The organism is Planctellipticum variicoloris (assembly GCF_030622045.1).
Taxonomy (GTDB): Bacteria; Planctomycetota; Planctomycetia; order Planctomycetales; family Planctomycetaceae; genus Planctellipticum; species Planctellipticum variicoloris.
Genome location: NZ_CP130886.1, coordinates 7,202,646 through 7,260,316, shown reverse-complemented (window position 1 = coordinate 7,260,316; position 57,671 = coordinate 7,202,646). Strand labels below are relative to the sequence as shown.

Here is a 57,671-nt window from a genome sequence, read left to right as displayed (position 1 = left end):
GTGCCGGTTCTCGTCGATCCTGGCATGGGAGTGCGGAATCTTGGAAAGTGTCTGGCGGAGGCCGAACCGGAAGCATTTGTCGGAATTTCAAAGGCCCATGTCGCCCGGCTGCTCCTGGGCTGGTCAAAGGGATCGCTGAAAACGCTGGTCACGGTCGGCCGGAAATTCGGCTGGGGCGGCCGCACGCTGGCCGATGTCTACCGCGCCGGACGTGGTGCAGATGCCGACCGCTATCACGAGACGGCCCTGACAACCGCCGAGGATCCGGCGGCAATTCTGTTCACCAGCGGCAGCACGGGAGTGCCGAAGGGAGCGGTCTATTCCCATCGCACCTTCGTCACGCAGGTCGAATTGCTGAGAACGGCTTTCGGCATCGAGCCGGGCGAAGTCGACCTCTGTACGTTTCCGCTGTTTGCCCTGTTTGCGCCGGCCCTGGGCATGACCGCCATCATTCCGCGGATGGACGCCACCCGGCCGGCGCGCGTCGACTGGCGCGAAGTCGACGGTCCCGTGCGGCGGTTCGGCGTGACCAATCTGTTCGGCTCGCCCGCGCTGCTGAACCGGGTCTCGCGGGACATCGTTGCCGCCGGACTCGCCCGGCCCGCAGCACCGCGGCTGCCGACGCTGAAGCGCGTCCTTTCGGCGGGCGCCCCGGTTTCGCCGACAGTCCTGGAACGGTTTCGCGGGCTGCTCGGCCCGGACGCCAGGATCTTTACGCCTTACGGAGCGACCGAGTCACTGCCCGTCGCCGTGATCGGCAGCGACGAAGTCCTGAGCGAAACGCGTTTCCAGACTGCCGTCGGTGCGGGAACATGCGTCGGACGTCCGGTGTCGGGAATTGACGTCCGGATCATCCGGATCAGCGACGATCCAATTTCCGCATGGGACGAGGCTCTTGTGCTGCCTCCCGGGCAGATCGGAGAGATCGCCGTTCGCGGTCCGATGGTCACGCGGGAGTATTTCCGTCGCCCCGATCTGACGGCGCTGGCCAAGATTTCCGATGCCGAAACCGACGGCGTGTGGCATCGTATGGGAGACGTCGGCTATTTCGATCCGCAGGGGCGACTCTGGTTCTGCGGTCGCAAGTCGCACCGCGTCGTCCTCGACGAGGAAACGCTGTTTACCGATCCGGTCGAAGGCATTTTCAACGAGCATCCCGGCGTGTTCCGCACGGCTCTGGTCGGGGTTCGGCGCGGCGGCCGGATGGAGCCGGTTGTCTGCGTCGAATGCGAACGGACCGCTCCGCGCTCCTCCGCCGAGGGACTGCTCCGCGAACTGCGGGAGCGTGGGGCCGGCTTTGAGGCGACCCGCCGGATCCGGACCTTTCTGATCCACAAGGCATTTCCCGTGGACATCCGCCACAATTCCAAGATCTTCCGCGAGAAACTCGCGGTCTGGGCGGCGAAGACGCTGGGCGGAACCCCGTCCTGATCCCAATTCCGGAGGCGACCATGAACGAGCAAACCGACAGCGAAGCCCCGGCGACGCAGGCAGCGCGCGGGGGCTGGGCGGCGGACTTTGTCACGCGGCCGAGCGCCCCGCCTCTCTACCAGACGACGGCGTTCGACCTGGAAGATCTGGGCCAGCTCGACGATGTGGTGAGCGGCAAGTCGCAGGGTTACATCTACACCCGCGATGGCAATCCCAACCGGGAAGCATTCGCCTCGGACGTGGCCCGACTGGAAGGGGCCGAAGCCGGCGTCGCCTGCTCCTCGGGAATGGGAGCGCTCACGGCGACACTGATGGCGCTGCTGAAATCGGGCGACCATCTCGTCGCCGCCCGCGTCCTCTATGGCAGGACCGGGCAGTTGCTCAATCACCTGCAGAACTCGTTCGGCGTGCGGGTCACCTTCGTCGACGCCAACCAGCCGGACGAGTTCGCCGCCGCGGTGACGCCGGGGACGAAACTGGCGATCGTCGAAAGCGTTTCCAATCCGCTGCTGGAGGTCGCCGACCTGCCGGCGATTGCGGCGGCCGTGGGGGGCGTCCCGCTGCTGGTCGACAGCACGTTCGCGACCCCCTGCCTGCTGCGCCCGATCGACCACGGCGCCACGCTGGTCTGGCACAGCGCGTCGAAGTATCTCAATGGTCACGGCGACGTGATGCTCGGAGTGATCGTCGGGCCGAGCGCCAGCATCCGGCGGATCAAGGGGCTCAGCAGCCTTTATGGCGTCAACAGCAATCCGTACGAGTGCTGGATGGCCTCCCGCGGGCTGCGGACGCTGCCGCTCCGGATCGAACGAGTTTCGGCCTCGGCGCAGATACTGGCGGAGTTTCTTGCATCGCAGCCGCAGGTCGGCCGGGTGTATTATCCCGGCCTGCCGGCACATCCCACCCGGCGGCAGGCCGAGCGACTGCTGACGCGCGGTTGCGGCGGGATGCTGTCGTTTGAGCTGAATGGAGGCCGGCCGGCCGTTGACGCGTTCTTCCGCGAACTGGCCGAGACGATTCCGTTCTCACCCACGCTGGCGGATGCCCGGACGACGTTGTCCTATCCTGCCGGGACGTCGCATAAGTTCATGACGGCCGCCGAGCGGGCTGCGTGCGGCATCAGAGATGGGCTGGTCCGGCTGTCGGTTGGTCTGGAAGACGCGGGAGACCTGCAGCGGGAGCTGAGCGCGGGGTTGGCCTGTTTGTAAGCTTGCGAGCCGCCCGATGGGGTTTCATTTGCCGGCGCAGGGCGGCAAATGTGAGACACGGTTCAAGACTGGGTCGTCGCGGACTCCGACGCCAGCCACCCGGCGCGGCGAATCCTCCCTTTTACTTCGTCTCTGCAGGTTTCTCTTCCGCCGGGGATTGTTCTCCGGTGAGCTGCAGCTTGCCGGGTGCGGCGGGATGCAGCGTCGGCTCCTGGAAGGCGACGGAGACCGGCAGTGGCTGGTAGGGCTGATTGGGGCGAACCGGCACCGAGTGGCGGATTTCGTCGCGGACCGAACCGCTCTGCCAGGGGCCGACGCCCATCACGAACCAGTTGTTGTCTTCGGACTGGGACGATGAAACGCCCCCCTGCCCCAGCACCGCCATGTTCTTGGGGTCGTAGGCCACGAGACCGATCTTAGCCATCGCCGACTGGCGGGTCCGGTTGACGAGTCGGACTTCCGGAATGGTCAGCATGCCGGGGAGTACGATCTCAGGAGTACCGAGAAACGAGTCGGCCATATCGGTGCCGATGACGCCGCTGCGCAGTTCCATCACGACGTCGGCATCCTCGATTTTGTTGACGACGACGGCGCCGTTGGCCATCGCCCGATGCCGGATGGAACCGACGAGGTAGCCCTTGTCGACGCACTCCAGATACTTGTCGTCGACAAAGACGCGGGAGCCCTGAAACGGGGTGAAATCGACTTTCGAGAGCGACTGATCGATGGCATTCGAAACCAGCAATTGCTCGCGAGCCGTTCGCGCGGTGTTGGATTGTTTTGTGCTGGAACAGCCGAGCGTGAAGGCGGCGAGGCCGACCAGGCACAGGCCGAAGCGAAGGGCGCTGGACATACGATGACACTCCTGGGCGCGCGGAGCGCCGTCGGTGACGCGCGACCACAGAGCCTGGCCCGGGGCGTGGCGGTCCGCGTCGAAGGAATTCGAAATGAAGATAGACAGGGAGAGCGGGGTTGTAGCTGACGCAGCGACTGGAAGGCAAGATCGGACCGGACGCCCGGATTTCGAGGAGTACCGCAATACCGCCGGACTGACGAACTGGACTCCGCGAGATTTCGAAGTAGCGTTCGAGCATGGGTGTCCGGACTGACGCCGCGGTTGATGCATGCCTGACTTCGGGAACCGACTGTGACCATCCTCCGCCAACCGCAACTGTCGACGGTCGCCGCCGCGTCCTGCTGGCTGCTGTTTGTCGCGGCGTGCTGTCTGCCGGCGTTCCGGCTGGAGGGACGACCTGAACCGGAGCCGGCGATCGGGCTGCTCCTCATCGGCTGGCTGGGGCTGTTCCAGTTGTTGGACGGTCAGATCGACGCGCTGGGCTGGCTGGCCAATCCATTCTTCCTGATGAGCACGCTGCTGACGCTGGCGCGGTCATACCGTCCGGCGCTCGCATCTGCAGCGGTGGCCGTCGCCTTCGCGCTGACCAGCTTTCTGATCCGCGAGATGATGGTCAATGAAGCCGGCCATACTCGCCCGGTCGTCGGTTACGGAGCCGGCTTCTGGCTGTGGCAGGCTGCGATCGGGCTTTGCCTGTTGGCCCCCGCAGTTCTACTGGCAATGCAGCACTACCGGGCCGCCGAGAAACCAACGTTGCTCGAATTCGACGCCGAACTGCCGCTGAGATCATAAAATACATGTAAGGGGCTGGACCGATTGAAACTTGCGCACCGTCCACTCGGCCTCAGGCCGATGCTGGCGGAGGCGACGCCGCGCCCCCCCTTTACCGCTTCGCCAGCGCCGCCTTCACGGCCTGTTCGATGTCTTCGTGCGTGAACGTCTTCTCGTCGTCCCCCGAGGCGAACGTCTTCAGCAGCTTGCCGTCGCGGCCGTAGAGTTTGAAGTGGGGCAGAGCCCCCTCTTCAATTCCGAAGACATCGGCCCCGTCGTCGGCGATGTCGAGCTTGCTGATCAGGTTGTCGAAGTCGGCGTGCTTGTCCTTGAGGAACTCGACAACGCTTTGCGGAGCCTCGCCTTTTTTGAGCGAGTCGAACGACAGCGAAACCACGGCCAGGCCGTCCTTGCGGTAGCGCTCGGACAGTTCTACGGTCTTGGGGAACGCTTTGATGCAGGGGACGCACCAAGTCGCCCAGCAGTCGACAAGAATCACCTTCCCTTTGTGCCGGGCGAGGATCTTTTCGTAACCGGCTTTATCGACCACCTCGACCGCGGACGCCCCGGCGGGAGGGGCTGCGTGGCTGGCCAGCGAGAGAATTGCGGTCACGAGGACTGCCAGCAGGGGCGTGAAACGCATCCGTGAAAGCATGGGAAGAGCGTCCTTTGTCAGTTGTCAGTTGTCAGTTGTCAGTTGCGATGATGCCGGCGACCGATTGCTGACGGCACTCCGCCTTCGGAATTCGTCATTTTTTCTCGTCGGGTTTTCGTGGCGTCCGGGCGTACTCGATTCCGCAACCCGTGTGCCGGGTTTCGGTGTGCTTCGGCGGTTTTCCGGCCAGGACTGCTTCGACCGCTTCCCGGACGTAGGCGACCCCGACGTTGTCGGCGTGCTGCCAGTCGTCGTCGATCGCCCCCATATAGGCGACTTTGCGCTCGCCGTCGAGCACCAGCGCCTGAGGAGTCACGGCGGCTCCATACTGGCGGCCCAGATCCTGCGACAGATCCTGCAGATAGAGGAAGTTGAACTCCCGTTCGCGGGCGCGGGCCTGCAACAGTTCCAACGTATCCTCTTCCGATCGGCTGACGCTGATGGCGACGACCTGCACGCCCCGGTCGCGGAAGTCGCTCTGGAGCTGTTTCAGGCGTTCCTCGTAGGCGGTGGCGATCGGACAGTGATTGCAGGTGAAGACCACAACGACGGCTTTGGCCGCTTTCAGATCGACCAGGGCGTGCTGTTTGCCGTCGATGCCGGTCACGTCGCTCCACGACGGGGCGGCATCGCCAATGCTGAGTTTCCGGTTGTATTTACCGGCTTGGGCGGGTTGAACCAGGCACAGCAGGCTCAGCGCCAGCCATGACGCCATGAACGCTCGAATCGAGCCCATTTCCTGACTCCGTTATCGCTGAACCCGGCCGGTACCGCTTCCCTGCATCAGCGTCTCGATTTCACTGCGGGAGCAGAGGTTGAAGTCGCCATAGAGACCATGCTTGAGGCAACTGGCCGCCACTGCGTAGCGCAAGGCCGTTTGCGGATCGGACAGTTCCGGCGTGGTGCAGGCGAAGATCAGTGCTCCGCCGAAGCTGTCCCCGGCTCCGACGCGATCGACGATGTTGTGCATTTCGTACGGCGTGTATTTCCCGGCCTCATCGGTGGGTGCGACATGGACGGCGTCAGTCGCGGCGTCGTACAGCAGCGCCCCCCAGTTGTTGTGGTTGGCGGAAAAACTCTCCCGCAGAGTGATTGCGACCTTCTCGATGTGGGGGAACTGGCGAACGATTTCGCGGGCGGTCCAGGCGTAGCCGTCGAGGTCGATTGTTCCTGCTTCGACGTTGCTGCCGGGAGCGTGAATTCCCAGGACCTGCTCGGCGTCTTCTTCGTTGGCGATCAGGACTGTCACCGACGGCAACAATTCCCCCATCACCCGGCGGGCCAGGGTGGCCGGAGATGTTCCCGATTCCCAGTTCCACAGCTTCTTGCGGTAGTTGAGATCGCAGGAGACGGGCATTCCCTTGGCGCGGGCGGCCTTCGCGCCGGCGATGGCGGCGGCCGCTGAAGCGCTGCCGATCGCAGGCGTGATGCCGGTGACGTGAAACCAGCCCGCGTCGTCGAGAATCCGGTTCCAGTCGTAAGTCTCGGGCGGGGCAATGGAGATCGACGAGCCGGCGCGATCGTACGTGACGTTGCTGCCGCGCTGATTACTGCCGGGTTCGACGAAATAAATGCCGAACCGGCCTTCCTTCGTGCGGATCAGCAGGTCAGTGTCGACGCCGTACTTGCGCATTTCCTGGACGAGGCCGTCGGTGACGATGTTATCGGGAACCGCGGTGCAGTACGCGGCCTTCCCTCCCTGCAGCGCGATCGAGACGGCCACGTTGGCTTCGGCGCCGCCGTAGGTGGCCGACAATTCGCCCGGCAGGCTCTGCCGCCAGCGCTGGCCGCCGAGAGGCATGAGCCGGAGCATGATTTCGCCGAACGTGACAACCCGCATGGTCAACCTCGATCAGGATGGAAACGCCGACGTCCCCGGGGGGAGCAGCGGATGGAGTTTCCCCGATGCTAACGGCTGGTGCGGGCAGGGTCGAGCGGACCGGCGCGGCGCGACGATTGGGGAACTTCGGCAAACCGTCTGAAATCGTTTTCTGGTGACTGGGGCGGACCGGCGACTGGCCGCGACTGTCGTCGAGTTGATTTCCAGATTGGCGTCGAGTAGTCTGTCAACCCTTCGCACATCAGAATACCGCTCCCCTGAACTTTTGCACCATAGACTCGACCGCCGTGGGGAGCGATTTCTACCGGCCGGGACCGGAACGTTCAGTTCCGATCCCGGCTTTTTTCGTTTTTCGTTCGGACCGGCGAAGACTTCAGAGATCAGCCAGTCTGGGATTCGCCGTGCGCCATTGATTAGAATTGCCGGGAAGTCTTGATCCGGCCGTGTGACAGGCTATCCCCGCTCATGACCGCCGCGCCTCGCCGGTGTTGCGGAGAGGATTATTCCCGATGGAATTGCGTCGTCGATGGTCCGCCCTGCTGGCCTGCCTGATGGTCGTGGTGCTCTGCGGCTGCCCGCAGAAGCCTCCGGGGAGTGCCGCACCGCAGGAAGCCGGGGCCGTCGCTTCTTCAAAGCCGGCGACGGTCACGCTGACCGATCAGGAAGGTCGACCGGCCCCGCCGTTCCGCGAAGGAGCCACGGGGTTCGAGGGGCGCTGGTCGCTGTTTCTCAGCAGTCAGGGACAGGACATCGTGCTCTGGCTGTTTGAAATCAGCCGGGGGCCCGAGAACGCCTGGTCCGGCAAGTTTCTGGATGCGTCTCGCGACCGGACGAAGCCGGAGTTTACGCGCGTTGCCGTCGATGGGGAACAGATTCAGTTTGACGTGAAAAACGAACAGGGTACGGTCAATTTTCAGGGCCGGCTTGTGGACGGGGTCGTGCGCGGGACCTTCGCGTTCGGGCCGTACGATCTGAGTCCCGCCCGCCTGTGGCCGACGTCGATCGATTCGCTGGAGAAATCGGCCCAGGCGCTGCCGCCGCCAGGGATTGACGTCTTCAAGCAGGCGGCTGCCGAGAAGGAGAAGCCGGTTGCGGCGATCCTGCGGGCGGCTCAGGAGGCCTATGACAGCCCCCTGGCGCTGGACGCCTACTCCGGAGTGCTCGAACAACTTCGGCGCGTCGAGCCGACTCGTGCGCAGGCGGAAAAAATCGTCAGCGGCTACGCGAAGTCCGCCGCCACCTGGGGACCGCGGATGGAGCTTCGTTCCCGGATCATTTCCGCGGTGCAACTGACGCGAAACCGGCTCTTTCCCGACATGGTCCTGTCGCTCCTCAAAGAGTTCGAGCAGGGGATCGGCGATGAGCTTTCGAACTGGAAGGACCAGATCAAGGCCGCCCGCACCAACGCGCTCGTCGAACAAGCGCTGCTCGATTTGAGGTCCGGCGACGAGGCGAAACGAACGGCGGCCCGGGACTATTTGTCCGATCCCAAGCTCACCACGCAGCATTACAACTTTGAAGTCCTCTACGAACTTGCCAGATACTCCGCCGACCATGACGAGACCGACAAGGCGATCGACTACTATTCGCAGATCGTGGCGCTCCCGCTGCTGGAGATGATGGTCAAGGAAATGGGCCCCCAGATCGGTCGCGCCGCGGGGGATCCGACTCCCCGAGACGTTCTGACCGAGCTCTGGGAAAAGTCCAGGGGGTCTCGCGACGGTCTCGACGCCCACTTGAGGCAGGTTTATGAACAAAGCCTCGCCGGATTAATTGCCAACGCCAGGGAGCGCGCCCCGGCGGCGGTGGCGGCGCCAACTCGCCCGGTCCTGCTGGAGTTGTTTACCGGCACGGAGTGCGGACCGTGTATCGCGGCGGATCTTGCCACCTGGGGAGTCCAGCAGACGTACTCCGATAAGGACGTCATCGTGCTGCAGATTCACCAGCACATTCCGCTGCCCGACCCCCTCGCCAACCTCGACGGCGAAGAACGGTACAGCTATTACGAAGCCCAGGGGACTCCCTGGGCGATGATCGACGGCATGTCGCTGCAGGGCGAACGCGGACTGATTCCCTCGGGAATCGGCGGGCTGCTGCAACAGGTCGAGATGAACTACCTTCAACTCCGCAACGTGATCGATCAGCGGCTGGTCATGTCCCCCGGAGCACAGGTCTCGGCAACCGCGGCCCTTCAGGACGGACTGTTGACGGTTTCCGCAGGCGCGACGGGATTTTCCACAGACGATTCGGGGGCGCTCCGCCTTCGCGTCGCGCTGGTGGAAAGACAGGTGGACTACGCCGGCACCAACGGCATCCGCGACCATCATCACGTGCTACGAGCGATGCTTGGCGGCGCCCGCGGCGCCGCGGTCCGCAAAGGGGAGCTGAAATACGACACTTCGATTCCACTGGCCGAGCTGCGTCAGCAGATCGAGAGCTATCTGGCGGAATTCGAAGCCGGTCGCCGGATCAAGTTCCCCGTCAAGCCCCTGGAGCTGAAGTCGCTGGAAGTTGCCGCGTGGGTGCAGAACGACAAGACGAAGGAAGTTCTGGGGAGCGTGCTGATTCCGGTGGCCGGGGCATCCGCTCCCGAATCCGCCCCCGCAGTCCCTGCCGCTCAAGAGCCCGCGAATGCCTCCGCACCAGCCAACGGAGCTCCAACGGCCCCGTAAGTTCCACGGCGAGACCTCATTTCCTGAGATTGCAGGAAACTTCTCGGACAATTCAGGTTCGTCTTGCGGCATGAGCCGGCGTACCCGACAATCGCAGGGACGTCCGTACCCCGCGAGTGGCCCGCCATGACCGTCCGTCGGCACTTCGAATTCTGGTTCATTGCCGGTTTGGCGCTGTTGCCGACGGGCTGCGGAGGGAATCCCGCCGTCCCAAGTGCGCCGGCCCCGCCGAATCGACTCGCGACGCCTGCGGAAACGCAGGGGGCGAAGGTCGCCGCCGCGCCGCCGCCGCGTCCGGTCGCCAGTTCACCGGCGTCGACGGCCAAGAAGGAGGTTTCCAGCCTGCCGGATGGCGTCGATCCTCGCGACGCTTTCAAAGTTGCAGCCGCCGGGCCGACATTCGATGTCCTGGCCATCGGCACGGTGCTCCCGGAGGACCAGGTGACTGTCGTCGCCGCGGTTTCGTCTGGCGACCTCAACCAGTATCAGGTGGCGACTCCGGGTGGGGCAGGGAGGACGGCCGGCGCGCCCGCGCCGGGCTTTACGCTGCCGTCCGGATTTCAGGCAGTCCGTGCGGCAGGATATTCGTCCGCCGGATTGCCGCTGCGAATTATCGACGAAAAGGCCGGTGCGGAAATGGTTCTGATTCCCGCCGGAGTCAGTTATCTGGGGACCGATATCGGTCCGGAGAACGCCCGACCGCGCGTGCCCGTATTGCTCGACTCCTATTACATGGACGTGACGGAAGTCACGCTCGCCGAATACGACCGATACAGCACGGACCTCCGGGATCTCAAACGGCCGCGTCCGCAGGAGCCGTTGAATGCGGGGGCGCTCCCCGCGTTTCCCGCGCTGGGGATTTCCTGGTCGACGGCCAACGCCTTCGCCAAATGGGCCGGCAAGGATTTGCCCAGCGAGGCCGAGTTCGAGAAAGCGGCCCGAGGTCCCGACGGTTTCCGCGCGCCGTGGGGGAATGGACGGGCCTTGTGGCCCGACGGCCGAAAGCCCGAATCGATTTCCCAAGTGGCGGCCTACCGTTCAGATCTGAGTCCTTATGGCGTATTCGATCTGGCCGGAAACGCCCGGGAGTGGTGCAGCGACTGGTATTCCGAAGAAGGGCATCGGGAAGCCCGCGCATCGGGTTCCGGAACAATCAAGAACTGGCCCGGTCCCCGCAAGGCCACCACGACCAGCCATCGAGTCGTCAAGGGGGGGGCCGAAGACTGGTCGGCTTGGACTCGGGCCGGGGCCAACATGGCGGACCGGCCGGCCGACGTCGGATTTCGCTGCGTGCTTCGCGTGGCTCTGCCCGGCGAGCCGCCGGCCGCCAGGGCCAACGGATTTCGGCCTCCGGCGACGTCGAATTGACGTGCGGACCGGTTTCGGCCAAAGTCTGTGAACCGTTCGCCCGGGCAGATTGTCCGTCTGGCGGACGTCACCGACTCCTTTTGACCGCCGAGTGCAATGCCCGTTCGTCCCCCGCAGGCTATCCGTGGTGTCAGTTCCGGAAGCGAAGGGCCGCTGGAGGAAATCTACCCGTCCATCGCCATGACCGGGCTGGGAAAGACCCTCGATCGGCTCTATAACCTGATTCCGCAGGGTTTCGGGCAAATCCGGTTGTCCTACCTGCTGTTCGTACCGCCGACGGCGCCGCTGGCCCTGGCGGCCTACTTTGCGCTCAAGGTGACTGGCGAGCACTACGCGATCACCAATCGCGCCGTCAAACGCGTCCGGATTCTGGGGGGGCGGACTGTCCAGCAGGCGCTGCTGGAGGACATTCACGAAATCCTGGTCGATCCCGATTCTCGCAGTTCGTTCTTCCAGACCGCCGATCTTCGGCTGAACGACTCCCAGGGGCAGACGCTGCTCGAACTTCGCGGCGTGCCGCATCCCGACCGAGTTGTCGCGGTCATTCGCGAAGCCCGGTCGGCCCGGCAGCGCGTGGCCGCCTCTCTCGAACAGATTGCCGCCCGGTCCTCGTGATCCGGAAACTTGTCACTGCGGCGGCGGGGGCAACTCTTCGTAGCCGCGCCCGCTGGCGGGAACCGCTGGCGTGGAGTTTCGCGGACCGGCGACCGGCCCGACAGGCGCTGCGGGAGGTTCGGCTGGCTCCGGCTCGGCGGGGAATTCCGGGGAATTCTGCTCGCCCGGTTCCGTCGTCGAAACCAGAGCGGCCAACAGTCCGGCCGACTCGCCGGGCTTGAGCCCGATCACCAGTACCGGCACATGAAACGTGCCGTCGGAAAACTCCTCCAGCGAGCCTGGCAGACGGTCGAAGTCGAGCCTTTCGATCGCAATCTGGTGCTGCTGATGAAGCTGGCCGGCCAGTTCCGTCGCGGCCCGGTTAAAGAGAACGCGCGTCGCCAGCGGATCCTCGACAATGTGAATGACTCGTTCCGGCTGAAACTCGAACATCAGTCGCAGGAGCTGCTGCGTCTCGGTTTCGCTCGCAGGACAGGTCCCGGAAAACTCCACCTGCGGACGATACCGCCGGCCCGGGAAGTTCCGGTTGAGATCGACATTGCTGTCGTTGAAGCGTCGCGCCGCCTGCAGCCCGCCGGGATTCGCCCGGGGAATCAGCAGAAAGGTCTGATTCTCAAGAACCGCCGGCTGGCGCGTCAGTTGCGAGATCAATTCTTCGGCGGCCGCGACGGCGCCCTGGTTTTCGCCATTGAGGCCCGCCACGACCAGCGTCCGCAACGGTCCCTGGCCGAGCGTGCGCGACGACAGTGAAGCCGAAGGGACGCCGCGGGAGGTCGAAGCCGGCCGTGCAACCAGCGCTTCGCCCGCCGAGACCTTCTGCGGTGTGCGGAGCTGGGAGAGATCCCGTTCGACGACGAGCGGGTCTGCGGGCATGGCGCCTGATGCGTCAGCCGGTTCGGAACGACGTCCCGCCAACGCCCGAGCGGCATCCTGCAGCTCGTCGACGGCTCCGTTCTGCCGAGGTCCGGATTGAACCGAAGCGGAGCTCGCTGCCGTCGCCAGCCCGCTCAGTTCGCTGAACCACTGGTCAAGCGGCTTTCCGGCGACCGGCAGGCTCTCGACATCGTCCACTCGATTGCGCAGCTCCGTCGCCGCCAGGTTTACCTGGCCGGCGGCGTCATCAATGGCCCGCGCGATCGGCGTCGCAGGGGGAGCTGTCGCCGACGACTTCCGCCAGGCTTCCCAGTGCTGGGCCGTCTGGCGAATCCACTCTGGATGCTCATAAGCGACAAACGCACTCCCGGCGCATGCCAGAGTGCTGCAAACCGTCAAAAACGTTCTCACGACTCCCTCCGGTTCCGGCGCGGGGCAGCGCCGCGGCGAGGCTCTCGCCGATTCGGAACGGACAGAACAAAAAGATTGCCGGCATCCGCCGCAATCCAGAAAGAACCTCCGGATCAAGAATCCAATTCTCGAACCCGAAGGGACTCAAATTCCAACAGTCGACTCTGATTCGAACTCGGTCCGACCGCCATAACTCCGGGCCAAGCCCATCGCGGCCGAATCGGCCATCTACGCCTTACCCATCTCCAAGTCGGCACGGGGGCCGCCCCTGGCGGCCGGCTAGTCTTCGTCGATGCCGAGGCGGTACTTGAGTTCGTTGAAGCGGCGGCCGAACTCTTCAGAGGAAGAGTGGACGTGCTCCGCTTCGGTGATAAATTTCATGTCTTCGACGCAGTCGAGGCCGTAATCGTCGAGCGTGTCCTGGAAGTCGACCAGTTCATGGCCGTAGCAGATCAGGAGTTTGTGCTCGTCGAACTGAATTTCGAGGGGGATGCGCGGATTGAGCACCGCCAGCCCGGTGCAGCCGTCGTCGAGCAAAACGTCTTCGAAGTCGTAAAGAACGCTCTTGAGGATCGGCAGGTCGATATCTTCCCGATACAGATCGGAATGGCCGCCTCGGCGGTCGTGACTGGTTTCGAGAACGACATCGACGACGTTCCCCAGCGGATCGAGCAGGTCGAAGAAGACGTCGAGCAGCTTCTCGCGGCTGACGGAGGCCATCAGCACGGGAATCTTGATACCGGAATCGCGGTCCTGATAGGCGTCGTGTCGATATCCGGAGCTGGGGACGACCTGCAGATCGTAGGACGGCCGAATGGCGTCGGTGAGCCGGAATTTCCCATACCGCGCGATGTTCAGATGCGTTTCGAGCTGCTCCTCGGAGAGGTTCTCGAAACTGCTCCGTCCGTGGCGGGATTCGCCGTCGCGATACGTGTTCTTGAACAGTCGCTTCAAGAACCCCATGGTGCTGATCCTTAGTCTCGCCCGTCGTGGCGGTCGCGCTTCGACAAGTGCAGACTGGGTAATTGACCTGGCCCGGAGTTCGCCAATCCCGTCCCTCAGGACAGCATTGACGGCCTGTGTTCAACTCCGGCTCAAGGCAACTCTAGCACGCAAAATCGGGGCGGTTCGGCGGCCGATCCTCAACTCTTTCCGGAATACAGGCGCCGCTTTCTGGAACGCACCTCGCAATACGACTGGCGAGAAACTCCCGCGAGGGCAAGAAATTCCGCTAAAGGATTCTGCGCGGGCAGGGAACTTTGCTCCGGGGCGGGCCTGCAATGCAGGAGGGCCACGCCGAGCCATTCTTCCGCCTGGCGCGATTATGCGGATTGCGACATCCCGCCCCCCTCCCGGGCGAAAGTTCAACCCGACCGACCTGCACGCGGGTGAACGGAAATGGAATGCTGTCGAACCGGCCGAGTCCGGTTATACTGTCGGACTGGTTCGGGGCTTCCGGCGTCCCGACGCATTTGGACGGAGACCTCGCACGGAACAGGGACATCCATGCCAGCGACGGAACTCGTACTCGCTCAGCTCAATCCGAATGCCATCGCGGGCATTACGGTGGTGGTGGTCATTGGGCTGCTGGTGCTGCTGCTGGTTTTCGCGCGCTACATCGGCCTGTGGGTCCAGTGTAAGTTCGCGCGAGCGGGGATCTCGTTTACCAACCTGATCTTCATGTCGTTGCGCAAGATCAGCCCGACGATGATCGTCCGGGCGCGCATCATGGCCGTCCAGGCCGGATTGCTGGAAGTCTATCCCATCAGCGTTCGCGACATGGAGTCCCATTTCCTGGCTGGGGGCAACGTCCTCAAGGTGATTCGCGCCCTGATCGCCGCTCACCGCGCCCGGATCGATCTCGACTGGCAGACGGCCCAGGCGATCGACCTCGCCGGCCGGGACATTCTCGAAGCCGTCCGGACCAGCGTCTATCCGAAGGTGATCGACTGTCCCGATCCGCGAAAAGGGACGCAGACTCTGGATGCAGTCGCCGCCGACGGCATTCAGCTCAAGGCCCGCGCCCGCGTCACGGTGCGAACCAACATTCATCAGCTCATCGGCGGTGCAACGGAAGAAACCGTGATCGCACGCGTCGGCCAGGGGATCGTGCAGGCGATTGGTTCCACGTCGTCCTACAAAATCGTCCTCGAAAATCCGGATCGGATTTCGCAGACCGTGCTCAATCAGGGCCTGGAAGCCCAGACGGCGTTCGAAATTGTTTCGATCGATATCGCCGATATCGACGTCGGGGACAACATCGGCGCCCGTCTGCAGGCCGATCAGGCGGAAGCCGACATGCGGGTCGCCCAGGCCAAGGCCGAGCAGACCCGTGCCGAGTTCGCCGCCCGCGAACAGGAGATGATCGCCAAAGTTCAGGCGAACCGGGCCGAGGTGGTGCTGGCCGAGGCGCAGGTTCCGATGGCGATTTCCGAAGCGCTGCAGAGTCGAGCGATCGGACTTCTCGATTACTACGAATTGAAAAACGTCCAGGCCGACACCCAGATGCGGCAGGCGATCGCGGGCCAGGGGCTGGGCGGCCAGGCCGTCACCCGGTGAATTCCGGTCGACAGGGTCGGGCGGGGCGATGGATGGGGTTCCGGAGGAAGAGGCAATGACGCAGTATCCGGTGCTGGTCGCGATCGAATGGGGGCAGGTCTTCGGCCTGATTATCCTCGTGATCTCGATCCTGAGCTGGTTGATCAATGCCGTGAAAGGAAACCCTCAGAAGCCGGCAGGCGGAGCGGTTCCGGGCCAGCCGCCCCGCAATGAACTGGAGCAGTTCCTGAAGCAGGTTCTGGAGTCGAATCGCCCGAAGCCCGCTCAACAGCCCCAACCCGAACGCCCGCGGACGAATCCCAACGCCGGCCGGAACAAGCTGAAGAACAAACCGAAGCGACCGCCGGTCAAGCCGGCCGCTCCGGTGTTTGCCGATGACGATCGTCCGTCCCCGCCTGGCTCCATCGCCCGTCAGCATCTGAAACCGTCGAATCTGTCGAGCGGCGTCGAATCGCACTTGCGATCGCATTTCGCGGAAGACCGCCGCGAGGAAGCGGCGCAGCGGCAGCGCATGTCCGGACCTCAACTTCTGGGTGAACGGGTCCGCGATGCCGTTCAGACCGACCTCGGAGGCGGCCTTGCGGCATCGGCTCCGATTGTCGCGCCCGTCCTGCCGCAACATCCGCTGATGAGCTGGCTGGCGCAGCCGGGCTCCATTCAGAACGCAATCGCCGTTCAGGAAATCCTGCAGAAACCGCGCGCGCTCCGCCGCGGCTGAACTTCTTTGTCTGCGACCGGCGCGCGGCGACGACTGCGTGCCTTCGCCGAGCGACTGCCATCGCGTCCCCATGGACGAACCCACCCCCCGGATACTGCTGCTGGCCGGTCGCTACGCATTGCGTGGCACCTGGTCCTACACGCTGCGCCTCGCGGAACATCTTCCCGAGCACGGATTCTCGATGACGGTGATCTGTCCGGACGCCCGTCGCGTCGATGCGGCCCGGCGCCGAGAGCTTCACATCCAGCAGTATCCGCTGCTGCAGGCGCCGCTGTGGGGACAGGTCGTCCTGGCGATGCTGTATCGGCAGCTTGAGAAACAGCCGCCGGAACTGATTCATATTCAATCGCGCTCAGCGGTCAAAGCGGGACTCTGGCTGGCGCGTCGGCTGCAGGTTCCCTACGTCCAGACCGTCCACGATTTTCTGCAGGTTCGGCAGCGTTTCGTCTGGGACCGTCGACTGTGCCGGCGGATTCTTGCCGTCAGCGAGGCCGTCCGGTCCGATCTGATCGGCAAGGCCGGGTTGCCGTCCGAACTTGTCACAGTCGTTCCGCCGGGTGTGGAATGCGGCGAAAGCGTTGCAGGCCCGATTCTGCAGCCCGGCCGGATTTCCGTCGTCGGCACGGCGGGTCCGCTGGAGTCGATCAAAGGCATGCCGTTCTTTCTGGGCGCGGCCGCGATGGTCCTGCAGACGCAGCGCGATGTGGAGTTCCTGATCGCCGGCGCCGGTCCCGAAGAATTCAATCTCCGCCGGCTGGCGCGGGAGCTGGGCATCAACGACCACGTCACGTTTGTGCCCAACATTCTCGATTTCGACGAAGCGATTCTGGCGATGGACATTTTCTGCCTGCCGTCGCTCCAGCAGGGGATCGGAACCATCATGCTGGAGGCCATGGCGCTGGGACGTCCGGTGATTGCGACGCGCGTCGGCGGCGTCTACCGCATCATTCGGGACAATGAAACCGGGCTGCTTGTCCCTCCTTCCGACAGCCGCCGTCTGGGCGAAAGAATTCTGGAGCTCCTCGATCAACCGGTCCGAGCCCAGGCGATTGGCGCCGCGGGGCAGCGCGAGGTGGAGGAACAGTACAGCGTTCAGCAGATGATTCGTCAGACGGCGGACCTGTATCGCGAGATTTTGAACATTCCGGCGCCTGTGGCGGTTTGACTCGACCGGCTCTCCCCGTCGACAATGCGCATTCCGGCTGACGACCGGTGGTTGATCGGAACAGCAGACATTGCGTGCAACAGCACGGATCTCCGGCCTGGCGGCACGCGGCGGATCCAGCAGATCGAACAAAACGCCGTCGGGAATCTGGCATGCAGGCAGAGATTATCGCCGTCGGCACGGAACTGGCCAACGGGGCCAAGCTTGACACCAACAGCCAATGGCTCAGCCTTGAACTGGCCGAGATCGGGATCTCCGTCCGGGCTCACGCGACCGTCGGCGACGATCTCGACATGATGGTCGATACGATCCGCGCGTCGGCCAATCGCAGCGACGTGGTGCTGATCACCGGCGGGTTGGGGCCGACGCTCGACGACCTGACGCGCGACGCCCTGTCCCGTTTCACCGGCGCCGAACTGGAGCTGCATCCCCCCTCTCTCGAACACGTCAAGGAAATGTTCGCCCGTCGGAATCGCCCGATGCCCGAGCGGAATGTGGTGCAGGCCATGTTTCCCCGCGGCAGCCAGCCGCTTCCCAATCCCCGCGGCACCGCCCCGGGAATCTGGCTGACGGCGCCGCGCCCCGACGGGAAGACTTGCGGAATTGCGGCCATGCCCGGCGTTCCCAGCGAGATGAAGCAGATGTTTCGACAGCAGGTCGTCGCCCGTCTCGACGCCGGAGACCGGATCATTCGCCGGGCGCGCATCAACTGCTTCGGCTGCGGCGAGAGCCAGGCGGAGGAGATTCTTGGCGATCTGACGGCTCGCGGTCGGGATCCGGACGTCGGCATTACCGCGCACGAGGCGACCATCACCATGCGGATCACGGCGGAAGGGGGTTCGATCGACGAAGTACGCGCCAAGATCGAGAAGACGCGCGCCGCCATCGTGAACCGCATGGGAGAGTTCGTTTTCGGCGTGGAAGACGAGGAACTCGAGCACGCGCTCGTCCGTCTTTTGCGGCTGCGCCGGGCGTCGCTCTCGACCGCGGAATCGGGCACCGGCGGGCTGCTCGCTCACCGGCTGACCAGCGCTCCGGGCTTCGAGTCCTGCTATCTCGGCGGCGTGGTGGTGACATCAAACGCCGCCAAACGTGAAATGATCGGCGTCGAGCCGCAAGTGCTCGAACAGTTCGGACCGATCAGCGCCGAAGCCGCGGCCGCGATTGCAGAGGGGTGCAGGACCAGGTTCGCGACCGACTTTGCCATCGCGGTTACAGAATGGCCCGAATTCGATCCTGACGATCCGCTGGCCGCAGTCCCCGCGTCGTTCGTCGCCCTGGCCGGTCCCAACCTGCTGACCGTCGAAAAAGTCCAGCACTTCGGGGACCCCGCCATCGCGAAGAGCCGCACCACCAAAGTCGCCATGAACCTGCTGCGTCTGCACCTGATTCAGGGGTAAAGCCGCCGTTCAGAAGAGCGGCTTCTTCGTACTGCCCGGTTTCGCGTTTCCGCCGGCTGGTGGCGGCTTCGGGCCGGTGTCGCCGGGCTGCGACGGCGATCCGTCGGGACCCACGCTGGAAGTCTCGGCGCCGATTGGCCGACCGCCGTCACCCCACGTGCTCGCTTTCGCCGAACGGTGCAGGGCGAACGCTTGCGGCTTGATCGACTTGTAGCTGTTGGACAGCGGGGTCGCATAGTAGACCCCCTGGTCGCCGGTGAGCAGTTGAACGTCGCGATCGGCCCCCAATGCGGCCTGCCATTCGGCGAGAGCTCCCGCCGAATTCTGAACGTCGCCATCCTTCCCGAGAAGCCGCTGAATCTCAGGTGCGACGCCGTTTGCCCGCCCCCACCATTCCACCTGATTCCGCTGCAGCGCTGCGGCGTCGCACAACAGCACGGCGGCCCGTTCGGCTTCGCCGTTCTTCACGACGAACGGCCCCGCGAACGCGGTCTCATCGACGTACAACCGGAACGGCCGACGGACGTCGCCGTCCGGCTGAATCGGTTCAATCCGTATCGCCGACTGGGTCGCGGCGAGCGTACATCGCCGGATGTCGACAGTCAGCGGGACGGCGTCTCCGACGCGCGCCGGCGCAAGATCGAGACCCAGTCCCCGCGCCACCAGGATCGAGTTCCGCAGGAACAGGTTTCCAGCCCCCCCCTCCGCACGAATCAGATGCCCCGGCGAATACAGCAGCGAGTCTGCAATCACCAGCACTGGCGGATTGCTGCTGGCTGCAGACCCTTCGCTGGAAATCCAGCGGATCAGCCCTCGATGCTGCGCCCCATCGACCGCCGGCCCCATGAGCTGGCACTGCCGGATCATGAGTTGGGAGTCGCGGGCGACGATCAGGTGTTCGGGCACGCCCTCGCGCGTTGATGCAAGCTGGGCCAGCGATGCGCCGACGAGCTCCAGCCCCCCCTTCTCAACGGTGATCAATGCCTGCGGACCGGCCCGACCGTCGGTCACCCTCGGCTGCATCAGCAACGGCGGGCTCCCCTCGACCTGGCGGAAGACGATCCGAACCCCCTTCCCTTCAATTTTCACCGGGGTCATCGTCCGGTTGCCGGAGCCGGTGGCTTCAATCAGGGTCCCCGACGGCCATTGATTGCGACCTAGCACCACCCCCAGATCTTCTTTCAGCAAGTCGACCCGCAAAACCTGCGGCGGTTCCGACGACGCCAGGGACAACTGCGAAGGAGCCTGCTTTCGTTCGGCGAGCGCCCGGATGCGGACTTGCGAAACATGATCGGGCAACGACAGCGAAGCGGTCTCGCAGCCCGGCGGTTGTCCTGACGCAGACGTGACTCCCAATGGCGGAATTCGATCGCGGTCGAGAATCGCCACATCCGTTTGAGCCCAGTCTTCCGGCGCAGCAGCCGGGAAACCGGCGGCCTGGAACTGCTCGGCGTCGAACTTCTTTCCCCAGAACCGCTGCCAGCTCGCGGCGTCAGTGACCCGGAAAGACGTGGCCGCCCCCGGATCGACAAGTTGCCCGTAGCCGAGGTACAGCGAATTGGTCGAGGACCACATGACGTCCTGGAGCTGTCCCGCGTCCTGGCCATTGTGCTGAGGCGGCCACTGTGATGCGTCAAGCAACACGGTTTCCGACCGGTTCGCCGTGCAGCAGACGGAGTCCTGAAAGACAAAGTTGGTCAGTGGAGGCACGCCCGACCCGTTCAGCATGAGCCGAACGGCGGCTTTTCCCGTGACGAGCGTCGACTCGACAAACCGCACGGTCCGCTGCGGGCCCGCAGGTAGCGCCGGAAGCCCCGCAGATCCGGCCGGATCTTTCGATTCACGCTCCGGAGCCACAAATCGCTGCGATGAAGAAAGCACGACGACTGGAGACGTCGCGGAGACCAGCACGCTCTGCCTCACCACCACGTCGGCAAACTGCCGCAGCACGGCGAGCGCCGTGACGGCTTCGCCCCGGACGATGGTCCGCTCGATCAGCGTTTGAGGCCGCATCAGAGGCTGTATGGCGGTGGGGTCCGTGCGGGTTTCGAGTGCGATCGCCTGGACGGGAACCGTCCCCGTTCCGCTGACCGTGAACGAACAGTCGCGAATCTGCAACTGTCCATCCACAACCGCTACCAGGCTGACAGGTTCGGTCCCCGGCAGATCTGCGGCGTTGGCGGCAAAATGCAGCCCTTGCAGTTCCAGAGTCCCGCGGGACATTTCCAGCCCCAGCCCCGGCGATGCGCTGTTGGCCTCACAGACGACCACCGGGCGCTGTTTCGGATCGGCGGCTTCAATCACGAGTCGAACAGCGGTGGTCGCAAGCTTTCCGGAAAGCGTCAGGATCCCGCTTCCCAGCACCTGCACGCGACCACCCCGGTCTCCCAGGAATTTGACCGCGGCGGCAAGCGACGGTTGATCCCCTTTCTGCTGCCCGTCCGAACTGACGGTCACCGTCTTCAAACCGTTTGTGGCGATGGCCCCGGCGGCCCAGGCCGGAATCTGTGTCGGATCGAACGGAGTTCCCGGCGCGGCGCCATCGGGACCGTCAGTACCGGCAGGCGTTCCCGCCGCGTTGTTAGCTGCCGCGGTCGCTCCCGGAGCGTTCGCGCTGGGTGAACCCGTTGTGGCTCCCGGCAGGTCCGCAGGGTTGGACATCTGCGGTCCGCCCGCCGCCCCGCCGGGTTCGTTACCGAGAATCGCGGTCCGTTCGCGCTGGGCCGCAAACGGATCGGTCACGGCCTGGCTGGGGCCGCCGAAGAAGAAGCTGGTGGCATAGTTGGAGACGACCCAGCCGAGGCCGAGGACGAGCGCAATGACGCCCAGGACGGCTCCGACCGGCTTGAGCCGGTCGATATTCAATCCTTCCCGTTCCTCCGTGGGCTCCAGAGGTTGCCGTTTGGGAGGCAGGTTTCGAGACTTGCCTTCCGTTGCCGACCGTTCGGGTTTGCCTTTCGGACGCTTCCCGGATTCTTCGGGAACCGACCCGGCGGCTTCAGATTCGTCCGGTTCGCTGCGTTGCCGCTCCTTCCGGGACTTCCGCGAAGAGCGGGATTCTACCGGCGCCTCATCCACCTCGGCCGCCGCATAGCGACGGTCATCTTCGTCATCGTCATCTTCCTCATCGAGAGACTGCAGACTCCCCTTCGGGGAGTCCGAATCTTTGAGCCGCGAGAACTTCCGGCCGCTCGGCTCGGGAGGGGGCTCGCCGCGACGGACGGCTTCGTCACGTTCCTCCTCCTCGATCGAGCCCATGATTTCGTCGCCGACCGCGCCGCGACTCAGCCGGGACTGCTCCAGGTCCGCGAGCAGATCGGCCGGGCTCTGGTAGCGATCCTCGGGCTTCTTGGCCATCAGGCGGTTGAGGACCGCGACGATCCCTTCCGGAATCTTGGGATTGAGGTCGCGGGCATTCGGAATCGGGCGAATGGCGTGGGCCTGGAGCTTGTTGGTGACGCTCCCTTCCGGGTAGGGCGCCTGCCCGGTGAGCATGTGGTACCACGTGCAGCCCAGCGAATAGAGGTCGCTGCGGATGTCGGCCAGCTTGCTGTTGCGGGCCTGCTCCGGCGCCATGTAGTCCACGGTGCCGACGGTGGTCCCCGCACGCGTGATATTGGTTTCGAGTGTGTCGTCGATCGATCGCGCCAGGCCGAGGTCGGTCAGTTTCACTTTGCCGTCGAGACGGATCAGCAGGTTCGACGGCTTGATGTCCCGGTGGACGATGTTCTGCTCGTGGGCGTGCTGGAGGGCCGAGGCCACCTCCTTGATCATCTGAATCGAGCGATTGATGGGAATCCGTCCCCGCTTGCGGATCAGCTCGTACAAGTCCTTGCCGTCGATGTACTCCATCGCGATGTACAGAAACCCGTCCGCCTCGCCGCTGTCGTAGACCGCCACGATGTTCTCGTGGCGGAGTTGAGCGGCGGCCTGCGCTTCGGCCTTGAAGCGCTTGACGAGCGTCGGATTCTCGGCCTTATCCCGCGGGAGCACCTTGAGGGCCACCTGCCGCTTCAGATCGGAATCCCGGCCGAGATAGACGGCCCCCATCCCCCCCTGACCGATCTTGCGGTCGATGATGTACTTTCCCAGCCGCTTCGGCGAGCCGTCTTCGGGCGGGGGTTGAGCCGAGGTGTCGCCAGCCATCAGGTTACCTCGCTCAAGAGCCGTGGAAGAAATGAGAGCCGGACGGCTCCCTCACAACATCGGGCGGACAGGACGGCGGCGATCAGTTCAGAAACAGGGCCAGCGGCAGAACACCTCCAGCGGGAGCGGACGCATCCGAAGGTTTCTCAACGTCCGGACCGGACAATGTACCACTCCCACTGTCGCCCCGTCAAAAGCCGGATGGGAATCGTCGACGGCAGACGGCCGGTTCTACGGCTTATACCGACGATACCAGTCGAGCAATGTGCAGAAGCAGGGCGTATACCGGTCCGGTTCCCGGTCCATTCGGCGCTGCAACTCATCCAGCGCGACAAATTCCGCCTCCAGCACCTCATTTGGATCCGGGCGTACGGTTTCTGCCGTCGTCAGCCGGTAGAGCCGGGTGTGCTCGAACGAGGTTTCCACTGAGGCGGGAAACTGCTGCAGAAACTCCACCGGTCCCCGCAATCCCAGCTCCTCCTCCAGCTCCCGCTCGACCGAGGTGTCGTAGTCTTCGCCGGCGGAAACGTGCCCGGATGCGGACGACGTGTAGCACAGCGGGTATTCGTCCTTGGTGGCGGTCCGGAGCTGCATCAGCAGCTCGCCCGCCGGATTGAAGACGAACACGTGCACCGCCCGATGCAGCAATTTCCGCGCATGGACCTCAGACCGCGGGGCACGACCGACCACTCGATCATGCTCGTCGCAAACGTCGAACCACTCTTCCATGATCGCTCCTTGGCCGTAGTGAGGGAGTAGCGAATAGGGAATAGCGAATAGCCAGAGAAGAGGCTTATCGCGGATCGCTTATCGCGGATCGCCAGAGTGTCGAAAGGTCAGATACGGTCTTTCTGCCCCTCAACTCTCAACAACTCCAGCGGGTCCCTCTCGACCTGACTCGCCCGAACTTCGACCCCATCGCAGCGTTCTTGCAGGAGCTCCGCCAACCGCTCCATCGCCGGGCGTTCGGTCTGGTAGTGCCCGGCGAGGACGAGTCCGAGTCCCAGATCGCGGGCTTCCAGGGCCGCATGAAACCGACCTTCGCCGGTCAGGAACACATCGCAGCCCTGCCAGTGGGCATCGCGAAGGTATTCCGCCGCCGCGCCGCAGGCAATCCCCACGCGCTGAACCCGTCTGATTGGATCGCCGACACACTGCAACATCGGCGCTCGCAGCACTTCCCGAACGCGAGCGACGAAGTCACTCAGGGAAAACGCGGCCGGCAGCTCGCCGACGCGACCAGCCCCCGATCCATCGGGCGTCTCGGCGAGCGGCACCACGTCGATGGCGGGCACTTCGTAGGGATGCGCCTGACGAACCGCCGCCAGCGCAGCGGCGACGCGATTTGCGGGGCAGAGAACTTCCAGCCGGACTTCCGGCGTTTCCTCAAACCGTCCGGGGACGCCGACCGCGGGATTCGTCGATGCGTTCCCCATGAACGTCCCGGTTCCGTCACCGAAAAAACTGCAGCGCGTATAGTCCCCGATCCCCCCCGCCCCGGCATTCCAAAGGGCCTCCTGAACCGCTGCGCGGGCGCTCTCTGGAACATAGACGATGATTTTGCAGCCCAGCGACGACTGCCGCGGACGGAGCGGGCGGATGTCATTCAGCTCGAACAGTTCCGCGAGCTGCTGATTGATTCCGAGCGGCGCGTTGTCCCACGACGTATGCGGGCTGTAGACCGCGATTCCGTGCTGGAGCAGCGTCAGGACCGTCCGGCCCTCAGGCGTGGCGGCGGTCAGTTTCTGGACCGGCTTGAACAGCAGTGGATGATGGGTCACGACGAGCTGCACGCCTGCGGCAACGGCTTCTGTGGCGACATCGCCGGTGAGCGTCAGGCAGGTCAGGGCGCGGTCGACGCTCCGGGCGGGATCCCCCAGGAGCAGGCCGGTGTTGTCCCAATCCTCCGCGAGGAAGGGAGGCGCCAGCTCCTGCAGGACATCGATGATCGTGGCAAGCTGCATGGGTGTCGTCTTCGTCGAAGGCAAGTTACGCTGAAGGGGGATTGCCCCTTTTTGTGCAGGATGCCAGCGGATGTCGATGGAGAAAAGCGAAGGACTGATTCTGCGGGTCACCGACTTCAGCGAAACCAGCAGAATCGTCGTCCTGTTCACCCGCGATTTCGGCAAGCTGTCGGCGCTGGCGAAAGGGGGCCGGCGGCTGAAAGGCCCCTTTGAATCGTCGCTGGATCTGCTGGCCCGCTGCCGAGTTGTCTTTATCCGGAAAACGACCGCAACCCTGGACCTCCTGACCGAGGCCCAGCTCGTCACGCGGTTCCGCCCCGCGGAGCGCGACCTGGCCTGCCTCTATGCAGGCTATTATGTCGCCGAACTGCTGCTGGCGCTGACCGAAGACTACGATCCGGCCCCGATTCTCTACGACGCAGCCGCGGCGGCGCTCCAGGAGTTCGAGGCATCCGAGAGGGTGCGCCTGGCGACTTTGCGGTTTGAGCTTGTGCTGTTGCGGGAAATCGGCCAGTTGCCGGATTTCGAAACCTGTGCCGGTTGCGGCGCCCCGCTGACAGAAGGTCAGGCTTTCGGCTTCTGGGTCTCGCAAGGAGGATTGATCTGCCCGGAGTGCCAGCGCGAAGAGCACCAGCCGGGAACCGTTCACGCCGGCACGGCGGCCGCTTTACGGGCACTGTCGAGCGAGAACGACCAGTTCTGGCGGCGACTGCAGCCGACAGTTCAGCAGTTCCGAGAGATGCGGCAGCTCGTCACGACGACGGTCTCACACGTGATGGGTCGCCGACCGAAGATGCTTAAGTTTCTGGGGTGAGCGGCGAGGTTGGCGGTCAAGAGGGAATCACCTCCCAGCGGCGATGCCACTCTCCGAACTCACGACCGCCATGCCGGAAAATCGCCTGACAGCCCTCCCGATCCGCGAGCCGCCTGCCGTTCAAAGTCGGCCTTTCGACATTCCGACTTCGTCATTCGACATTCCCGTCTTCCCCAGCACCTCGGCATACACTTCGCGGATCCGCCGCGTCATCGTCTGATGTCGGAACTGGTCGGTAAACCGTGCCCGTCCCGCCGCTCCCAGTCGCTCCCGCAGGGCTGAATCCGCAGCCAGTTCGCAGAGGGCATCGACGAGCTCCGGGATCGACTGCGGCGGCAGCAGGAAACCGGTTTCGCCGGGAATGACCACCTCCCGAGCCCCGTCGACGTCGTAGCTCACGACCGGCTTTCCGGCGATCAGCCCCTGCGGCAGCACCCGCGCCAGCCCTTCCCACACGCTCGTGTGGACCACGATGTCCATCGCATGCAGCAGCTCGGGGATCTGCGTCGGCGGCACGAGCCCGGTGAATACGAACCGGTCCCGTAGACCAGCCGCGTTGAGTTGCGACTCAAATTCTCCCCGGAGAATGCCGTCTCCCACAAACAGAAACCGGACGCGGGGATTCCGCTGCAGCACTTCGCCCGCCGCGGCGATCACGAACTCGTGTCCCTTCAGGGGAAACAGCCGTCCCACTTTGCCGATCACAACCTCGTCGTCGGCGATTCCGAGTTCCCGGCGCACAGTTTCGCGCGATCGCGGCGGATTCAGGAACGGCTCCACGTCGAAGCCGCTGGAGATCGTGACGAACTTCTCGCGCGGGGCAACCCCCGCCGCCACGTACTGATCGGTCATCGCGTCCGCCACGCTGATGAACTTCGCGGTTCCCGGCCCCGCCTGCCGCTCGAGCCAGCGATAGAGGCTCTTGGCGTACCACTTCTGCCCGTAGTGAAACGCCGCCCCGTGAATCGTGTGAACGACGGGAATTCCCAGTTTGTTCGCCGCCCTGCGGCCGAGGATTCCCGCCTTGGAACTGTGCGTATGCACGATTTCGGGCCGGATCTCCTGCAGCAGCCGGATCAGCGTCCGGTAGCTCGACCAGTCCCGCCACGGATGCAGGTTCCGGCGGAACTCCGGCACCAGCCGCAGATCGACGCCCGCCGCCAGCGCCCGCGGTTCCAGGCTCCCCTCCGGCCCGAGTCCCGGACCGGTAATCAGCGTGACGCGATCTCCATGCAGTTGCTGCTGGTCTTCGACCGTCAGCAGCGTATTTTCCTGCGCCCCCCCGACGATGAGCCGGGTGATGATATGCACAACGTGCATGCGTCAACCTCTGCGACCGCGGTCCGATGCTGTTCAGTCCGGCCCTCCTGACAGTCGGCGGAGACTGTCAGGAGGTGAGTTGGACCCGCTGCAGCGAGGATGTCAGGAAGGAACTCAGGACACGAAACTCCGTTACGACTTCGCCTTCACTTCGCCGCAGTCGGTGATGACGATCTTCTTCGAAGTGCGGCCGGACCCGGAGCCAAAGGACTCAATCTTCTTGACGACGTCCATGCCCTCGACGACCGAACCGAAGACGACGTGCTTGCCGTCCAGCCACGCGGTCTTGGCCGTGCACAGGAAGAACTGCGAACCGTTCGTATTGGGGCCGGCGTTCGCCATGCTCAGGACGCCCGGGCCGGTGTGCTTGAGCTTGAAGTTCTCGTCGGCGAACTTCTCGCCGTAGATCGACTTGCCGCCGGTGCCGTTCCCGTTCGTAAAGTCGCCCCCCTGACACATGAACTCGGGAATCACGCGGTGAAACGGGCTCCCCTTGTAGCCGAATCCCTTTTCGCCGGTGCACAGCGCCCGGAAGTTCTCCGCCGTTTTGGGCACGACGTCCGACCGCAACTCGATGACGATCTTGCCGATCGGTTTGTCGTCGGCCGAAACTTCGAGAAAGACGCGCGGCAGCTTGGTGTCTGCGGCCTGAGCCAGCGTCGAGGCGGCCAGCGCTGCGGCCGAGGCTGCCACAAATTCGCGACGGGAAAGCATTTTGAAGATCCTCCGTGGTGAACCGCCGGGCGAAACGATCCGCGATCGTCGCCAGCCCGGTTCCCTGAACTCTAAACCGTCCCGTGGGAAGTCACAACTCCCGGCGATGGCCAGGCGCAACCGCTGCAATACGTCTCCCTCGACCCGGCGCTACGCCGGGCAGGGGACGCGGAGCAGATTAGCGACGCGGGCGATCTCGGCCTCGGTCAGGAGCCCCGACAGGTGATGCGCAAAACGGGGCGAAATGTGCCATTGGGCGAGCGCGTCGAACAGGGCCTGCTCGTCCGCGGCATGCAGTCCCATCTCCCGCTTGAGAGGGTTTCCGCTTTCCGGATCGAGATCCAGGAACTGGCTGATCAGCAGGAAATCCCCCTGATTCGAGAGATTCAGGGACAGCCCGCGAATCTCGGTCGCCAGGAAATGGTCAATCGAGAGAGAGGCATCCAGGGGTCCGCCGCGCAGAGACTCCGTCATCAGCAGCGGATGCTTCTCGATGATGGCCGCCGTCGTCTCGCAAACCGCGTAGATCACCGCCTCGTCGACGAGGTCGGCGACGTACGTTTCGCGGTGCAGATGGCGGCGCCAGACGGACGCCAGCAGGTCGAGCTGGACGTGCGGCGGGACCTCCCGCAGGAACGGGACTTCGCACAGGTAGCCATAGCACTCGTCGTGCTGGCGGTCGAACCGCTGCAGCAGGGCGTAGCGGTCGAAGGTGTCGCGGAAGGCGACCCGGAACGCGACGTAACTGAGCAGGGTCTGCGGCAGGAGATCTTGGGCAACGCGGATCATGAGTCTCATGCTGCCGAGCGATCAGGGGCGCGCACAAGAGACAAAAAACATCTCTGTGAAAAAAATGCAAAGAGCAAACTTCCAGTGGCGTTTGCCCCCTGCCGGACCTGCCAGATTGCCGAGCTTTCCTGGAATCCCGCTTGCCCGCCGACGACCTGACTTCCGGTCAAATTCCTGCAAGACAATGGCGGTCGCTGGCGATGAAAACAACACGACTGAACACGCGAGACCATTCATCGCCGCAGGCCGATGGGCTTTGCACCTCGCCTCGTGATCGACGACCATTCTCCACGGAGGGGATTGGATCGTGCCCGGCCCCTTCCCGGTGCATTTCATTCGAGACAGGAGCGTCATGACGGACTTTCATCGGATCACCTTGCCGGTCGACTGCGTCGAGCCGGGAGTGCACGTCGCACCAGCGACGTTCGTCGCCTTTCTGGAAGGGCCTGCAGCCCATTGCGACGGGCGGGTTTTCTTTACGGATATCGTCAACAACCGGGTCGTCTGCCTCGACGCAAACACGGGGGAGCGGTCGATCTTCCGCGAACCGAGCGGCCGGTCGAACGGACTGCTGTTCGACGCGCAGGGGAGACTGCTCGCCTGTGAAGGGAACGAGTTCGGCCCCAACGACGGGAATCGGCGAATCACACGAACGAACCTGGCGACGGGTGATTTGGAAGTTCTGACTGACCGGTATCAGGGCCGGCGGTACAACGCCCCGAACGACATCGCCGCCTGCTCGAACGGGCGGATCTTCTTCACCGATCCCTGCTACGGCGATCGGGCCACGATGGAGCTGGATCACGATTCGGTCTACCGGATCGATCCCGACGGCTCTGTCACTCGCGTCCTCACCCAACCCGCGATTCAGCGACCCAACGGCATTGCATTGAGTCCCGACGAGCGAACGCTGTACCTGGTCGACAGTTGCCCGGTGATCGGCGGCAACCGCAAGATCTGGGCCTTCGATCTCGCGGAAGATGGCACGCTGTCCGGGCAGCGTCTGGTGTTCGACTTCGGAGCCGGTCGCGGCGGCGACGGGATGTGCGTCGACGCGGCCGGGCGGCTCTACATCGCCGCCGGCATCTCCCGCCCGCGCGGCCCGCATGAGACCGCAGAAGTTCCGCCGGGGATTTACGTCGTGGATCCTTCCGGCGCGTCGGAACCCGCCGGGCGGCTGCTGGGCCGGATTCCGGTCCCCGAAGACGTCCTCACGAACTGCACATTCGGGGGGCCCGATCTGCGGACGCTCTACATCACGGCAGGAAGGACGCTCTACGCGGTGCGGACCGAAACGCCGGGGTGGGTGGTGCACCGAAAGGGATGAGGCAAAAGCACGAAATCCGAATTTCGAAATCCGAAACAAGCACCAAATTCGAAGCACGAAACGAACTGCGACAATGCCGCTCTCACTTCATGCGGCGCTCTTCATCTTCACTCGCCACCAGCCACTCGTCACTCTCTGCCGCATTGATCAGAAACGTCGCCGCTTCGTCCAGAAACTTCCGAATTGCCGTGGCCGCCGCGGGCGGAGTCCCGGACTCGTCGAGCGCTGCGTTCATGAGCTGCATCCAGCGGTCGCGAACCGTGCGGTTGATCGCGAACCCGACGTGGCGGATGCGCAACTTGGGATGTCCCCGTTCCTGGATGTAGCGGTCGGGACCACCGAAGCGATAGACGAGGAAATCGCGCAGCCGCTGTTCGGCCCCGGCCAGGTCGTCGGGCGGATAGAGCGGTCCGAGCAGGTCGTCGGCGGGAATCTGGCGATAGAAGGCCGCCACCAGACGCGCCAACCCCTCTTCGCCGAGGGCGTCGTAAACGGTGACTTCGTTGGAGTCAGTCATAAGTCTTGTCGGGCCGGCCCAGCCGGCCGTCTTGCGAAGATCTGGAGAATTGTTGGATGTAGAAGACCGGGGCTTCGCGAAGACGCTACAGCCGCCGGCCACCCCGGGCGTATTGTGGCAGCGGAATCACATTATGGCCGGCACAGCCGGCCCTACGCCGATTTCCTGCCGAGCATCCGATCCAGCGAGTCGGAGGTCTGATAGATCAAGGCTTCGGGCCAGTGCTGGTAGGGGTGGAAATACTCGAACGTCAGATAGCCGCGGTATCCGCTGGTTTCGAAGGCTTCCAGGACCGCGGGCCAGTTCGTGGTCCCGTCGAGCAGCGGCCGGAAGGCTTCGAGAGAATGATCCGTTCCCTTCTTGGAGTATTCTTTCAGGTGGACGTTGCGGATCCGCTGGCCAAGAATCGGGATCCAGTGCTCGGGGAACTGGTACTCCATAATGTTCCCCGTGTCGAAGTGGACGTGGACGTACTCGCTGCCGAATCCATCGACGAACTCGACCATCTCCATCGGCGTCATCAGGAAACCGTTGAAGAAGATATTCTCCATGTTGAGATGCACCTTCAGCGCCTCGGCCTGCGGGATCAACTTCGCCACGGCCTCTCTGGCCCGCTTGAGGCAGACGTCGTTCGGGACGGGGTCGTAGTCGGTCCGCCAGGGGATGTGCACCGCACCGGGGACAACCAGGAGATTTTCCGTCCCGAGATCGTGAGCCGCCTGAGCCATCTTGCCGGCGAGTTCGAGGCCCCGTTCCCGGCGAGCCGGGTCGTTCGCCGTCAGCGGATAAGGCCAGAACAGGAACGAACAGAGTCCGCTGATGGCGATGCCGATCTTGTCGGCCAGTTTGCGGATCTGCTCGAATTCGCGCGTGCCAGACTTGGGGGAGAGATCGCTGTCGAGGTCGTAGTTCAGCTCGATGCCATCGAAGCCGGCGTCTTTCGCCAGGCGCAGGCATTTCTCCAGCGACATCTGCTGCGGGTACGGAAACGCCCAGAGGTTAATCGACTTCTTGAACGCGTATTGCCTGCCGCCAGCCTGGGCAGGGGTCGTCTGGGCGAGAGCCTGCGGCAGTCCGAACGGCCCCCCCAGACTGGCGAAACTTCCCGCGGCCGCTGCCGCCAGCGCTTCTCGTCGACTGAATCCCGGCATGGTCCATTCCTGCTGAACGTAGGGCAGGCTCCGGCCTGCCGCATGACGACATGGAATCCACATTTCGGCAGGCGGGAGCCTGCCCTACGCGCCCGCCAATGTGTTAAACCGGATTGGTACGCCGTGTTCGGCAAGATACCGTTTTGTGACGTCGATCGGATGCGTGCGGTAGTGAAAAATACTGGCCGCCAGAGCCGCGCTGGCGTGGCCTTCGGTGAGAATCTCACGGAGATGCTCAGGCGAACCGGCCCCGCCGCTGGCGACCACGGGAATACTGACCGCGTCCGCCACGGCCCGTGTCATCGGCAGGTCATAGCCGTCTTGGGTGCCGTCGGCATCCATGCTCGTCAGGACGATTTCGCCGGCCCCGAGACGCTCGACTTCCTGCGCCCAGGCGACGGCTTCCAGCCCGGTCGGGACCCGACCGCCATTGACGTGGACTTCCCACACTTCCCGGCCGTCACGCCGGACCCGTTTGGGGTCGATGTTGACCACAATGCACTGACTGCCAAAGCGGAGGGCGGCCTGCCGGACGAACTCGGGATCCTTGACCGCCGCCGAATTGATGGAAACCTTGTCGCAGCCCGCCTTGAGCAACGTGCGGATGTCTTCGAGCGTTCGGATCCCCCCGCCGACGGTGAGCGGCATGAAGCAGACTTCAGAGGTTCGCCGGACGACGTCCAGAATGATCGCCCGCTCTTCGTGGCTGGCGGTGATGTCCAGAAAGACGAGCTCGTCGGCCCCGTCTTCTTCATACTGGGCGGCGACTTCGACCGGATCGCCGGCGTCGCGAAGATTCAGGAAATTCACCCCTTTGACCACGCGACCGGCGTGAACGTCGAGGCAGGGAATGATCCGTTTGGCGAGCATGGCGGGCAGGCTTTCAACAGTAGAGACTTTTCCCGGCCTTATCCTAACGGAATTTCGCCAGTCCGACGACAGACGACGGTGCCAGCGACGCCGCGACGCTATGCTGAAATGCCCCAACACTCGTTTCCTGGAAAGTCACTCCGTGTTTTCCCGACTGGCCGCGCGCCTGCAGACCCTCGACGAGCGCCATCCTCAGTTTGTCGCCCAGGCGGTCGAGCAGACGCTGCTCGAAGCGGTCGAAGTCCGCGCCAGCGACGTGCACATCATCCCCGGCCCCGAGCAGGTCCGGATCAACTTTCGTGTCGACGGCGTTCTGCAGCATGCCGCCGAACTTCCTGCCCGACTGGCAACGAATGTCGTGGCCCGGCTGAAGGTGCTCGCGGATCTGCTGACCTATCGCGTGGACGTTCCCCAGGAAGGCCGCATCAAACAGGGACCCGCGGGCGTTGAGATGCGGCTGAGTACGTTTCCCACCATTTTCGGCGAGAAAGCCGTCGTCCGGTTGTTCGCCGGTTCGGGACGGCACTTGCTCCCCGGCGATCTGGGCCTGCCCGCCGACGTCGCTGAAGGCCTGGAGCAGGCGCTGCACGAGACCGCGGGCGTACTGCTCCTGGCCGGCCCGGCGGGAAGCGGAAAGACCACAACGGCATACGCCTGTCTCCGCGAGCTGCAACGGCGATTCGCCGACAGCAAGGCCCTGGCCACCCTGGAAGATCCCGTAGAATCCCTCCTGCCGGGAGTCGTACAGTCGGCGATTCAGCCGGCTCACGGCTTCGACTATGCCACCGGGCTGAAGTCGCTGCTCCGGCAGGATCCCGACGTACTTCTCGTCGGCGAAATCCGCGATCCCGAAACGGCGGAAACAGTCTTCCGGGCCGGGCTGACAGGCCACCTCGTCCTGACGACGTTTCATGCCGGAAGCGCCGCCGAGGCCATCAGCCGCCTGCGGGACATGGGCATTGAACCTTACCTGCTGCGGGCGGCCCTGTTGGCGATTGTCTGCCAGCGGCTGGTGCGGCGGTTGTGCGACTGTTCGGTCTGGTCCGAGTCGGCGGCGGCCGAACTGGGCCTTCCCGCCGCGCGCAGTCGAGTCGCCGTCGGGTGCCCGGCCTGCGGAACCAGCGGATATCGGGGACGGATGCTCCTGGTCGAGCTGCTGCGGGACCAGTTGCCGGCGCTGGCAACGCACATCCTGTCGGGAGCGGACGCCGTGGAACTGCAGAAGTGCGCCGTCGCCGAGGGAATGTTGGCGTTTTCGAGTCGGGCGAAGGAGGCCCTGGAGCGGGGTCAGACGAGTGCGGTCGAGATTCGCCGCGTGCTGGGATTTCGAGTATAAGCGATGGAAGCACGTTCAAGCGTTTGTGCGGCTATCTGTCGCGACTCCTGAAAATTCTCGCTCCGGAACCGCCAGCAGCCACTGAGGACGAATTCGGATGTCTGCGAACTCCTTGACGCTGATCGATCTGGTGAACTTCAACCAGGAGCTGGCGGCGCTGATTCGCGCAGGGGTGCCGCTGGAACCGGGACTCGTGCAATTGGGCCGGGGATCATCTCGGCGACTGCGCCTCGTGGTGGAGCGAGTCTCCGCCCGGCTGGCGAACGGCGAGTCGCTGGTGGATTCGCTGCGGGCCGAGGAGCCCGGACTGTCGCCGGTCTATGTGGCGATTGTTGAAGCGGGCCTCGCTTCCGGAAAACTGCCCGAAGCCCTCGAAACCGTGGTTCGCTACACCGAAGAGTACGACACGATCCGTCGCACGCTGTTTGTCACCCTGCTCTACCCGGCGTGCGTCGTCGCCGTGGCGTATGGGCTGGGCTCCCTCCTGATCGTGGCGTGCGTCCCGCGATTGCAGCACATGTGGGAGACTTTCCGGTTGCCGGTCACCGCGATTCAGCGAGTCTTGACCGCAGCTTACGAGACAGCGGCCTGGTGGATTCCGGGGGTTCCGATGGGGCTGCTCTTCGTGGGAGTCGTCTTCGGCTTACGTCAATGGAGCTCGGGAATCTCCGGTCCGCTGTCGTCGGGGAACGGACTGCGCCTGCTGACGGGCCTGATCTGGGCGCCCGGCATCGGCGGCATTTTCACCAACCTGTCGCGCGCCGAGTTTCTGGAACTGCTGGCGACGCTGGTCGAGCATCAGGCTCCGTTGCCGCGGGCGCTGAGACTGGCCTCGCAGGCATCGTCGGATCGACGGATTCGATACGCCGGTCCGTTGCTGGCAGAGGAGATCGAACGGGGACAGTCTGCCCGTGACGGGGCGAATGCGGTTTCGAGGCTGCCGGCGCTGCTGGGCTGGGCGATGACAACCGGACTGTCGCTCCCAGAGCCGGGAACGACGTGCCGGCGTGTGGCGGGCGTCTATCGCAAGCGCGCCGAGCGCCGGGCTTTGCTGCTGACGACACTGGCGGCCCCGGTGTTCGTCGCGATTCTGGCGGGGCTGGCCGTCCTGACCTATTGCCTGGCATTCGGACTCCCCGTGGTCGATCTGCTCAATCATCTGGTCGATGAACCGGTTTCTTAGAAAGTCGCCATGACGCAATTTCGCTATCGCGGCTTCAATCTCTCCGGCGACGCCGTGGAAGGTGTCTGCGAGGCGGACTCCCCGGCGGCCGCCCGGCTGACACTGATCGAAAGCGGATTGTCCGACCTCGAAGTTCTCGCGGAGGAAGACGCGGCATCGCCGGTCGCGCTGGGCGAGTCGGACTTCGTCGGCATGCTGGGCATGGTCGAAGAGGCCACCGCGGCGGGGCTGCCCCTGCCGTCCGCCTTGCGGATGCTCAGCGACGAACTGCCGAACCGTCGACAGCGGGCCGCCCTCCGGTCCTTAAGCGACCGGCTCGCCGGGGGCGAAGCGTTGGAGGACCTGCTGCCGCAATACCGGGCCGGGCTGCCGACAGCCATCGGCGAACTGGCGGCGGCGGGAGCTGGCGGAGACCGGCTGCCGCTGGTGCTGGGCGAGTACCTGCAGCGATTGCAGCAGACGATCGAAGTTCGGCGGATGGCCTGGCTGGCGCTCGTGTATCCGGGCGTGCTGATCTTCGGCGCGCTCGGCGTCAGTCTGATCTTCGCGTGGTACGTCGGGCCAGGACTGGAATCGGCCTATTACGAAATGAGCGGGCTGCAGAACACCTTTGGCATGACCCCCAGCACCGTCCAGACCGCGGCCAAGCCGATTGGCGGGCTGGGCTTGCGGGTGCTGGCCGGGCTGCGGCTGCTTTTCTCGCCGCTCGCCGGAGGCATTCTGCTCACGGCGCTGGCGGTTTTCGGGGCGAGTCGACTGTTCGGCGGACGCAAATTCTGGGGCTTCGTGGACTACTCGATTCCCTTGATCGGTCCGTTGTTCCGCTACGCCCGGCTCTGCCAGTTCTGCCATCTGTGCGCGTTGCTGATCGAGTGCCGCCTGCCGCTGCCGCGGGCACTGCGGGTGGCGGGCGCCGCGGTCGACTGTCCGCCGGTTGAGGCCGGGTCGGAAGCGCTGGCTGCGGGGATTGAAGCCGGCAAGTCGGCCACCGACGTCGCCCGGACGTCGGTCTTCGTACCGGAAGATCTGATCCCCTTGATGCGGTGGATCGACCGTCCCGACGAACTGGCCGGCATGCTTCGCGCCACGGGGGAGATTTTTGCAGCGCGGGTCCAGCTTCAGGCGTCGAAGCTCGCCATGGTGCTGCAGCCCTTTGTGCTGTTATCGATTGCGTTCTTTTTCGGCCTGCTGGCAGTGATCGTGTACGCCCCGTTTTTCGACATGATTCAACTGCTCAACGACCTCGCGTAGCCGGGACTTCAGCACACTCGCGGCGAGCGGAGTCCTTCGTCATCAGCGTGCAGCGGCGCGCGGCTGCGAGACTGGCTCCCCCGGGAGGACTCGGCGAATGGCGACGATGCACAGGTCGTCACGCTGCTGATGAGCCCCGCCGAAAGCCTCGACGTCCTCGACGATCGCCGGGACGAGATCGGTCACGCGCGGCGGGCCAAGACCGACAGTCTCTCCTAGACGCACCCGGCCGTAGATGCGGTTCTCTGCGTCCATCGCTTCCGTTACGCCGTCGGTGTAGAAGACGAGCGTGTCTCCGGCGTCGAGCGACAGCCGGATTTCCTGGAACTGCTGATCCGGCAGGATGCCCAGCGGCATGCCGGATTCCTTGATCCCCGGCTGCTCGATGGACCCGTCAACGTGGCGAAACACTGGCGGCAGATGACCGGCGTTCGCCAGTGTGACCTCGTGACGTTCGGCATCGACAATCGCCAGCGCCAGTGTGATGAAGCGGTAGCCCAGTCCGCTGGAGGCGATCTCAGCGTTCAGATTCGTCAGAGCGGAGGCGGCGCTGGAGGCGCTGAGCAGGTGATAGCGTCCGGCTGCGTGCAGACGGGCCATGAGGAGAGCGGCGGGTACGCCCTTCCCCGCGACATCGCCGACCGCGACCGCGACGCGTCCGTCCGGAAGTTGAACATAGTCGAAGTAGTCGCCCCCCACGCGATTGGCGGGTTCGTAGTAGTCGGCGAACTCGTAACCCGGCAAAGCCGGGGGCTGATGGGGCAGAAATCCGAGCTGCACCTGGGTGGCGAACTCCAGATCACGATCGAGGTCGCGCTGCTTGAGCAGATCTTCGTGAAGGCGGGCGTTCTCGACGGCCAGGGCCGCCTGCCAGCTCACGCTGGCGAGCAGATCCAGGTCTTCCGCGGTAAATGCCCGCCCCAGATCGCGTGAGCTGAGCTGGATGACGCCGATCGCCGCAGAGTTCGCGTCCAGCAGCGGAGCGCACATGACCGTGCGGATCCGGAGCGAAGCGATGCTCTGGCTGGCCGCGAACCGCTCGTCGTCGCGGGCATCGGCGCTGAGAATCGCCCGGCCGGTCTGAATCGCTTCGCGGACGATGGTCCGACTGACGGGAACAACCTCGTCATCCCCCTCGTAGCGGGCGATTGAGGCCCGCTGTTCGAGCTCGTCGGACTCGGCGCTGCGGAGCAGCACAAACCCGCTGTCGGCCTGCGGGAAGAGTTTGAGCAGCGTCTTCAGCAGAACCGGCAGGACGTCATCCAGTTCGAGCACCGAGCCAAGTTGGCGACTGATCTCCAGAATCGCCCGCAGCTTTGTCTCCGGGCGGACGCTCAGCCGGGCTTCGCTCCGTTCGCCCCCCGCTTCAAAGGTCGAAAGAATCGAAGAGCCGTGGTCTTCGGGGACCGGCTCCCGTTCCGCCAGGCGGACCACCGGTCGGTTGCCGGTAGTTCCCGGATCGCGAACGGCCGTGGCGTTGCGGCCGGAGGCTCGCGAACGGGCGGCGCGTTTGCCGTGAACGTCAAAACGCAGCCGGAAGTCGCAGATCTGAATCTCGTCGCCGTCGCGCAGTTCGGTTCGCCCGCGAACCGGCTGGCCGTTCAGCTCGGTTCCGTTCCGGCTGCGGAGATCTTCGAGGAAGTAATTGCCGTGACTTTCGAGAATCTGCGCATGGCGGCGGCTGATGGCGCCGTCGTCGAGGACGATCTCGCACCCGGAATGGCGGCCCAGAATGGTCCGCTCCCCGCGCAGTTCCCAGACGCCCGCCGGCCCGCCGCTGATGACCTGGAGATTCGCCACAGATCGAGCATCCTCAGGAATTTGACTCGCACAGAGGGCGTCAGCCGTCCGGTGCAGGCACCCATGATGGTAGGGGACCGACGGAAAGTCCGCAATCGGCAGGCCGGTCGAGAGCCAGAAGCCGGCGAGCAGTGATCAACCCTCTTCTCCTGCTATTCGCGACTGGCTATTCCCTATTCGCTGCCTCAACGAATCACAACGGCGGAATTCACAATGGCGGAATGTCGAAAGGAAGAGCTTGTATCGCTGGCAATGTCAGCATCTCGCCCCCTTCTCACTCACCACCGACCACGCGCCACTCCTCGCTTCTTCGCCTTATCTGCGAAGCCCGATACCCGAATCCCGAAGCCCGCCTCAAAACGCCGACAGCCCGAACGAGTGACCGTCCGGGCTGTCAAAGCGTGGTGCAGAGACTGACTGCGAGTTACTTCGCGACGACCGCGGCGAGCTGATCCAGGAAACCCTTGAGCTGCTTGCTGCGGACGGGATGCTGGAGCTTGCGGACCGCCTTCGCCTCGATCTGGCGAACGCGTTCGCGGGTCACCTTGAAGATCCGACCGACTTCTTCCAGGGTGTAGGTGTAACCGTCGCCCAGACCGTAGCGGAGCTTGATGATCTCCCGCTCGCGATACGTCAGCGTCTTCAGGACGGATTCAATCTTGTCCTTCAGCATCTCCTGCGTGGCGGCGTTGACCGGGCTTTCGGTGGCGTCGTCTTCGATGAAGTCGCCGAAGTAGCTGTCTTCGCTCTCGCCGACCGGACGATCGAGGCTGATCGGATGGCGGGAGATCTTCATCACCCGGCGGGTTTCCTCCAGCGAAACGCCCGCGGCTTCCGCGGTTTCCTCAATGGTGGGCTCCCGGCCCTTCTCCTGCAGCAGCCGCTTGCTGACTTTGCGAAGCTTGGACATCGTCTCGATCATGTGGACCGGGATGCGGATCGTCCGGGCCTGGTCGGCGATGGCCCGCGTGATCGCCTGACGAATCCACCACGTCGCATACGTCGAGAACTTGTAGCCGCGGCGGTATTCGTACTTGTCGACCGCCCGCATCAGCCCCGTATTGCCTTCCTGGATCAGGTCCAGGAAGCTCAGGCCGCGATTGCGGTACTTCTTGGCGATCGAGACGACCAGCCGCAGGTTGCCGCCCGACAGATCCCGCATCGCCTGTTCGTACGCCGCGAACCGCTCGTAGATCGACTCCATCCGCTTCTGGAGGCTTTCGGGCGTTTCCAGCGTCATCATCTGCAGGTCGTGAAGCTCTTTCTGCAGGTTGGCGCGCTCTTCGCGGGCCGACCGCAGACTCTTGAGCCCTTCGATCTGCTTCTGCAGATCGCACATCCGGCGGGAGATCTGCTCCATCCGCTTCATGACCGGCTGCAGGCGCTGCGTCCGGAGGCTCAGCTCTTCCAGCAGCGTCACCATCTTGCGACGGTGGTTCTTGAGCTCGTCGTCGGCGGACTTGCGATCGTCGGCGGTGCTGTCCGGCGAGACCTTCTTCTCGAACGCGGCAATCGACTTGGCGCGGAGCTGTTCGAGGGTCTTCAGGTTGTGGGGCATCCGGCCGAGAATCTGGTTCTTCTCCAGCCCCTCCGTCACCGACACCTTGATCGTCCGGTCGAACGGCAGCTCGCCGTTGTGAACCTTGTTCAGCACGTCGATCGACGTCTTGAGGGCGTAATCGCTTTCGAGAAGCTGGCGGCGGAACCGCTTGCGGGTGATCTCGATCTTCTTGGCGAGAGAGATCTCCTGCTCGCGGGTCAGGAGGGGGATTTCCCCCATCTGCGTCAGATACATGCGGACGGGATCATCGATCCGCTTCGACTTGTCATCGGAAATCAGGTCGCGAATACGGACCGGCTTGGCCTTGACCTTCTTCAGCTCAAGCTGTTCCTGGTGCCTGGCGACGCGCTCGTCGGGAATGATCTCCATCCCGATTTCGTCCAGCGCCAGCAGCAGATTATCCAGCTTCTCGGGACTGACCGCTTCGTCCGGCAGGTAATTGTTGACCTGCGAAAACGTCAGATAACCCTGACCCCGACCGAGCTGGATCAACTGGTTCAAACTCTCGTCGAGTCTGTGCACGGAAACTCCTCCCGAGGAAACAAAAATGAAATACGAGTCATTTCCGGGTCGTCCGGCGAAGGAGGCAGCCACAGCCTCTTCGCAGAATCGGTTGAGCCGCCAACCGGCCCCGGAAACTGTTTTCTTACGATGTCTTCGCGGCACGCTGCTGATGAAATTGCATGGCCCGCTGAAGAGCTTCCCGCGTCTGGGTATTCAAGCCCGAGGCGCCTTCGGAATGTTCCAGAAGACGACCCTGCGAGGCCTGATGCGATTCACGCTTGCGACGCCATCGGAAACCGTCCAGCACACGCTGCAACAAATTGGGCGGGGCTCCAGCCCCTTCGGACCCGGCGGCATCCGGCGCCAGCTTCGATTCGACATTCTGCAACCGCGCCTGCTCGTCAATCCAGACAGCAAAGCTTTTCAGTTGCGGCGATTCCAATTGCGACAACACCTTCTCAAACGACGGCGGCAACCCGTGCTCCCACAGGTCGCAGCAGACACAGAACAATTCCCGGCACGGTTCGCGTCGAAAGTCGTCCGCTCCAATCTCACTCACGACCTCTGCAATCATAGGGGGGCAAGTAAAGAGGACCTGCAATAATTCGCACTCCAGCAGATCGTCCTTCCGCTGACTGCGCTGCAGGGAAACGATCTCCTCCCGCAGCGCGACCTGCGCCTCCCCGTCACCTGGTCCATCTACGGCGACTTTCCGCACGCGGGAAGTTTCGCTGCGGCCATCCCGCACCCGGCGCAACTCTCCAAGTCGTTTGCGAATTTCCCCTTCGGCAATCCCGAGCCTGACCGGTAGTCGGCTCAACAGAGCGTTTTCCTTGACCGTTCCTGCCACCCCAGGCGCAAGAACCAGCAATTCCAGCAGACCTTCGAGGACCCGCAAACGCCCGTCGGAACTCTCCGTCCCGAAACGTTCCACGAACACCCGCTGCTGATATTCCCAAGCCTCCGGCGCCGTGCGAATCAGTTCCTGAAAGGCCGCCGTCCCATACGCCGACAGATATTCATCCGGATCGAGCTCCTCCGGCAGCGTCAGAATCCGCAAATCGACGTCCTGGGCCAGAAAGCGGGGAATTGCCCTCTCTGCAGCCCGCACGCCGGCCTCGTCTCCGTCAAACACCAGCACCACCGTCCGTGCAAACCGCTTCAGCATCGTGACGTGCTGTTCGGTCAGGGCCGTTCCCAACGTGCCGACGACGTTCAACACGCCCGCCTGGTGGCACTTGATGCAATCGGTGTACCCCTCGACGACACAGACCATTCCAGTCTGCTTGATCGCTTCGCGTGCGTGATCTAACCCGTAGGCCAGCTTGCTCTTGGCGAAAACCGAACTCTCCAGCCCGTTGATGTACTTGGCAGCGCTGGAATCCTTGGCGTCTGGTAAAATCCTCCCTCCGAATGAGACCGGACGCCCGCGCTCGTCCCGGATCGGAAACAGCACCCGATCCAGCAGTCCGAAGAAGTCGGTGTACCCGGAGCCCGATTTGCGCTCGGAGACCAGTTTTGCGGCCAGCAGCACCTCCGTCGAAAACCGCCCGGAGGCGCGCTTGAGCAGCCATTCCCAGTCGTCCGGATGATAGCCCAGCCGGTAACGCGCGATCGTCTCGGACGTGAAACCCCGCGATTCCAGGTAATTCCGCGCCCGCTGAGCCGCCTGAGCGTTCAGCAGAAACTGGTGAAATTCCTGTTCGGCCCAGGCCACGACATCCAGCAGTTGAGGCCGTTCCGGGGAACCCGGAGGTCTGGCATCCCGAAACTGCGAGGGCATTTCCAGGCCGGCCCGCTGGGCCAGCAGCTCCAGAGCCTCCTTGAACCCGACGTTTTCATGCTTCATGACGAAGGAAAAGACGTCGCCTCCTTCGTTACAGACCCAGCAGCGGTAGGACTGCCGCACGGGATTGATCTGCATCGACGGATTGTGGTCGTCGTGGAACGGGCAGAGCGATTTGAACATCCGCCCCCCCCGCTCGGAATGAACCGTCACCGACTCGCCCACCAACTGGACGATGTCGGTGCGACTGCGCACCAGCTCTTTGAATTCTTCGGGGGAGACCGGGGTCAACGACGGCGCCTTACGGAACGACTGAGCAAGCTTCACACATCAGGGAACGCAGGCAGGCCGAGCCGCTCTGGCGGATTGATACAGGGTTGACTTCTAGCAGGTCTGAAGCAGGCGGCGGAGTGCGTGGGCACCTCTCTGCCGCGGCTGGGATTCTACACCACAGAGAACGTCGGTCAAGGACCTGAAAAACACCGATTTCCCCGAGAATCAACCGCAACTGCTTATGGATACAAGTGTTAAGAATCCAAAGTCCCATCCCGACTGGCTCGATCCGCCGGCATGCCCTGCCAATTCCCCTCCGCGTGAAATCGCCAAAGATTCGCTCAAGATTCCGTGAAATGGCTCACAAAGGACACTTGGTTTCCGGGAATTCGTCGCTTCCGCCATTCCGGATTGTCGCGAAATCGATCAATCTCCCCGTCAGGCAGCCGAAGCTCTTCCGTCTTCGGTGTCATTCAGGACGGTCTGCATCTGCCGGAAGTTCGCCGTTTGCGGTGATGTCTGCCGGATCCCGCAGCCGGAAGACGAGATCTCCTGGCCCCAAGCCAGTTTCATCAACCGGCGTTCCAAAGTTGTCCTGCTGGTCGGGACCGATGCAGTAGAGAACCAGTGACTTCCCTTGGCGTGCCATCCGCAACGGCCGCCCGTCATACGGATCCCGCGGCACATAAAACGAGGGATCCTCCAGCAGCGATTCCAAAGTGGCGGGAAACTCGCCGTGACGCAGGCGATACCGATGACACGCCAGAGCGGCGAGGCACAGCCGTTGATGGGCTTCGTTCCGACTGGCCGCCTGGTGCACGTGCCCCAGCGCCGGCAGCAGCAACCGCGTCATAATCCCCATCGGCCCCGCGGTCGTCCGGCTGGAAAGCTGCTTCGCCAGCGCCTCGCGCTGCGCAAACGACTCCGTCGCCGCCTCCTGCCAGCGCACCATGAATCTGCGGTAGATCTCAAGATCCTGGATGAGCAGGAAAACTCGGTAGACCGGGCTGATATTGGGCGGCCAGCCGTTCAGCCCCAGCGGCTCCTGAATGGCATCCATGTCGCGCCAGTCGGCCACCTGGCAGAAGGTCATCACCCCGAAGGCTTCTTCCATCCGCAGTGCGCGCTGCAGCCGTCGTGTGGCGGGCGTCGGCCGCCAGTCGGCCAGCACGGCCAGATCGTCCGGAGTGACCGGATCACGAGACAGAATCTGTTGCAGACTCTCGGCCGCCATTGCATCCAGGGCAAAGGCGACGAGCATTGAGATGATTGGCGGCTCCTCGCCAGCGTGTCCGGCGAGTTGGTGGATCGCCAGGACATTCTCCAATGCGCCTCGTACGTCGCCATCGGCGGCGCGGGCGCGGGCCTCCAGCGCCAGGTCACGGGCCAGCACCCGCAGATTCTGCGCTCCGGACAACCAGGTGGCCGGGCGATTCCAGTCTCGTCCAAAATCACAACCCGGAAGGCTGGTTCCCGCGCGAACCAGCCGCAACAGCGGCGCAATCTGCTTCAAGTATGCGCGAAACTCGGAGTCGTCCGGTCGAAGCTCCACTTTGTCGTCCGACAAACCCTTGAGCCAGGTTTCGTAGGCCGCCGGCTTCGGGTCCAGCAGGCCGCCGTCGAAGGCCTCCTGATACAGCAAGGCGGCGTTGTCGCGGTTCTGAACGGGAAGCGGAGCCACCGACTGGGCCTGCACGCGGGCTTCGGCCCGCAGCACATCCATCTGCTGACGGACAGCCAGATCGAGCGTTGAGAGCGTAACCAGATGCGCCAGAAACGCACCGGCCGCGAGTAGACTGAGCATTCCCGGCGACCAGTGGAGGGCGCGCGGCGGAGCATCCGCGCGACGGCGCAGCCCCCAGATCAACAGAACGATCTCGCCGGCCAGCAGAAACAACAGAAGCAACAACAGCGGGACAAACAGCCCGACCTGCAGGCCGGGCTGTGACTCCAGAGCCCCAAACAGCAGCGTGACGATTGTGATTGCGGCCGCCGGGAGACCAATTCCGATCAGCAGAATTCCCCAGCGCAGCAGGCGTCGTCGGACGCGACTGGCCAGCGCCAGCGACAGCGCGGCCAGCAACAGCCAGAGTGCCAGCTCTTCGGTCCACAGCAGTAGAAACCCCATGATTCACGTCCCTTTCTGCGGGCTCGACAAGTGCAGCTCGAACTTGGTTTCAGCGGAGACCGCCCGGTTGTCCGGCGGACAGGATCAGGATCATCCGGCGAACTTCGGCCTCCGGAAGATCCGGCAACAAGTTGCGCAGCCCGACGGCCTCCCGCTCGACCTCCGACGCTGTGAGCAAAAGGCCGTCGGGGCGGGTATCGAGCGCAGCGGTCCACGAAACGTGACACCACAGCAGGAATATGGCGGCAGCGGCAGCGGCTTGCTTCCAGCGTCGCTGACGATGTTGCGCCCGCAGCTCGTGCGATACCGCCTTCAGGACCCGGCTGCGGAGGCTCGCCGGTGGCGGCAAACGGTCCCGCTGAAGCTGTTGCTCCAGTCCGTCGTCATTGTTTTCGATCATGCGTCGTTCCGTGGTTCAATCGTCGTGGGACGCGTTTCGGCCAGCAGTTCGCGCAGCCGCTCGAGGGCATAGCGATACCGGCTCGCGGCCGTATTGGGACTGATCCCCAGCACCGCACCGATTTCCGTGAAGGTCAATTCGCCGTCGACCTTGAGTGTGAGGACTTCCTGCTGCGGTTCCGGCAGCAACTGGACGGCCGCCGCCAGCCGTTGACGGTCTTCCTGCCCGGCGGCCAGCAGCGGCGGTCCGGGCCGGGGGTCGGTCGCGTCTTCGAATTCCGAGGCTGGAGTGATTCGCAGTCCTGAGGGACTCCGGTGTACACGGCGAAAAAGGGACGAAAACAGGTAGGCTGGCAGGCTTTCCACACACCGTAATGCCGACCGCGACCGAACCAGTGCCACCAACAGGTCCTGGACAGCATCTTCAGCCGCGTCCGGATTTCGCAGCAGACCCAGGGCCGTCCCGTACAATCGGGGGCCATAGAGTTCGTAGAGCTGCGCGAACGCCTCCGGTTCGCCCGTGGCCAGCCGGTCCAGGAGACGCCGTTCGTCGTCCGGGTCGCTCATAACTCCAAGGAGCGCAGGGCAGGCCGGATTTGTCTACTCGACCCTGCCGAAATCTGCGATCCGGAACGGGGCTTGACCCGTTGTCGGGCTACGGCTTCTGCACGAACCGCGAGTTTTGAGGTCCGACTGGGTTGCCCGGCGGCGGCCAGTCGAGTCTCTTGGGGCGGTCCCATTCTCGACACGAAGGAGCGCGACCTCGGATGCATGCGAATCTGGATCTGATTTTGACGCTGACGGGAGGACTGAGCGCCGCCCTCGTCCTGGGCTACATCACTCAGCGTCTCGGCTTGTCTCCGATCGTGGGGTACTTGCTCGCCGGGATTGCGGTGGGGCCGACGACGCCCGGGTTTGTGGCGAATCGGGAAGTCGCCGATCAACTGGCGGAAGTGGGGGTGATTCTGCTGATGTTCGGGGTCGGCCTGCAGTTCCACCTGAAGGAGCTGTTGGCAGTCCGTCGGATCGCGATCCCTGGAGCTGTCTTTCAGAGCCTCGTCGCCACCGTCCTGGGAGCGGTCATCGCCCGCGCCCTGGGCTGGGACTGGACCGCGGGGCTGGTTTTCGGTCTGGCGATTTCCGTCGCGAGCACGGTCGTGCTCGTTCGCGTGCTGGCTGACAACAACGATCTGCATACGCCAACAGGCCACATCGCCGTCGGCTGGCTGGTGGTGGAGGACCTGTTTACGGTCGTCGTCCTGGTCGTGCTGCCGGCGCTGTTCGGTCACCAGGCGGAAGACGGTCTCTGGATGCCCCTGGCGCTCGGCCTGGCGGGGTTAAAGATTGCCGTACTGGTGGCTTCGGTCTTCCTGCTGGGGGGCAAGGTGATCCCGTGGCTGCTGACGAAAGTTGCCGCCACGCGGTCGCGAGAGCTGTTCACGCTGACGGTGCTCGTGGTCGCCCTCGGCATTGCGGTGGGGTCCACCAAGCTGTTCGGCGTCTCGATGGCCCTGGGGGCATTTCTGGCGGGAATGGTCGTCGGACGTTCCGAGTTCAGTCTGCGGGCGGCGACCGAAGCGCTCCCGATGCGCGACGCGTTCGCGGTGCTCTTTTTCGTTTCCGTCGGCATGCTGTTCGAGCCGACGATTCTGGTGCAGTCCCCTGTCCTGATCCTCGCCACGCTGCTCATCGTCATGGTCGGCAAGCCTCTCGCCGCCGTCGTGATCGTTCTCGCGCTGGGCTATCCCACGCGTGTCGCCTTCGGCGTCTCAGCGGCCCTCGCGCAAGTCGGCGAGTTCTCGTTCATTCTGGCGGCGCTTGGTAGACATCTCGAAATCATCCCCCTGGAAATTTCGAATGCGGTGGTTGCCACAGCGATCGTCTCCATCTCGCTCAATCCGCTGCTCTACCGCGTGGTCGACCCGTTGAACGCCTGGTGCGCCAGAAATCCTCGTCTGACTCGCTGGGCTCAAAAATCGGCCCTGATCGCTGGGCCGGAATCGGCGACCGCTGTCGAACCGGGCACCGAAGGGGCGCGGCCGGCACGTGCCGTTGTCGTCGGTTATGGCCCCGTCGGCCAGACGGTCTGCCGGCTGCTGAAGAGCAACGGCGTCGAGGCGTCGGTCATCGAGATGAATCTGGAGACCGTCAAACGGTTGCGAATGCAGGGGATTGAGGCGGTGTATGGCGACGCCGGGCACCCGGAGACGCTGCGCGCGGCCGGCATCCAGCAGGCCAGCACTCTGATCCTGAGCGCGTCGGGGCTGGCGAACGCGCGCGAGATCATCCGCCTCGCTCACGAGCTGAGACCGCGGCTCCGCGTCCTGGTGCGGACGGCCTATCTCCGTGAAAACGACGAGCTGATCGCCGCGGGGGCGGACCGGGTCTTTTCGGGAGAAGGAGAAGTGGCCCTGGCGATGACTGAGTCCATTCTGCGCGACTTGGGAGCAATTCCCGAACAGATCGACCGCGAGCGGCAGCGCGTGCGGGAGGAGCTGTTTGGTTGAGCGCCGACGCCATGTCCAGAAAATGAACTGCATCCGGATATTGAACTGCCCGCCGCTCCCGGCCTTCCCTCTGGCATCCGGCTGCTCCATCTGGGACAATCTTCCCCCGGAGGATCGGCAATGCTTCGGCTGAATGGCTCGGCGAAACGTCTCTGCACCGGCATCACCCGCCGCGACCTGCTGCACATCGGCGGCGTCGGCGCGCTGGGACTCGGTCTCGACGGCGCTCTGCGAGCGGATGTCGCCGGCGGCCGGCCGCAGGCCAAAGCCTGCATCTTCGTTTTTCTCTTCGGTTCGCCCCCTCAGCACGAAACGTTCGATCCCAAGCCCCTCGCTCCGTCGGAAATCCAGGGCGAAATGGGGGCCATCGACACTGCCGTCCCCGGTCTGCAGATCGGCGAAGGCCTGCCGCAGATCGCCCGCATCGCCGACCGGCTGACGGTCGTCCGCTCGATGACCCACGACTATCCGATTCACTGCTGCGCCTACGTGATGACGGGGATGCCGACCTACAGCATTCCGCTGGAAACCAATCCCCGCGCCCCCGAACACTGGCCCTTCATGGGCTCGATCGTCGACTACCTGGAAGCCCGCCGGTCGGGACCGGCGCCGACGCTCCCCCGGAACATCGGGCTCCCCTGGCGGTTCTGCGCCCGCGGCAGCTCCCCGACGCAGGCCGGGCCCTACTCGGCCTTCCTCGGCGACGGCTACGATCCGTTCTGGACCGACTTCACCGGTCAGGGGACGGTCGTCGTCCCCGCTCTGAACGCCGACAGCCAGACCGAGCAGGTCCGCGATCCTCATGCCGGGATCACGTCGACCGACCGCTTCCAGCTCGCTCCCGGCTGCCAGTTGCCGGCGGAACTTTCCACCAGCCGCTTCGACGCCCGCGTCCATCTGCTGCAGCAGTTCGACGCCGCCCGCCCGCAGCTCGATCGGGCCGCGGCGGTGACGGGCTACGACATGCACCGCGAACGCGCGCTGTCATTGATCGGTTCGAACCGCATCCGCACGGCTCTCGATGTCGACCGCGAATCCCCCGCCCTGCGCGAGCGCTACGGCATGACGCTGTTCGGCCAGTCGTGTCTCGCCGCCCGCCGGCTGGTCGAAGCGGGAGCGAAATTCGTCTCCGTTTTCTGGGACCCGTTCGGTCCGCATGGTGCGTCGGTGTGGGATACCCACTCGAACCATTTCCCCCGCCTCAAGAACTATCTGTTGCCCGTCTTCGATCAGAGCTATTCGGCCCTGATCGGCGATCTCGACGACCGCGGGATGCTCGACGAGACGCTGGTCCTCTGCACCAGCGAGCACGGCCGGACGCCCCAGATCGATTCGAAGCCCAAGGGAGGCGCCCGCCATCACTGGTCGCGAGCCTATTCGTCGGTCTTTGCGGGAGGGGGCATGGCCCGCGGCCGGGTCGTCGGCCAGACCGATGCCATCGCCGGGGACGTGACCGAAACGCCGATCTCTCCCAAGGACATGCAGGCGACGGCGTATCACCTGCTGGGCTATGCGGAGACGACGACGGTCCCCGACGCGCTGGGTCGACCGCATCCGATTGCGGGGGATGGGAAAGTCCGGCCCGAATTGCTGGGCTGATCGCGATGCACCCTCCGTTCTTCCCCGCGGCTTCACCCGCTATACTCTCCCACCGCTGCAGGGCCGTCCTGCGGCAGCCATCATTGCCGGGACATCCAGGAGGGAGTCGTGACGGACGCGGGTCGAGGTCTCAAAGTCTATTGCGCGGGGCCGCTGTTCAATCAGGCCGAGCGCGACGAGATGACCGCCATCGCCGAGGGTCTCGTAGCGGCCCGCTATGACGTTTACCTGCCCCATCGCGACGGGATGGAGTTCCGGCTGGTCCTTGATGTCCTCCTCGACCGGGGCTGGGAACACTCGGTTGCCGGGCAGTTTTTGCACGAAGCGATCTTCGCCCTCGACGTCCATCAGGTCGTGGTCGACTGCGACGCGCTGGTCTGGAACCTCAACGGCCGGGTTCCCGACGAAGGAGCCGTCTCTGAAGCCGCCATCGCCTGGACGCTGGGCAAGCCGACCGTCGCCTACAAGGACGACGTCCGCTCGCTGATCGCCGGCCGGTATAACCCCTTGCTGGTGGGCCTCGTCGATTTCACGACGGTCGACGCCATCGACGACATCCCGGCGGCGCTGGCCCGCGAAATCGCCAGCCAGCCCCCCCCGGAAATCAATCCAAACCGCCTGCCGCCGCGCCTGCAGCGAGCCGTCGACGCCGGCGCCGCCCTCTGGGAAACGATGACGAGCACCGGCGCGTACTGCGAGAACGAGATCCTCGCGGATTGCGTGACGCGGCTGTTTGCGCCAACCTGAAGAGCGGGTATCGGGTCTCGGGATTCGGGTATCGCAGACAAGACGAAGAAGTGAGGAGTGGTCGGTGATGAGTGAGTGGAGTCCGCGATGCGGACATCGCCGACAGGTGACCTCTTCCTTTCGACATTCCGCCTTCGACATTCGACATTTCCACCTAGAAACGAATAGCCTTTCGAAGTCCGCACGCCCGTCCGGCACTTGACTCTTGGCACTCGTCACTCGGCACTTGGCCCTCCCCCCATGCTCCACCCCTACGCCGAGATCCCCGAACTTTCAGACCTGCAGGTGGGCGGGCCTCTCGTCCGCATTCCCATGCAGCTCGATGTGCCGTTCACGCCGCGGGTGCGGGCCATCGTCGATACCGTCGAATTCCAGCGTCTCCGGCATATCACCCAGCTCGGCCTTGCCGACCGCGTCTATCCCGGCGCCACGCACACGCGGTTCGAGCACGCGCTCGGCGTCTTCCACAACGCGCTGCGGTATCTCTGGCAGCTCGGCAAAGATCCCCGCTTCAGCCAGGTCGTCGACACCCACCAGGCCGAAGTGCTGATGGTCGCAGCGTTGCTGCACGACCTTGGGCACTGGCCCTTCTGCCATCCCATCGAAGACATGGGGCTGGCGGAGCTGCCGCCGCACGAGGCCTTCGCCGCCGAGTTTCTCGGCCCCGGCAGCGAGCTGGCCGCGGCCCTGGAACAGCACTGGAACATCCGCGCGGACGAAGTCCTCGACGTCCTCACTCCGAAGACCGACAGCCCGGCCCTGCGCCTGATGCGCTCGATCCTCTCCGGGCCGATCGACATCGACAAGATGGACTACCTCGAACGGGACAGCCTGCACGCCGGAGTTCCCTACGGACGCAATTTCGACCGCAGCCGGCTGATCCAGTCCCTGCTGGTGAACGAGGCGGGCGACGGCCTGGCGATCAGCGCCAAGGGAAAAACCGCCGCGGAACTGATGGTCTTCGCCCGCTACGTGATGTTCAGCGAGGTCTACTGGCACCACGCGGTCCGCTCGGCGACCTGCATGTTCGCCCGCAGTTTTTATGAGCTGCATCGCCAGCTCGACCTGCAGTCCCTGTTCCGCCTGACCGAATACGACGTCATCCGCGAACTGCAGAGGCAGGCCGTGGGGACGCCGGTTGCCCCGCTGCTCGAAGGTCTGTTCGGAGCAAAACGCCGGCTTCACAAGCGGGTCATTGAGTTCACCGCCGACCAGTCGCCGGAGCTGTATCGGGCACTCGCCGGCCGCCCGTATGCGGAGACCGTCGAAGTCGGTCTGCAACTGCTGTCGGCCCTCGAACGCCTGACCGGCCGGACGCTGGCGGCGACCGACGTTCTGATCGACGCGCCGCCGGTCCACAAGGAAGTCGAATTCCGGGTCGAGATCTACGATCCCAAAGCCCGCGTCTATCGTCCGCTGGGCCAGGTCTCGCCGGTCGTCGACGCCCTTGCCCGCACGCAGTTCGACGACTTCGTCAAACGTGTCCGCGTCTTCGCCGAGCCCGACCTCGCCCGGATCCTCAAAGACCGCTACGACGAGTTTGTGCGGGAACTGGAAGCCGCCGCCTGCTCGACGTGAATTCAGGTGGCACAGACATTCCTGACTGTGCTCTTCAATTCTTCCTCAACGCTCGACGCTCAACGCCCCGCGTGACAGATCGCGGCATACCGCCGCACCGTCTCCGGCAGCCCCAGCTCCAGCGCATCCGCAATCAGCGCATGCCCGATCGAGACTTCCAGAATCCCCGGCACGCCCTCCAGAAACGGGCCGAGATTGTCGAGGCTCAGGTCGTGTCCGGCATTGAGTCCCAGACCCGCCTCCAGCGCCGCACGGGCCGCCGCAGCGTAGCGGGCAATCGACTCGGCCCCGTGCCCGGCGGCAAATTCCTCCGCGTACGGACCGGTGTAAAGCTCGATGCGATCGGCCCCCAGTGCGCGGGCCAGCGCCATCTGCTCCGGGACCGGGTCCATGAACAGGCTCACGCGGATGCCGAGGCCCGACAGCTCCGCGATCAGCGGTCGCAGGCGGTCGTTGTCGGCCGGCAACTGCCAGCCGTGGTCCGAGGTCAACTGATCGCGGGCGTCCGGCACCAGAGTGCATTGCGTCGGCTTCACCGTCCGGACCAGTTCCATGAAGGTCGGTTCGAGCGGGTTTCCCTCGATGTTGAACTCGACGTCGAGCATCGCCTTCAGTTCGTGCACGTCGGACCGGCGGATGTGCCGTTCGTCCGGCCGCGGGTGGACGGTGATGCCGTCCGCCCCCGCCTGCAGGCAGGTGGTCGCCGCCCGAGTGACGCTTGGAATCCCCGAACCCCGGCTGTTCCGGATCAGGGCGATCTTATTGAGGTTCACGCTGAGCTGAGTCATACCGTCGGTTCCGTCGCTGTCCCGTGAGCCGCGTGCCCCTGCCGGGCGCCGCGCAACGTCAGGATGAGCAGTGCCGCCGCCGCCATCAAGCCCGCCCCGAACCAGTACGGCATCGCCACGGTCCACTTCTGCAGCCCCAGCCCGGCGATCGGGCCCAGAATCCGGGCCAGCGACGAAATGCTCTGACCGACTCCCAGAATCCCCCCTTGTTCGTCGCTGGCGCTGTTGAGCGACAGCAGCGACTGCAGCGACGGCGTCGTGGCGGAAAACCCGACGACGCACACGGGGAGCACGCAGAACAGCAGCGCCAGCGACACCGTGCGATTCTCCGGCAGCGTCGCGGCCCCAATTCCCAGCAGTCCGCATGACATCAGCGCGACGCCGATCGTCGCCATCCGGAACTCGCCAAGTTTCGGCAGGAGCCGGCGGACGAGAAACCCCTGGGCCAGCGTGAGAATGAACCCGATGTAGGCAAACACCAGGAAGTTGCCCCGGTCGCTGATGCCCCGGTCCTCCGTCAGCAGCGACAGCGTGCTTTCGAACTGAGCAAACGCGAACGTCGTCAGAAAGATCGAGGCCAGCACCCAGCCGACGTACGGCAGGCCGACGGCACGTCGCAGCGAGCTGACGTCGAACCACTTCCGCCCCGGAGCGGGGGCCACGCCCCTCTTGAGGGACTCGGGCAGCATCGTCAGCGCCCAGAGAAAAGCGACGCCCGACAGCGCAGCCGCGACATAACCCGGCGCTGCGCTCGGTGCGTCGAGTTTGTCGGCACGCACAAACGCCGCCCCGATCAGCGGACCGAAGGTGAAGCCGATGCCGAACGCCGCCCCGATCAGCGCCATCCCCTTCCCCCGGCTCTTCGCGTCGGTCACGTCGGCGATATAGGCCTGAGCGGTGGGAATCGTCGCCCCGGCGATGCCTGCTCCGATCCGCGTCACGAACAGCCAGAAGACGGGGCTGAGTCCGAAGATCGGCCCCAGATTCCCCCGCTGCGTCACAACCGCAAACAGGAAATAGAACAGCGTCGAGCCGAACAGCCCGATCAGCAGCACCGGCCGCCGGCCGACGCGATCCGACCACCGGCCCCACAGCGGCGCGAACAGAAACTGCATCGCCGAGAACGACGCCATCAGAAATCCGAGCGTCAGCTTGTCGGCCTCGAAGTGCAGCCCGTACCGCGGCAGGAGAGGCAGGACGATGCCGAACCCCAGCAGATCGATGAACACGGTGAAGAAGATAATCAGCAGCGGACTGCGGCGGGACGACATGGGAGGCGGGGCTCTGGCAGGAGGTTCGCGCGATTCACAATTTCAACAGCGGAAACAGCTTCCGCAAACGCCGCCGTCGCCGCAAGCTCGCCGGGCGAGAGAAGAAAAAGGATTCACCGCGGAGGCTCGGAGGACGTGGAGATGACCGGGGGAGGAAATCTCGAATGTCGAAGGCGGAATGTCGAAAGAAGATGCCGCGAGTCGGAAGACGCTGCGAACATATTGACCGAAGGTCAGTTCTTCGTGGCGTCGTCGCGTGAAATCCTCTCACCTCCGTGAGAGATCTTCAATCCAGCACGCGGGCCACCGGCAGGGAGTTTCCGAAGCGCTCGAAGTCCTTGAACGTCCAGACGACTTTCTTGTCGGGCGTTACTTCGAGAAGCTGCGGATTCTCCGGGCCCGCATGGCAGTTGACGATCAGCGTGTTGCCGTTCTTCAGGCGCTCGACCATCGTGATCCACGCGAGCTGAATCCCCGGCAACTCCTGCTCGCCGATCGACCAGACCGTCTTCCCCGCCGGGTCGACCTCGATCACACTGTGGCCGTCCCCCATTCCGAGCAACGTATTGCCGTTCTCCAGGCGGATCGCCGAGTAGAGCCGCTTACCGGCGGCATACTCCCAGACGACCTTGCCGTCGCCGTCGTACTCGCGGACCGCCAGGTCCCCCTCCTGGGCCGCCAGGTAGTGACCGTTCGACAGCTTCCGGACCAGCCGCGTATCGCGGTGCGCATCGGGATGTTGCCGTTTCAGCGCCACCGTTTTGAGGATCTTTCCCTGTGCATCGACTTCAATAATCCGCCCGCGACCGCTCTCGACGATCATCGTCGAGCCGTTCGGCAGCCGCTGAAACGCATGGATCTCCACCCGTTCGCCGGCAGCCGGCTTCGCGTCGTACTTCCAGACGACCTTGCCTTGCGGATCGACTTCGACGACGTCCTGAAACGTCGTCTGAAACAGGACATTACCGTCGGCCAGGACGTGCAGGTCGTGGACGTCCCGGATCGGCCGTTCCCACGCGACGGAGTTGTCCGCGTTCACCAGCGCGATCCGCTTTTTCTGGTAGTCCGCCGCCAGCACCCGCCGGGGCGTCCCCGTCTGCGTGGGATGGTCGGCCCAAACCGCTGACAGCGAAACCAGACACAACGGCAGCAGCGCAAGCAGACGAACGATCATGGTGGCATCTCAAGGAATGAAGACGAGTTCAAAGTCAGACAGCGGTCGAGCGGCCACTACTCTTTGGCTGGCTTGGCCACCTTCTGCGTCAGCAGAAATGCCAGTAGATCGTAGTACTGGGCTTCGGTCAGTTTTTCGACGACGTTCGCCGGCATCGGCGACAGCTTCACCAGTTTCCGCTCGTCGATCTCCTGCAGCGGCAACTGGATCTCGCGGCCCTGTTCGTCCGCGATGACCAGCACCTGGCCTTCTTCGCGCAGCGCCAGTCCTGTGATCACTTTGCCGTCGTCCATCGCTACGACGGTCGTCCGGAAGGCCTGATCGACGTTCCGGCTCGGATCGAGCGTATCTTCCAGCAGCCGGTCCAGCCCCCGCAGCCCGACTCCATCCAGCTCCGGTCCGACCTTGCCCCCCTCATTGCCGACGCGGTGACAGGCAGCACAATGCTGCTTGTACATCGCCCGGCCGTTCTCGATGCTGGGCTGCGCCTGCTGGAAACCGCCCCGCCTGGTCTTCGTCAGTTCGGCGACCCGCTCATCCTCAGCCGGCAGACCTTCCAGCAGCTTGTTCCGCCGTTCATCGAGCCCTCCGATTCGCGCCGCCCGCAGACGTTCTTCGATGGTCTTGTCCTGCAGCAATCGCGGCGACGCCCGCCCCTGCTCCATGGCCGCCAGCAGCGCATTCCCTCCCGACTGACTCACGGCCAATCCGCGGGCGATCGCCAGCGCCAGGGACTGCGGCGCCGTCTTCAGCCGGTCGAGCAGAATGCTGCGGCTGTCTTCCCGGTTCATCCCACTCAGCACCTGCGCGGCATGCTGCTGCAGTCCCGGATCGCGTGATCCGTCGATAACTCCGGTCGCCAGCGCCACAACGTCCGGATGCCCGACCGCCGCCAACGCATCGAGCACGCCAGGCTTCAGTCCCCCAAACTTCGCGTCTGTCGCGAGCAGCGCCGGCAACTCCGTCGCGGCCTTCGCCAGCCGCAAATCTCGTACGGCGTCAATTCCCGCCCGCCGGGTGTCCTCGTTGTCGCTGGCGATCAAGCGGGCGGCCAGGCCTTCGGCCCAGTCTTCCAGCAGCGGAGAGCGTTTCCCGCCCCGCTCCTGCGTACCTCGCTGAGCGGCCCGCAGCACCCGCAACTGCAGTTCGTCCGACTGACCGCGGTACTGCTCTGCCAACAGCCGTTCCAGCGCCGGCAACTGCTCGACCGGAATGTGTCGCACCGCATGCTGCACGTAATCCTGCGCCTGCCCTGCCGGCCAGGGGGTCCGTCGGGCCTGTTCGAACAGAAACAGCCCGGCCTCAGGCTGTGGAATCGCCAGGCAGACTTCCGAAATCCGCGGCAGATCGGCGACCGCCACGCGATCCCCCGCCGCCCACTTCGGCAGCTCGGTCGGATGCGCCCGCAAGACGTCCCGCAACGAGACCCGAATCGTATGAACCAGCAGCGCATCCGCCGGATCGGCCCCCTTCCACGCGGCGATCAGCGCCGGGACCGACTCAGTCGCCAGGCCCTTGCCGAGCGACTCCGCCGCCGCCCGTCGCACGAACGGATCGGCGTCGCTCAGCAGATGCTCTTCGACAATCCCCCGCAGCGGCGCACGCGCTTCCGTCCAGGGAACCTGTTCCCCCAGCGCCTTAACCAGATGCACCCGCACGGCCCGATCGGGATCACCGGCGATCTTTCGCGCCAGAGCCTCGTCGAGGCCCCCCAGACGCTGCACGACCCACAAGGCATGCACGCGCTGCCACGGAGAAGCCGACGGGTTCGTGGCCAGCGTCGCCATCTCCGGCAGCGCGGCGGCGCCAAATCGGTGCACGAGCTGATGCGTCGCCTGCACCCGGATCGGCAGCGTGTGCGAACCGAGGGCGGCAATCAGTCCGGCCTGCGTCGCCTTCGTCAGGTCCGGCGGCACGTCGATCTTTGCGGGATTGTTCGGATCGGTTCCCACATAGCGGATCCGCCAGATCCGGCCCCGTTCGCGATCCCGCCCCGGATGCAGCAGGGGGACTTCGTAATGTCCGATGATCCGGTTGTAAAAATCGGCGACATACAGCGCCCCGTCGGGTCCGAGCTGAATATCGACCGGACGGAACCACTGGTCGTCGCACGTCAGGAAATCCGGCTGCTCGATCGCCTTCGCCGTCGACCCGGTCCACTCCAGGGTGTCGCGATTGATCCGTCCGGTAACCGGATTGCCGATGAACAGGTTGTCGCGATACTCCTCGGGAAACTGCTCTGCCGCGTAGTACACGACGCCGGCGATGCCGGTCGAACCGTGGGCGTGCTGCATCAGCTCGGGACCGAAGCCCAGCCCGTCGTGCGGCCGGCCGAACATCGGATACCAGGCGCCGCGCACCAGCAGGTACGCCGGTCGCGTGTGGCAATCCGACGTGTAGACGTTCCCCAGCGGATCGAGACACATGCCGAACGGATTCACCTGTCCGTGACTGTAGTATTCGATGTGCGAACCGTCCGGACGGAGCCGGTACGTGTTTCCCGAGGACATGAGGATCGGCTGGCCGTCCTGCCCCTTGACGGTCGACTCGTTGGAAAAACCGTGGCAGCCGTAGACCCAGCCGTCGATCCACCAGTTGAGCGAGCTGCACATGCCGTGCGTGTCGCGGAAACCGAAGTTCCCGTAGAACTCCTCGCGGGAATTCGCCCACAGCTCCCCCTCCGGATCGGGGAAGAAGTTCAGCGTCGGAATGCTGAAGCCGAGGACCCCGCCGTAAACCGGCGTAATCCCGATCGGGATGTTGAGTCCATCGGCGAAGACCTCCGTCTTGTCCGGCATGCCGTCGCCGTTGGTGTCGGTCATGACCCGGATCATGTCCTGCCCCCGGCGGTTCGCGGCGACCGGCCACGGGTACTCCACCGACTGGGTGAAGAACAGCCGCCCTGCCGCGTCGAACTTCAGGTTCATCGGCTTGCGCACATCCGGTTCGGCCGCTACCAGCTCGATGATAAACCCGGGCGGCAGATGAAACCGCTTCTGCTGCTCCGCCGCGGTGAGCGGCTCCGTCTCAGCCACGAGCTGCGGATTCTGAGCCGAAACGAACGCAACCCGGCAGACGAGCAACGCCACCAGCAGCAACCAGCGCAAGCGAAGCATGAGGCATCCCTGGAGCAAATCTGGGAAATATCAAGTAGAGTCGAACCACACGCATCGGCAGCCATCGAATGCAGAAAAGAGCAGCATCACCGCCGCTCTTTTCTGCGAGACCCGAATCCCGATGCCCGAGACCCGGCCTTTACGCCCGCTTCTCGGCACGCAGGAATCCGCCGCGGTAAGCCGCCGCCATCGCCTGCGGAATTTCAGCCTCGGCGAGGACCACCTTGGCCTGGTTCTCGACGGTGAGCGCCTTCATCTGCTGCTCGTTGGCGACCGCCCTGGCCCGACGCTCTTCGGCCTTCGCCCGGGCGATCCGCATATCCGCCTCGGCCTGATCGGCCTGCAAACGGGCGCCGATGTTGTCGCCGACATCGATATCGGCGATATCGATCGAGACAATCTCATACGCGGTCTGCGAGTTGAGCCCCTTGTTGAGCACGGTCTTGGCGATCAGCATGGGATTGGCCAGCACGTCCTTGTGCGACGCGCACGAGCCGATCGCCGACACGATCCCTT

At 64.3% G+C, this 57,671-nt stretch carries 45 protein-coding genes (2 of these 45 cut by a window edge); 19 read left to right on the top strand and 26 right to left on the bottom strand.

Annotation, left to right across the window (positions count from 1 at the left end; all coding sequences use genetic code 11):
• On the top strand, positions 1–1,431 hold the 3' portion of the coding sequence (locus tag SH412_RS28445; RefSeq protein ID WP_336521430.1) for a fatty acid CoA ligase family protein. Its footprint begins 270 nt before the window's first position; only the last 1,431 of its 1,701 coding nucleotides appear in the window; its start codon lies off the left edge, out of view; it ends in the stop codon at positions 1,429–1,431.
• 20 nt (positions 1,432–1,451) lie between these two features.
• The gene (locus SH412_RS28440) at positions 1,452–2,639 is read left to right on the top strand and encodes a trans-sulfuration enzyme family protein (RefSeq protein ID WP_336521429.1); all 1,188 of its coding nucleotides are present in this window, start codon (positions 1,452–1,454) and stop codon (positions 2,637–2,639) included.
• A 121-nt stretch (positions 2,640–2,760) separates the two neighbouring features.
• Here the strand turns inward: SH412_RS28440 and SH412_RS28435 are convergent, their stop codons facing one another.
• Positions 2,761–3,492 carry a DUF6655 family protein gene (locus tag SH412_RS28435; protein ID WP_336521428.1) on the bottom strand — a complete coding sequence of 244 codons (732 nt, stop codon included), beginning with the start codon at positions 3,490–3,492 and terminating at the stop codon, positions 2,761–2,763.
• Between the two features lie 294 nt (positions 3,493–3,786).
• Here SH412_RS28435 and SH412_RS28430 point away from each other — a divergent pair, with 294 nt between their 5' ends.
• A complete protein-coding gene (locus SH412_RS28430; RefSeq protein ID WP_336521427.1) occupies positions 3,787–4,287 on the top strand; it encodes a hypothetical protein in 501 nt (166 codons plus the stop codon).
• A gap of 91 nt (positions 4,288–4,378) precedes the next feature.
• Here SH412_RS28430 and SH412_RS28425 read toward each other — a convergent pair whose 3' ends face one another.
• From SH412_RS28425 to SH412_RS28415, 3 genes are all read right to left on the bottom strand, one after another.
• On the bottom strand, positions 4,379–4,921 hold the full coding sequence (locus SH412_RS28425) for a TlpA family protein disulfide reductase (protein WP_336521426.1): 543 nt from the start codon (positions 4,919–4,921) through the stop codon (positions 4,379–4,381).
• A gap of 94 nt (positions 4,922–5,015) precedes the next feature.
• Positions 5,016–5,657 carry a thioredoxin family protein gene (locus SH412_RS28420; protein WP_336521425.1) on the bottom strand — a complete coding sequence of 214 codons (642 nt, stop codon included), beginning with the start codon at positions 5,655–5,657 and terminating at the stop codon, positions 5,016–5,018.
• Positions 5,658–5,669: 12 nt separating this feature from the next.
• A complete protein-coding gene (locus tag SH412_RS28415) occupies positions 5,670–6,761 on the bottom strand; it encodes a sugar kinase (protein ID WP_336521424.1) in 1,092 nt (363 codons plus the stop codon).
• A 509-nt stretch (positions 6,762–7,270) separates the two neighbouring features.
• Between SH412_RS28415 and SH412_RS28410 the strand changes: the two genes are divergently transcribed.
• The 3 genes from SH412_RS28410 (at position 7,271) to SH412_RS28400 (ending at position 11,416) form a co-directional block, all read left to right on the top strand.
• A complete protein-coding gene (locus SH412_RS28410; RefSeq protein ID WP_336521423.1) occupies positions 7,271–9,433 on the top strand; it encodes a hypothetical protein in 2,163 nt (720 codons plus the stop codon).
• Positions 9,434–9,559: 126 nt separating this feature from the next.
• Positions 9,560–10,801: a formylglycine-generating enzyme family protein gene (locus tag SH412_RS28405; protein ID WP_336521422.1), complete on the top strand. Its 1,242-nt coding sequence runs from the start codon at positions 9,560–9,562 to the stop codon at positions 10,799–10,801.
• Between the two features lie 96 nt (positions 10,802–10,897).
• Positions 10,898–11,416, top strand: a complete 519-nt coding sequence (locus SH412_RS28400) for a hypothetical protein (protein WP_336521421.1) — start codon at positions 10,898–10,900, stop codon at positions 11,414–11,416.
• A gap of 12 nt (positions 11,417–11,428) precedes the next feature.
• On the opposite strand, the gene SH412_RS28395 is transcribed toward SH412_RS28400, so the two are convergent.
• Positions 11,429–12,700 (bottom strand): DUF2817 domain-containing protein, encoded by a 1,272-nt coding sequence (locus SH412_RS28395; protein WP_336521420.1) that lies wholly within the window; start codon positions 12,698–12,700, stop codon positions 11,429–11,431.
• Positions 12,701–12,979: 279 nt separating this feature from the next.
• Positions 12,980–13,663 carry a hypothetical protein gene (locus SH412_RS28390; RefSeq protein WP_336521419.1) on the bottom strand — a complete coding sequence of 228 codons (684 nt, stop codon included), beginning with the start codon at positions 13,661–13,663 and terminating at the stop codon, positions 12,980–12,982.
• Between the two features lie 543 nt (positions 13,664–14,206).
• On the opposite strand from SH412_RS28390, the gene floA (SH412_RS28385) reads away from it, so the two are divergent.
• The 4 genes from floA (SH412_RS28385) (at position 14,207) to SH412_RS28370 (ending at position 18,542) form a co-directional block, all read left to right on the top strand.
• On the top strand, positions 14,207–15,259 hold the full coding sequence (gene floA / locus SH412_RS28385; protein WP_336521418.1) for a flotillin-like protein FloA: 1,053 nt from the start codon (positions 14,207–14,209) through the stop codon (positions 15,257–15,259).
• Positions 15,260–15,314: 55 nt separating this feature from the next.
• Entirely contained in the window at positions 15,315–15,977 is a 663-nt protein-coding gene (locus SH412_RS28380) for a hypothetical protein (protein WP_336521417.1), read from the top strand.
• Positions 15,978–16,047: 70 nt separating this feature from the next.
• Entirely contained in the window at positions 16,048–17,142 is a 1,095-nt protein-coding gene (locus tag SH412_RS28375; RefSeq protein WP_336521416.1) for a glycosyltransferase family 4 protein, read from the top strand.
• Positions 17,143–17,294: 152 nt separating this feature from the next.
• Positions 17,295–18,542 (top strand): CinA family nicotinamide mononucleotide deamidase-related protein, encoded by a 1,248-nt coding sequence (locus SH412_RS28370; protein ID WP_336521415.1) that lies wholly within the window; start codon positions 17,295–17,297, stop codon positions 18,540–18,542.
• A gap of 9 nt (positions 18,543–18,551) precedes the next feature.
• Here SH412_RS28370 and SH412_RS28365 read toward each other — a convergent pair whose 3' ends face one another.
• From SH412_RS28365 to SH412_RS28355, 3 genes are all read right to left on the bottom strand, one after another.
• Complete coding sequence (locus SH412_RS28365) at positions 18,552–22,688, bottom strand: serine/threonine-protein kinase (protein ID WP_336521414.1); 4,137 nt, start codon at positions 22,686–22,688, stop codon at positions 18,552–18,554.
• A 231-nt stretch (positions 22,689–22,919) separates the two neighbouring features.
• Entirely contained in the window at positions 22,920–23,417 is a 498-nt protein-coding gene (locus tag SH412_RS28360) for an NUDIX hydrolase (protein WP_336521413.1), read from the bottom strand.
• A gap of 107 nt (positions 23,418–23,524) precedes the next feature.
• Complete coding sequence (locus tag SH412_RS28355) at positions 23,525–24,652, bottom strand: Nif3-like dinuclear metal center hexameric protein (protein ID WP_336521412.1); 1,128 nt, start codon at positions 24,650–24,652, stop codon at positions 23,525–23,527.
• Positions 24,653–24,722: 70 nt separating this feature from the next.
• On the opposite strand from SH412_RS28355, the gene recO reads away from it, so the two are divergent.
• Positions 24,723–25,466 carry a DNA repair protein RecO gene (gene recO / locus SH412_RS28350; RefSeq protein WP_336521411.1) on the top strand — a complete coding sequence of 248 codons (744 nt, stop codon included), beginning with the start codon at positions 24,723–24,725 and terminating at the stop codon, positions 25,464–25,466.
• Between the two features lie 120 nt (positions 25,467–25,586).
• Here recO and SH412_RS28345 read toward each other — a convergent pair whose 3' ends face one another.
• The 3 genes from SH412_RS28345 to SH412_RS28335 all read right to left on the bottom strand — a co-directional run bounded on the left by SH412_RS28345 (position 25,587) and on the right by SH412_RS28335 (position 28,289).
• A complete protein-coding gene (locus SH412_RS28345; protein ID WP_336521410.1) occupies positions 25,587–26,786 on the bottom strand; it encodes a glycosyltransferase family 4 protein in 1,200 nt (399 codons plus the stop codon).
• 132 nt (positions 26,787–26,918) lie between these two features.
• Positions 26,919–27,500 (bottom strand): peptidylprolyl isomerase, encoded by a 582-nt coding sequence (locus SH412_RS28340; RefSeq protein WP_336521409.1) that lies wholly within the window; start codon positions 27,498–27,500, stop codon positions 26,919–26,921.
• 150 nt (positions 27,501–27,650) lie between these two features.
• A complete protein-coding gene (locus SH412_RS28335) occupies positions 27,651–28,289 on the bottom strand; it encodes a hypothetical protein (RefSeq protein WP_336521408.1) in 639 nt (212 codons plus the stop codon).
• A gap of 352 nt (positions 28,290–28,641) precedes the next feature.
• Here SH412_RS28335 and SH412_RS28330 point away from each other — a divergent pair, with 352 nt between their 5' ends.
• Positions 28,642–29,616, top strand: coding sequence for an SMP-30/gluconolactonase/LRE family protein (locus SH412_RS28330; RefSeq protein WP_336521407.1), 975 nt, complete (start codon positions 28,642–28,644; stop codon positions 29,614–29,616).
• Positions 29,617–29,698: 82 nt separating this feature from the next.
• On the opposite strand, the gene SH412_RS28325 is transcribed toward SH412_RS28330, so the two are convergent.
• From SH412_RS28325 to hisF, 3 genes are all read right to left on the bottom strand, one after another.
• Entirely contained in the window at positions 29,699–30,133 is a 435-nt protein-coding gene (locus SH412_RS28325; protein WP_336521406.1) for a globin domain-containing protein, read from the bottom strand.
• 152 nt (positions 30,134–30,285) lie between these two features.
• Positions 30,286–31,284, bottom strand: coding sequence for a sugar phosphate isomerase/epimerase family protein (locus SH412_RS28320; protein ID WP_336521405.1), 999 nt, complete (start codon positions 31,282–31,284; stop codon positions 30,286–30,288).
• 84 nt (positions 31,285–31,368) lie between these two features.
• Positions 31,369–32,154 (bottom strand): imidazole glycerol phosphate synthase subunit HisF, encoded by a 786-nt coding sequence (gene hisF / locus SH412_RS28315; protein ID WP_336521404.1) that lies wholly within the window; start codon positions 32,152–32,154, stop codon positions 31,369–31,371.
• Between the two features lie 142 nt (positions 32,155–32,296).
• Between hisF and SH412_RS28310 the strand changes: the two genes are divergently transcribed.
• The 3 genes from SH412_RS28310 to SH412_RS28300 all read left to right on the top strand — a co-directional run bounded on the left by SH412_RS28310 (position 32,297) and on the right by SH412_RS28300 (position 35,924).
• Positions 32,297–33,490 (top strand): GspE/PulE family protein, encoded by a 1,194-nt coding sequence (locus tag SH412_RS28310; RefSeq protein WP_336521403.1) that lies wholly within the window; start codon positions 32,297–32,299, stop codon positions 33,488–33,490.
• A gap of 97 nt (positions 33,491–33,587) precedes the next feature.
• The gene (locus tag SH412_RS28305; protein WP_336521402.1) at positions 33,588–34,673 is read left to right on the top strand and encodes a type II secretion system F family protein; all 1,086 of its coding nucleotides are present in this window, start codon (positions 33,588–33,590) and stop codon (positions 34,671–34,673) included.
• A gap of 9 nt (positions 34,674–34,682) precedes the next feature.
• A complete protein-coding gene (locus SH412_RS28300) occupies positions 34,683–35,924 on the top strand; it encodes a type II secretion system F family protein (RefSeq protein ID WP_336521401.1) in 1,242 nt (413 codons plus the stop codon).
• Positions 35,925–35,966: 42 nt separating this feature from the next.
• On the opposite strand, the gene SH412_RS28295 is transcribed toward SH412_RS28300, so the two are convergent.
• The 6 genes from SH412_RS28295 to SH412_RS28270 form a co-directional block, all read right to left on the bottom strand.
• On the bottom strand, positions 35,967–37,724 hold the full coding sequence (locus SH412_RS28295; RefSeq protein ID WP_336521400.1) for a SpoIIE family protein phosphatase: 1,758 nt from the start codon (positions 37,722–37,724) through the stop codon (positions 35,967–35,969).
• 424 nt (positions 37,725–38,148) lie between these two features.
• Entirely contained in the window at positions 38,149–39,807 is a 1,659-nt protein-coding gene (gene rpoD / locus SH412_RS28290) for an RNA polymerase sigma factor RpoD (protein ID WP_336521399.1), read from the bottom strand.
• A gap of 124 nt (positions 39,808–39,931) precedes the next feature.
• The gene (dnaG, locus tag SH412_RS28285; RefSeq protein ID WP_336521398.1) at positions 39,932–41,866 is read right to left on the bottom strand and encodes a DNA primase; all 1,935 of its coding nucleotides are present in this window, start codon (positions 41,864–41,866) and stop codon (positions 39,932–39,934) included.
• 451 nt (positions 41,867–42,317) lie between these two features.
• Positions 42,318–43,976 (bottom strand): hypothetical protein, encoded by a 1,659-nt coding sequence (locus SH412_RS28280; protein ID WP_336521397.1) that lies wholly within the window; start codon positions 43,974–43,976, stop codon positions 42,318–42,320.
• A gap of 49 nt (positions 43,977–44,025) precedes the next feature.
• Positions 44,026–44,376 (bottom strand): hypothetical protein, encoded by a 351-nt coding sequence (locus SH412_RS28275; RefSeq protein WP_336521396.1) that lies wholly within the window; start codon positions 44,374–44,376, stop codon positions 44,026–44,028.
• A complete protein-coding gene (locus tag SH412_RS28270; protein ID WP_336521395.1) occupies positions 44,373–44,942 on the bottom strand; it encodes an RNA polymerase sigma factor in 570 nt (189 codons plus the stop codon). Before SH412_RS28270 ends, SH412_RS28275 begins: the two co-directional genes overlap by 4 nt.
• A 200-nt stretch (positions 44,943–45,142) precedes the next feature.
• On the opposite strand from SH412_RS28270, the gene SH412_RS28265 reads away from it, so the two are divergent.
• The 4 genes from SH412_RS28265 (at position 45,143) to SH412_RS28250 (ending at position 50,806) form a co-directional block, all read left to right on the top strand.
• Entirely contained in the window at positions 45,143–46,882 is a 1,740-nt protein-coding gene (locus tag SH412_RS28265; protein WP_336521394.1) for a cation:proton antiporter, read from the top strand.
• A 120-nt stretch (positions 46,883–47,002) separates the two neighbouring features.
• A complete protein-coding gene (locus SH412_RS28260; protein ID WP_336521393.1) occupies positions 47,003–48,481 on the top strand; it encodes a DUF1501 domain-containing protein in 1,479 nt (492 codons plus the stop codon).
• 108 nt (positions 48,482–48,589) lie between these two features.
• Positions 48,590–49,228, top strand: coding sequence for a nucleoside 2-deoxyribosyltransferase (locus SH412_RS28255; RefSeq protein ID WP_336521392.1), 639 nt, complete (start codon positions 48,590–48,592; stop codon positions 49,226–49,228).
• A gap of 240 nt (positions 49,229–49,468) precedes the next feature.
• The gene (locus SH412_RS28250; RefSeq protein WP_336521391.1) at positions 49,469–50,806 is read left to right on the top strand and encodes an HD domain-containing protein; all 1,338 of its coding nucleotides are present in this window, start codon (positions 49,469–49,471) and stop codon (positions 50,804–50,806) included.
• Positions 50,807–50,865: 59 nt separating this feature from the next.
• On the opposite strand, the gene SH412_RS28245 is transcribed toward SH412_RS28250, so the two are convergent.
• From SH412_RS28245 to floA (SH412_RS28225), 5 genes are all read right to left on the bottom strand, one after another.
• Complete coding sequence (locus tag SH412_RS28245) at positions 50,866–51,594, bottom strand: pyridoxine 5'-phosphate synthase (RefSeq protein ID WP_336521390.1); 729 nt, start codon at positions 51,592–51,594, stop codon at positions 50,866–50,868.
• Positions 51,591–52,865: an MFS transporter gene (locus tag SH412_RS28240; RefSeq protein WP_336521389.1), complete on the bottom strand. Its 1,275-nt coding sequence runs from the start codon at positions 52,863–52,865 to the stop codon at positions 51,591–51,593. The genes SH412_RS28245 and SH412_RS28240 overlap by 4 nt, the downstream gene beginning before the upstream one ends.
• A 286-nt stretch (positions 52,866–53,151) precedes the next feature.
• Complete coding sequence (locus tag SH412_RS28235; RefSeq protein ID WP_336521388.1) at positions 53,152–54,039, bottom strand: beta-propeller domain-containing protein; 888 nt, start codon at positions 54,037–54,039, stop codon at positions 53,152–53,154.
• Positions 54,040–54,095: 56 nt separating this feature from the next.
• Entirely contained in the window at positions 54,096–57,155 is a 3,060-nt protein-coding gene (locus tag SH412_RS28230) for a PVC-type heme-binding CxxCH protein (RefSeq protein ID WP_336521387.1), read from the bottom strand.
• A gap of 139 nt (positions 57,156–57,294) precedes the next feature.
• Positions 57,295–57,671 carry the end of a flotillin-like protein FloA gene (gene floA, locus SH412_RS28225; protein ID WP_336521386.1) on the bottom strand. The gene runs 571 nt beyond the window's last position, so the window shows 377 of its 948 coding nt (coding positions 572–948); its start codon lies off the right edge, out of view — the gene reads right to left on this strand; its stop codon occupies positions 57,295–57,297.

Excerpts from the sequence above, each read along its gene's own strand:
- SH412_RS28435 (WP_336521428.1), bottom strand. The coding sequence starts at position 3,492 with ATGTCCAGCGCCCTTCGCTTCGGCCTGTGCCTGGTCGGCCTCGCCGCC.
- SH412_RS28235 (WP_336521388.1), bottom strand. The coding sequence starts at position 54,039 with ATGATCGTTCGTCTGCTTGCGCTGCTGCCGTTGTGTCTGGTTTCGCTG.
- SH412_RS28380 (WP_336521417.1), top strand. The coding sequence starts at position 15,315 with ATGACGCAGTATCCGGTGCTGGTCGCGATCGAATGGGGGCAGGTCTTC.
- SH412_RS28260 (WP_336521393.1), top strand. The coding sequence starts at position 47,003 with ATGCTTCGGCTGAATGGCTCGGCGAAACGTCTCTGCACCGGCATCACC.
- SH412_RS28420 (WP_336521425.1), bottom strand. The coding sequence starts at position 5,657 with ATGGGCTCGATTCGAGCGTTCATGGCGTCATGGCTGGCGCTGAGCCTG.
- SH412_RS28330 (WP_336521407.1), top strand. The coding sequence starts at position 28,642 with ATGACGGACTTTCATCGGATCACCTTGCCGGTCGACTGCGTCGAGCCG.
- SH412_RS28280 (WP_336521397.1), bottom strand. The coding sequence starts at position 43,976 with ATGGGGTTTCTACTGCTGTGGACCGAAGAGCTGGCACTCTGGCTGTTG.
- SH412_RS28240 (WP_336521389.1), bottom strand. The coding sequence starts at position 52,865 with ATGTCGTCCCGCCGCAGTCCGCTGCTGATTATCTTCTTCACCGTGTTC.
- SH412_RS28335 (WP_336521408.1), bottom strand. The coding sequence starts at position 28,289 with ATGATCCGCGTTGCCCAAGATCTCCTGCCGCAGACCCTGCTCAGTTAC.
- SH412_RS28300 (WP_336521401.1), top strand. The coding sequence starts at position 34,683 with ATGACGCAATTTCGCTATCGCGGCTTCAATCTCTCCGGCGACGCCGTG.
- floA (WP_336521418.1), top strand. The coding sequence starts at position 14,207 with ATGCCAGCGACGGAACTCGTACTCGCTCAGCTCAATCCGAATGCCATC.
- SH412_RS28360 (WP_336521413.1), bottom strand. The coding sequence starts at position 23,417 with ATGGAAGAGTGGTTCGACGTTTGCGACGAGCATGATCGAGTGGTCGGT.
- SH412_RS28275 (WP_336521396.1), bottom strand. The coding sequence starts at position 44,376 with ATGATCGAAAACAATGACGACGGACTGGAGCAACAGCTTCAGCGGGAC.
- SH412_RS28340 (WP_336521409.1), bottom strand. The coding sequence starts at position 27,500 with ATGCTTTCCCGTCGCGAATTTGTGGCAGCCTCGGCCGCAGCGCTGGCC.
- SH412_RS28440 (WP_336521429.1), top strand. The coding sequence starts at position 1,452 with ATGAACGAGCAAACCGACAGCGAAGCCCCGGCGACGCAGGCAGCGCGC.
- SH412_RS28245 (WP_336521390.1), bottom strand. The coding sequence starts at position 51,594 with ATGACTCAGCTCAGCGTGAACCTCAATAAGATCGCCCTGATCCGGAAC.
- SH412_RS28355 (WP_336521412.1), bottom strand. The coding sequence starts at position 24,652 with ATGCAGCTTGCCACGATCATCGATGTCCTGCAGGAGCTGGCGCCTCCC.
- SH412_RS28405 (WP_336521422.1), top strand. The coding sequence starts at position 9,560 with ATGACCGTCCGTCGGCACTTCGAATTCTGGTTCATTGCCGGTTTGGCG.
- SH412_RS28400 (WP_336521421.1), top strand. The coding sequence starts at position 10,898 with ATGCCCGTTCGTCCCCCGCAGGCTATCCGTGGTGTCAGTTCCGGAAGC.
- SH412_RS28305 (WP_336521402.1), top strand. The coding sequence starts at position 33,588 with ATGTCTGCGAACTCCTTGACGCTGATCGATCTGGTGAACTTCAACCAG.
- SH412_RS28230 (WP_336521387.1), bottom strand. The coding sequence starts at position 57,155 with ATGCTTCGCTTGCGCTGGTTGCTGCTGGTGGCGTTGCTCGTCTGCCGG.
- SH412_RS28365 (WP_336521414.1), bottom strand. The coding sequence starts at position 22,688 with ATGGCTGGCGACACCTCGGCTCAACCCCCGCCCGAAGACGGCTCGCCG.
- SH412_RS28320 (WP_336521405.1), bottom strand. The coding sequence starts at position 31,284 with ATGCCGGGATTCAGTCGACGAGAAGCGCTGGCGGCAGCGGCCGCGGGA.
- SH412_RS28270 (WP_336521395.1), bottom strand. The coding sequence starts at position 44,942 with ATGAGCGACCCGGACGACGAACGGCGTCTCCTGGACCGGCTGGCCACG.
- SH412_RS28370 (WP_336521415.1), top strand. The coding sequence starts at position 17,295 with ATGCAGGCAGAGATTATCGCCGTCGGCACGGAACTGGCCAACGGGGCC.
- SH412_RS28325 (WP_336521406.1), bottom strand. The coding sequence starts at position 30,133 with ATGACTGACTCCAACGAAGTCACCGTTTACGACGCCCTCGGCGAAGAG.
- SH412_RS28250 (WP_336521391.1), top strand. The coding sequence starts at position 49,469 with ATGCTCCACCCCTACGCCGAGATCCCCGAACTTTCAGACCTGCAGGTG.
- hisF (WP_336521404.1), bottom strand. The coding sequence starts at position 32,154 with ATGCTCGCCAAACGGATCATTCCCTGCCTCGACGTTCACGCCGGTCGC.
- SH412_RS28265 (WP_336521394.1), top strand. The coding sequence starts at position 45,143 with ATGCATGCGAATCTGGATCTGATTTTGACGCTGACGGGAGGACTGAGC.
- SH412_RS28410 (WP_336521423.1), top strand. The coding sequence starts at position 7,271 with ATGGAATTGCGTCGTCGATGGTCCGCCCTGCTGGCCTGCCTGATGGTC.
- SH412_RS28375 (WP_336521416.1), top strand. The coding sequence starts at position 16,048 with ATGGACGAACCCACCCCCCGGATACTGCTGCTGGCCGGTCGCTACGCA.
- recO (WP_336521411.1), top strand. The coding sequence starts at position 24,723 with ATGTCGATGGAGAAAAGCGAAGGACTGATTCTGCGGGTCACCGACTTC.
- SH412_RS28345 (WP_336521410.1), bottom strand. The coding sequence starts at position 26,786 with ATGCACGTTGTGCATATCATCACCCGGCTCATCGTCGGGGGGGCGCAG.
- SH412_RS28425 (WP_336521426.1), bottom strand. The coding sequence starts at position 4,921 with ATGCTTTCACGGATGCGTTTCACGCCCCTGCTGGCAGTCCTCGTGACC.
- SH412_RS28415 (WP_336521424.1), bottom strand. The coding sequence starts at position 6,761 with ATGCGGGTTGTCACGTTCGGCGAAATCATGCTCCGGCTCATGCCTCTC.
- SH412_RS28390 (WP_336521419.1), bottom strand. The coding sequence starts at position 13,663 with ATGGGGTTCTTGAAGCGACTGTTCAAGAACACGTATCGCGACGGCGAA.